Annotated in this window: 61 protein-coding genes and 3 tRNA genes (1 of these 64 running past the window's edge); 25 read left to right on the top strand and 39 right to left on the bottom strand. The window is 31.5% G+C overall.

All coding sequences use genetic code 11. The features are described 5' to 3' along the window. The 19 genes from ACFQ1U_RS04085 to ACFQ1U_RS03995 form a co-directional block, all read right to left on the bottom strand. Positions 1–2 carry a 2-nt sliver of a hypothetical protein gene (locus ACFQ1U_RS04085; RefSeq protein ID WP_386105596.1) on the bottom strand. It extends 496 nt beyond the left edge of the window, so just 2 of its 498 coding nucleotides fall inside the window; its start codon straddles the left edge of the window (only 2 of its three bases are visible, at positions 1–2); the stop codon falls past the left edge of the window. A gap of 18 nt (positions 3–20) precedes the next feature. Further along, complete coding sequence (locus ACFQ1U_RS04080) at positions 21–614, bottom strand: hypothetical protein (RefSeq protein ID WP_386105594.1); 594 nt, start codon at positions 612–614, stop codon at positions 21–23. A 9-nt stretch (positions 615–623) separates the two neighbouring features. Next, complete coding sequence (locus tag ACFQ1U_RS04075) at positions 624–779, bottom strand: hypothetical protein (RefSeq protein WP_348721716.1); 156 nt, start codon at positions 777–779, stop codon at positions 624–626. Beyond that, positions 766–1,665 carry a hypothetical protein gene (locus ACFQ1U_RS04070; RefSeq protein ID WP_386105592.1) on the bottom strand — a complete coding sequence of 300 codons (900 nt, stop codon included), beginning with the start codon at positions 1,663–1,665 and terminating at the stop codon, positions 766–768. Before ACFQ1U_RS04070 ends, ACFQ1U_RS04075 begins: the two co-directional genes overlap by 14 nt. Then, positions 1,652–1,960, bottom strand: a complete 309-nt coding sequence (locus ACFQ1U_RS04065) for a hypothetical protein (RefSeq protein WP_386105590.1) — start codon at positions 1,958–1,960, stop codon at positions 1,652–1,654. The genes ACFQ1U_RS04070 and ACFQ1U_RS04065 overlap by 14 nt, the downstream gene beginning before the upstream one ends. A 1-nt stretch (position 1,961) precedes the next feature. After that, positions 1,962–2,453, bottom strand: a complete 492-nt coding sequence (locus ACFQ1U_RS04060) for a hypothetical protein (RefSeq protein ID WP_386105588.1) — start codon at positions 2,451–2,453, stop codon at positions 1,962–1,964. Between the two features lie 54 nt (positions 2,454–2,507). Then, a complete protein-coding gene (locus tag ACFQ1U_RS04055; RefSeq protein WP_386105586.1) occupies positions 2,508–3,104 on the bottom strand; it encodes a hypothetical protein in 597 nt (198 codons plus the stop codon). 35 nt (positions 3,105–3,139) lie between these two features. Further along, the gene (locus ACFQ1U_RS04050; protein ID WP_386105584.1) at positions 3,140–3,553 is read right to left on the bottom strand and encodes a hypothetical protein; all 414 of its coding nucleotides are present in this window, start codon (positions 3,551–3,553) and stop codon (positions 3,140–3,142) included. Between the two features lie 7 nt (positions 3,554–3,560). Continuing rightward, positions 3,561–4,082 carry a hypothetical protein gene (locus tag ACFQ1U_RS04045; RefSeq protein ID WP_386105582.1) on the bottom strand — a complete coding sequence of 174 codons (522 nt, stop codon included), beginning with the start codon at positions 4,080–4,082 and terminating at the stop codon, positions 3,561–3,563. 12 nt (positions 4,083–4,094) lie between these two features. Then, on the bottom strand, positions 4,095–4,814 hold the full coding sequence (locus ACFQ1U_RS04040; protein ID WP_386105580.1) for a hypothetical protein: 720 nt from the start codon (positions 4,812–4,814) through the stop codon (positions 4,095–4,097). Between the two features lies 1 nt (position 4,815). Continuing rightward, a complete protein-coding gene (locus ACFQ1U_RS04035) occupies positions 4,816–6,378 on the bottom strand; it encodes a hypothetical protein (RefSeq protein ID WP_386105578.1) in 1,563 nt (520 codons plus the stop codon). A gap of 111 nt (positions 6,379–6,489) precedes the next feature. Next, a complete protein-coding gene (locus ACFQ1U_RS04030) occupies positions 6,490–6,720 on the bottom strand; it encodes a hypothetical protein (protein ID WP_386105576.1) in 231 nt (76 codons plus the stop codon). A gap of 18 nt (positions 6,721–6,738) precedes the next feature. After that, positions 6,739–7,278, bottom strand: a complete 540-nt coding sequence (locus ACFQ1U_RS04025) for a hypothetical protein (RefSeq protein WP_386105575.1) — start codon at positions 7,276–7,278, stop codon at positions 6,739–6,741. A 159-nt stretch (positions 7,279–7,437) separates the two neighbouring features. Beyond that, entirely contained in the window at positions 7,438–7,836 is a 399-nt protein-coding gene (locus tag ACFQ1U_RS04020; protein ID WP_386105573.1) for a hypothetical protein, read from the bottom strand. A gap of 6 nt (positions 7,837–7,842) precedes the next feature. Further along, positions 7,843–8,469, bottom strand: coding sequence for a hypothetical protein (locus tag ACFQ1U_RS04015; protein ID WP_386105571.1), 627 nt, complete (start codon positions 8,467–8,469; stop codon positions 7,843–7,845). Then, positions 8,456–8,707 carry a hypothetical protein gene (locus ACFQ1U_RS04010; RefSeq protein ID WP_386105569.1) on the bottom strand — a complete coding sequence of 84 codons (252 nt, stop codon included), beginning with the start codon at positions 8,705–8,707 and terminating at the stop codon, positions 8,456–8,458. The genes ACFQ1U_RS04015 and ACFQ1U_RS04010 overlap by 14 nt, the downstream gene beginning before the upstream one ends. Before the next feature lie 107 nt (positions 8,708–8,814). Beyond that, entirely contained in the window at positions 8,815–9,126 is a 312-nt protein-coding gene (locus ACFQ1U_RS04005; protein WP_386105567.1) for a hypothetical protein, read from the bottom strand. A gap of 1 nt (position 9,127) precedes the next feature. Next, complete coding sequence (locus tag ACFQ1U_RS04000) at positions 9,128–10,936, bottom strand: hypothetical protein (RefSeq protein ID WP_386105565.1); 1,809 nt, start codon at positions 10,934–10,936, stop codon at positions 9,128–9,130. Between the two features lie 364 nt (positions 10,937–11,300). Then, on the bottom strand, positions 11,301–11,615 hold the full coding sequence (locus ACFQ1U_RS03995) for a hypothetical protein (RefSeq protein WP_386105563.1): 315 nt from the start codon (positions 11,613–11,615) through the stop codon (positions 11,301–11,303). Positions 11,616–11,761: 146 nt separating this feature from the next. Here ACFQ1U_RS03995 and ACFQ1U_RS03990 point away from each other — a divergent pair, with 146 nt between their 5' ends. Beyond that, the gene (locus ACFQ1U_RS03990; RefSeq protein ID WP_386105562.1) at positions 11,762–12,175 is read left to right on the top strand and encodes a hypothetical protein; all 414 of its coding nucleotides are present in this window, start codon (positions 11,762–11,764) and stop codon (positions 12,173–12,175) included. Here ACFQ1U_RS03990 and ACFQ1U_RS03985 read toward each other — a convergent pair. From ACFQ1U_RS03985 to ACFQ1U_RS03950, 8 genes are all read right to left on the bottom strand, one after another. After that, on the bottom strand, positions 12,167–12,364 hold the full coding sequence (locus ACFQ1U_RS03985) for a hypothetical protein (protein WP_386105560.1): 198 nt from the start codon (positions 12,362–12,364) through the stop codon (positions 12,167–12,169). The genes ACFQ1U_RS03990 and ACFQ1U_RS03985 overlap by 9 nt on opposite strands. Before the next feature lie 40 nt (positions 12,365–12,404). Continuing rightward, positions 12,405–13,115, bottom strand: a complete 711-nt coding sequence (locus ACFQ1U_RS03980; protein WP_386105558.1) for a hypothetical protein — start codon at positions 13,113–13,115, stop codon at positions 12,405–12,407. Positions 13,116–13,170: 55 nt separating this feature from the next. Next, positions 13,171–13,350, bottom strand: coding sequence for a hypothetical protein (locus ACFQ1U_RS03975; protein ID WP_386105556.1), 180 nt, complete (start codon positions 13,348–13,350; stop codon positions 13,171–13,173). Between the two features lie 356 nt (positions 13,351–13,706). Further along, positions 13,707–15,173: a tyrosine-type recombinase/integrase gene (locus tag ACFQ1U_RS03970; RefSeq protein ID WP_386105554.1), complete on the bottom strand. Its 1,467-nt coding sequence runs from the start codon at positions 15,171–15,173 to the stop codon at positions 13,707–13,709. A 258-nt stretch (positions 15,174–15,431) separates the two neighbouring features. Continuing rightward, positions 15,432–15,505: transfer RNA gene (locus ACFQ1U_RS03965), tRNA-Arg, on the bottom strand. Positions 15,506–15,516: 11 nt separating this feature from the next. Then, positions 15,517–15,591: transfer RNA gene (locus ACFQ1U_RS03960), tRNA-Pro, on the bottom strand. A gap of 29 nt (positions 15,592–15,620) precedes the next feature. Then, a tRNA-Ser gene (locus ACFQ1U_RS03955) sits at positions 15,621–15,703 on the bottom strand. A gap of 100 nt (positions 15,704–15,803) precedes the next feature. Continuing rightward, on the bottom strand, positions 15,804–17,861 hold the full coding sequence (locus ACFQ1U_RS03950) for an HD family phosphohydrolase (RefSeq protein WP_386105552.1): 2,058 nt from the start codon (positions 17,859–17,861) through the stop codon (positions 15,804–15,806). Positions 17,862–17,966: 105 nt separating this feature from the next. On the opposite strand from ACFQ1U_RS03950, the gene ACFQ1U_RS03945 reads away from it, so the two are divergent. After that, on the top strand, positions 17,967–19,142 hold the full coding sequence (locus ACFQ1U_RS03945) for an acetyl-CoA C-acyltransferase (protein WP_386105550.1): 1,176 nt from the start codon (positions 17,967–17,969) through the stop codon (positions 19,140–19,142). A gap of 18 nt (positions 19,143–19,160) precedes the next feature. Beyond that, positions 19,161–19,928 carry a C40 family peptidase gene (locus ACFQ1U_RS03940; RefSeq protein WP_386105548.1) on the top strand — a complete coding sequence of 256 codons (768 nt, stop codon included), beginning with the start codon at positions 19,161–19,163 and terminating at the stop codon, positions 19,926–19,928. 58 nt (positions 19,929–19,986) lie between these two features. Here ACFQ1U_RS03940 and ACFQ1U_RS03935 read toward each other — a convergent pair whose 3' ends face one another. After that, positions 19,987–21,231 (bottom strand): tetratricopeptide repeat protein, encoded by a 1,245-nt coding sequence (locus ACFQ1U_RS03935; protein ID WP_386105546.1) that lies wholly within the window; start codon positions 21,229–21,231, stop codon positions 19,987–19,989. A 31-nt stretch (positions 21,232–21,262) separates the two neighbouring features. After that, entirely contained in the window at positions 21,263–23,752 is a 2,490-nt protein-coding gene (gene gyrA, locus ACFQ1U_RS03930) for a DNA gyrase subunit A (protein WP_386105544.1), read from the bottom strand. A gap of 315 nt (positions 23,753–24,067) precedes the next feature. On the opposite strand from gyrA, the gene ACFQ1U_RS03925 reads away from it, so the two are divergent. The 7 genes from ACFQ1U_RS03925 to ACFQ1U_RS03895 all read left to right on the top strand — a co-directional run bounded on the left by ACFQ1U_RS03925 (position 24,068) and on the right by ACFQ1U_RS03895 (position 31,477). Then, complete coding sequence (locus ACFQ1U_RS03925; protein ID WP_386105542.1) at positions 24,068–26,620, top strand: ATP-dependent Clp protease ATP-binding subunit; 2,553 nt, start codon at positions 24,068–24,070, stop codon at positions 26,618–26,620. 339 nt (positions 26,621–26,959) lie between these two features. Continuing rightward, a complete protein-coding gene (locus ACFQ1U_RS03920; protein WP_386105540.1) occupies positions 26,960–27,151 on the top strand; it encodes a hypothetical protein in 192 nt (63 codons plus the stop codon). A 3-nt stretch (positions 27,152–27,154) separates the two neighbouring features. Further along, positions 27,155–27,601, top strand: coding sequence for a GNAT family N-acetyltransferase (locus ACFQ1U_RS03915; RefSeq protein WP_386105538.1), 447 nt, complete (start codon positions 27,155–27,157; stop codon positions 27,599–27,601). Then, the gene (locus ACFQ1U_RS03910) at positions 27,598–28,461 is read left to right on the top strand and encodes a sigma-70 family RNA polymerase sigma factor (protein WP_386105536.1); all 864 of its coding nucleotides are present in this window, start codon (positions 27,598–27,600) and stop codon (positions 28,459–28,461) included. The genes ACFQ1U_RS03915 and ACFQ1U_RS03910 overlap by 4 nt, the downstream gene beginning before the upstream one ends. A gap of 27 nt (positions 28,462–28,488) precedes the next feature. Next, on the top strand, positions 28,489–28,683 hold the full coding sequence (rpsU, locus tag ACFQ1U_RS03905) for a 30S ribosomal protein S21 (protein WP_386105533.1): 195 nt from the start codon (positions 28,489–28,491) through the stop codon (positions 28,681–28,683). A gap of 3 nt (positions 28,684–28,686) precedes the next feature. Continuing rightward, positions 28,687–29,781 (top strand): alanine racemase, encoded by a 1,095-nt coding sequence (locus ACFQ1U_RS03900; protein WP_386105531.1) that lies wholly within the window; start codon positions 28,687–28,689, stop codon positions 29,779–29,781. A 52-nt stretch (positions 29,782–29,833) separates the two neighbouring features. Beyond that, entirely contained in the window at positions 29,834–31,477 is a 1,644-nt protein-coding gene (locus ACFQ1U_RS03895; protein ID WP_386105529.1) for an ArnT family glycosyltransferase, read from the top strand. Positions 31,478–31,480: 3 nt separating this feature from the next. Here ACFQ1U_RS03895 and ACFQ1U_RS03890 read toward each other — a convergent pair whose 3' ends face one another. From ACFQ1U_RS03890 to ACFQ1U_RS03870, 5 genes are all read right to left on the bottom strand, one after another. Then, entirely contained in the window at positions 31,481–32,068 is a 588-nt protein-coding gene (locus ACFQ1U_RS03890) for a phosphatase PAP2 family protein (protein ID WP_386105527.1), read from the bottom strand. Next, positions 32,058–33,044 carry a peptidylprolyl isomerase gene (locus tag ACFQ1U_RS03885; protein WP_386105525.1) on the bottom strand — a complete coding sequence of 329 codons (987 nt, stop codon included), beginning with the start codon at positions 33,042–33,044 and terminating at the stop codon, positions 32,058–32,060. Before ACFQ1U_RS03885 ends, ACFQ1U_RS03890 begins: the two co-directional genes overlap by 11 nt. Positions 33,045–33,106: 62 nt before the next feature. Further along, positions 33,107–33,844 (bottom strand): FKBP-type peptidyl-prolyl cis-trans isomerase, encoded by a 738-nt coding sequence (locus ACFQ1U_RS03880; protein ID WP_386105522.1) that lies wholly within the window; start codon positions 33,842–33,844, stop codon positions 33,107–33,109. Then, complete coding sequence (gene gldI / locus ACFQ1U_RS03875) at positions 33,831–34,370, bottom strand: gliding motility-associated peptidyl-prolyl isomerase GldI (RefSeq protein WP_386105519.1); 540 nt, start codon at positions 34,368–34,370, stop codon at positions 33,831–33,833. Before gldI ends, ACFQ1U_RS03880 begins: the two co-directional genes overlap by 14 nt. Continuing rightward, positions 34,363–35,391 carry a DHH family phosphoesterase gene (locus tag ACFQ1U_RS03870; RefSeq protein ID WP_386105516.1) on the bottom strand — a complete coding sequence of 343 codons (1,029 nt, stop codon included), beginning with the start codon at positions 35,389–35,391 and terminating at the stop codon, positions 34,363–34,365. The genes gldI and ACFQ1U_RS03870 overlap by 8 nt, the downstream gene beginning before the upstream one ends. A 346-nt stretch (positions 35,392–35,737) precedes the next feature. Here ACFQ1U_RS03870 and ACFQ1U_RS03865 point away from each other — a divergent pair, with 346 nt between their 5' ends. Then, a complete protein-coding gene (locus tag ACFQ1U_RS03865) occupies positions 35,738–36,157 on the top strand; it encodes a nucleoside-diphosphate kinase (protein WP_320417690.1) in 420 nt (139 codons plus the stop codon). An 85-nt stretch (positions 36,158–36,242) separates the two neighbouring features. Continuing rightward, positions 36,243–36,596, top strand: coding sequence for a DoxX family protein (locus ACFQ1U_RS03860; RefSeq protein ID WP_386105513.1), 354 nt, complete (start codon positions 36,243–36,245; stop codon positions 36,594–36,596). Here ACFQ1U_RS03860 and ACFQ1U_RS03855 read toward each other — a convergent pair. Both ACFQ1U_RS03855 and recF read right to left on the bottom strand, forming a co-directional pair. After that, entirely contained in the window at positions 36,588–36,884 is a 297-nt protein-coding gene (locus ACFQ1U_RS03855) for a DUF721 domain-containing protein (RefSeq protein ID WP_386105511.1), read from the bottom strand. The genes ACFQ1U_RS03860 and ACFQ1U_RS03855 overlap by 9 nt on opposite strands. Before the next feature lie 3 nt (positions 36,885–36,887). Further along, complete coding sequence (recF, locus tag ACFQ1U_RS03850) at positions 36,888–37,967, bottom strand: DNA replication/repair protein RecF (RefSeq protein WP_386105508.1); 1,080 nt, start codon at positions 37,965–37,967, stop codon at positions 36,888–36,890. Between the two features lie 103 nt (positions 37,968–38,070). On the opposite strand from recF, the gene ACFQ1U_RS03845 reads away from it, so the two are divergent. The 11 genes from ACFQ1U_RS03845 (at position 38,071) to ACFQ1U_RS03795 (ending at position 50,729) form a co-directional block, all read left to right on the top strand. Beyond that, positions 38,071–38,859, top strand: a complete 789-nt coding sequence (locus tag ACFQ1U_RS03845) for a tetratricopeptide repeat protein (protein WP_386105505.1) — start codon at positions 38,071–38,073, stop codon at positions 38,857–38,859. Beyond that, positions 38,859–39,380: a 6,7-dimethyl-8-ribityllumazine synthase gene (ribH, locus tag ACFQ1U_RS03840; RefSeq protein WP_386105502.1), complete on the top strand. Its 522-nt coding sequence runs from the start codon at positions 38,859–38,861 to the stop codon at positions 39,378–39,380. Before ACFQ1U_RS03845 ends, ribH begins: the two co-directional genes overlap by 1 nt. Positions 39,381–39,562: 182 nt before the next feature. Then, on the top strand, positions 39,563–39,844 hold the full coding sequence (locus tag ACFQ1U_RS03835; protein WP_386105500.1) for a riboflavin synthase subunit beta: 282 nt from the start codon (positions 39,563–39,565) through the stop codon (positions 39,842–39,844). Further along, positions 39,844–41,697: a DNA mismatch repair endonuclease MutL gene (gene mutL / locus ACFQ1U_RS03830; RefSeq protein ID WP_386105499.1), complete on the top strand. Its 1,854-nt coding sequence runs from the start codon at positions 39,844–39,846 to the stop codon at positions 41,695–41,697. The genes ACFQ1U_RS03835 and mutL overlap by 1 nt, the downstream gene beginning before the upstream one ends. Before the next feature lies 1 nt (position 41,698). Further along, entirely contained in the window at positions 41,699–42,421 is a 723-nt protein-coding gene (locus ACFQ1U_RS03825; RefSeq protein WP_386105497.1) for a rhomboid family intramembrane serine protease, read from the top strand. Positions 42,422–42,423: 2 nt separating this feature from the next. Continuing rightward, positions 42,424–43,281 (top strand): rhomboid family intramembrane serine protease, encoded by an 858-nt coding sequence (locus tag ACFQ1U_RS03820; protein ID WP_386105495.1) that lies wholly within the window; start codon positions 42,424–42,426, stop codon positions 43,279–43,281. Between the two features lie 59 nt (positions 43,282–43,340). Continuing rightward, positions 43,341–44,303 (top strand): endonuclease/exonuclease/phosphatase family protein, encoded by a 963-nt coding sequence (locus ACFQ1U_RS03815; RefSeq protein ID WP_386105493.1) that lies wholly within the window; start codon positions 43,341–43,343, stop codon positions 44,301–44,303. A 30-nt stretch (positions 44,304–44,333) separates the two neighbouring features. Then, the gene (locus ACFQ1U_RS03810; RefSeq protein WP_386105491.1) at positions 44,334–45,473 is read left to right on the top strand and encodes an NAD(P)/FAD-dependent oxidoreductase; all 1,140 of its coding nucleotides are present in this window, start codon (positions 44,334–44,336) and stop codon (positions 45,471–45,473) included. A 275-nt stretch (positions 45,474–45,748) separates the two neighbouring features. Beyond that, positions 45,749–46,489: a type VI secretion system tube protein TssD gene (gene tssD / locus ACFQ1U_RS03805; RefSeq protein WP_386105489.1), complete on the top strand. Its 741-nt coding sequence runs from the start codon at positions 45,749–45,751 to the stop codon at positions 46,487–46,489. Between the two features lie 14 nt (positions 46,490–46,503). Beyond that, a complete protein-coding gene (locus ACFQ1U_RS03800) occupies positions 46,504–49,950 on the top strand; it encodes an OmpA family protein (protein WP_386105487.1) in 3,447 nt (1,148 codons plus the stop codon). Beyond that, on the top strand, positions 49,929–50,729 hold the full coding sequence (locus tag ACFQ1U_RS03795; RefSeq protein WP_386105485.1) for a formylglycine-generating enzyme family protein: 801 nt from the start codon (positions 49,929–49,931) through the stop codon (positions 50,727–50,729). The genes ACFQ1U_RS03800 and ACFQ1U_RS03795 overlap by 22 nt, the downstream gene beginning before the upstream one ends. Before the next feature lie 73 nt (positions 50,730–50,802). On the opposite strand, the gene ACFQ1U_RS03790 is transcribed toward ACFQ1U_RS03795, so the two are convergent. Genes ACFQ1U_RS03790 through ACFQ1U_RS03780 form a run of 3 tightly spaced genes read right to left on the bottom strand, consistent with a single transcriptional unit; the run spans position 50,803 to position 55,110 of the window. After that, on the bottom strand, positions 50,803–52,146 hold the full coding sequence (locus tag ACFQ1U_RS03790; RefSeq protein WP_386105483.1) for a DUF5458 family protein: 1,344 nt from the start codon (positions 52,144–52,146) through the stop codon (positions 50,803–50,805). Positions 52,147–52,152: 6 nt separating this feature from the next. Continuing rightward, positions 52,153–52,605 carry a hypothetical protein gene (locus tag ACFQ1U_RS03785; protein WP_386105481.1) on the bottom strand — a complete coding sequence of 151 codons (453 nt, stop codon included), beginning with the start codon at positions 52,603–52,605 and terminating at the stop codon, positions 52,153–52,155. Positions 52,606–52,650: 45 nt separating this feature from the next. Then, positions 52,651–55,110: an ATP-dependent Clp protease ATP-binding subunit gene (locus ACFQ1U_RS03780; protein WP_386105479.1), complete on the bottom strand. Its 2,460-nt coding sequence runs from the start codon at positions 55,108–55,110 to the stop codon at positions 52,651–52,653. 290 nt (positions 55,111–55,400) lie between these two features. Here ACFQ1U_RS03780 and ACFQ1U_RS03775 point away from each other — a divergent pair, with 290 nt between their 5' ends. Both ACFQ1U_RS03775 and ACFQ1U_RS03770 read left to right on the top strand, forming a co-directional pair. Beyond that, positions 55,401–56,399, top strand: coding sequence for a PKD domain-containing protein (locus ACFQ1U_RS03775; protein WP_386105477.1), 999 nt, complete (start codon positions 55,401–55,403; stop codon positions 56,397–56,399). Positions 56,400–56,412: 13 nt separating this feature from the next. Then, entirely contained in the window at positions 56,413–57,573 is a 1,161-nt protein-coding gene (locus ACFQ1U_RS03770) for a hypothetical protein (RefSeq protein WP_386105475.1), read from the top strand. Positions 57,574–57,671: the final 98 nt, after the last annotated feature.

Raw genomic sequence — 57,671 nt, 5'->3', positions numbered from 1 at the left:
ATTTCTTTTTCTTTTCTTTTTTAGAATATTAATCCAGCACTCTCCACACGATGTTTTATGGTGTTGTATAAAGTCTCATCCCAAAAAGGATCTACTTCTGCTTTTAACCAGTAGATTAAATCATAAGCTTCAGCGGTTTTCTTAGCAACGTAACTAGTAGGTGTACCGCCTGCAAATCTTTTTCTTTTGGCAAAAGCATTAAATACTAGTTTAAAATCATCCCCTGTTTGTATCTTTTTAAATACATCCGCAATTTTCTGTTCATCTGTAGCAGGTAAGCCTATAAACGTAGTCGCGTTCATAGCATCTAATAACGACTTGGCAAGGTTTACCGATTCTTGACTAGAAATGGTAAGATTGTTAGTAGCAGGAGTGATTTCAGGCTCTATAAAATCCACCGCTTCCGATTCAAAAGCTTCTCCTACTCGTTGAAAACTTTTTTTAATTTCTCGAATGGCTAGAATGCCTAAAATCACACCTGTACCCAGTAAAAAAGCATTTTTGTTTTCGATAATGAAACTGCTAGTTTCATTGGCTTTTTTAATGGTTTTCTTAACATTTTCTTTGGTAGCAATTTTACCCACTTTGTTAGACAAACTTTTTTTCTTTTTCATAGCAACTTTTTATTTTAAAAAGCCCTTAACCATTCCAAACATTATAGGGTTAGAAAAATATTCAATGGCTTTTTTGTTATTGGCTAAGCTTGCCATTCTAGTAAGTACTGGTTCTGACAATTGGCTTAGGGTTTGTAATGCTTTTTCTTTCTTAGGATCTGCCATGTTGTTCTTTTTTATTGATTAATGCCATAATTTGTTCTATAAATCCTTGTTCCCAATTCTCTAAGATGTAATGGATCACACCTGTTTGTTCATCACTAAAATTGGGGGATTGTATTTTTTCGATAGCCATTTCTTTGATGGGTGAAACTGCTACGATTGGATTTCCTAATTGTGAAGGAATTGAAACAGGATTGGTTTTAGCTGCAAAAGCATCCAAGGCTTTTGGAATAATTGCGCCCAAGGTTTCCAATACTTTTGCACCGCCTTCAGAATCCAAGAAACTTTTTTGATTTAACTTGTCTCTTTCTCGATCAATTTCAGCACGTTCTTTAGCCGTGGCAATTTTAATTTCTAAAGAGCTGTTTGCTTCTTTTAAAACACGGATTTCAGAATTAGCATTTTTAAGCTTCTCTTCTAAATCTTCACATGTTTTTTTATAGTCTTTACCACGTTCAGCCTCTACCATCTTACCAATGAGTTCAGGTGCGCCTAAGTAGCCCAAGCCAAAATTTTGAGCAGGTGGATCTACTTCTTTAGGAGCTTGTGGTATGGGGTTTGTGGTAGGAGTTGGCGTGTTCATGGTAGGTGCTGCTGTTGTTAAATCTTGGGTGATTTCTTCAAAAGTTCTGTAGGTTGTTTTGTTGTTTTTGGTGTACATTTTTACTAGGGTAAATTGCACATCGGTTTCAAATCCGTTTTGAGGTAACTTTACAAGTAAATTATCGATACCGCCAAACTGCTTGTCAATATCATCAAGGGTAAAAGCAAACTTTTGACTTCCTTGCCTTTTTTTTAACCGACGATTGCCACTTTGGATTCGGATAGCGTTATCAGAATCAGCCTGAAGATGCTGCGATAATGTAGTTGTTAAGTTATGATTCATCACAATATAAATACCTTACGGTTGCTATTTTTGGGGTGTTTCTAGTTGTTTTTGTGCCGTTTTCGACAAACGAAAATTTTATTTTTCCACCTGTAATAGGAACAGGTGATTCCAGTACAAAAGCATTATAATCTTCTCGAATGAGTTGTTTTGATCCGTCTTGTACCATAAGTGGTGTGCTTGATCTTGGTACAAAAACTTCTAACTTATAGATCCCTTTTTTACAGTTTTGAAGCGTAGCGATATCAATCTCAAAATCTGAATGAAAAGTATCTGTTCCAAATAATGCTTTTTTCATGTTAACACTCACAGTTTTCTTGTTCGATAATAAAAACAAACTCACCACAAATAGGCGTGTTACCGAGTGTTTTCCATACTATTTTAAGTAAGGTGTCTGCCGTGTTACTCATGTGGATATTTTTAAATCCGTCAATATGCCCACCTGATTTATGGCGGTAATCGCTAATATCTGTAGTGGCAGTAATTTCCTGACTTTTGGAATCATACATGGAAATATCAGTTTGCGACCAACGGCTATTTGGCAATGCCATGGCAGGCAACCTTCCAATAGATTCCGATTCACTAGGAAATGGGCTTCCACTTGTTTGAGGTTCAACTATTACATACGGATTCCAAGTAACCCCAACTACTTTTCCTGCGGGAATCGTTGTTTTTTCACTTCCTGATAAATACTTTGCAAAGGGATTGAGAAAGTTATCTTCATCAATTTCTATCAAATCAGGATTTAATAATTCAGGGTTTATTTTAACTCTATGATAAACTCTTAACATGATTTTGGGATTAAAAGCTTACATACCAAGGGCATGTAAGCTTTGGGTTTTATATTATCTTTTTTGGAAAGTCTCGTAGCCTCTAAAAACTACCGATACAAAAATTGATTTTCCATCGTCTAAAGCAGCAGGTGTTACGCCATCAGGAAATTCAATTTCAATTTCAACCTTGTCTTTAGGTTTTAATAAGGTTAAGGCAAGTTCACGGTACTTTTTGTAAGAACCTTCTTGTCCGTTTAAAATGGCAGAAATAGGTAAGCTAATTAAACGCTCATTTTTTTGGCTAAGGTTTAAGTTAGCAAATTGGAAGGCTGCTAATTGAGGCCCCGTTAATGTTTTAGTGAAATCCACATTGTATGGCTTTGCACTTGCATCGGAAACGGTTAAGTTTACTGCAATACCATCAATAGCAAAAGCTCTTCCTTCCTCTAATTTGTTCCCATCAAAATTGGTAACCCCAATTTCATTATCTGTAGAACCTATTAATAAAGGTAATTTTCCACCACCAACGGTAATGGCTTTGTTGACATACAACTCCGATTCCATCGGTTTTATCTTTGCGCCAATCCCAAACATTGGGTTCATTGCATGGTTTTCTTGAAAGAATGTAAAAGCTCTTAAATAAGCTTCTTTGTTGGATAAGTAATTCATCTTTTTCTAATATCTAATTTATAATTGTTTATAGGTTACATTTCAAATGTTACGCCTGTAACATCTTCAAAATCGGTATCAATGGTACTAGCAGCAGAAAAATCTGCATATCCCATTCTAAACTCTACGGGATTGTCATAATCTCCAATAGGTGTACCCAAGGCAGTACTTACCAGGGCATTGTCTTTCATGTTTTCACCTACGGCTTCTTTGATCCAGTAGCCTGCTTGGGTGGCTGCTGTTCCCAAGGCTAAATCTTGTACAATGGCTTTTCCTGTAGTGCTTCTGTCTAAAAGTGCTGCACCTACTGCGCCTAAAAGCACTAAACCACCACGCTTTACATGCATGTTTTTAACAGGAAGTTTATCGGCTACAATTCTAGAACCTGCACTACCTACTGTTAAGGCTACTGTTCTTTGTAAAGAATCTTTAATTGCTTTCTTTTTCATTTTTATATTACTTTTTCTTTGTGTTACTAATTATCATTAAACTACCACCTACAAGCACCAAAACTCCCACGCCAATCCCTACATACAAAAGGGTATTGTCTTTTTTAGCAGGCACGTTACTGTTTTGTGCCATTTGTTGCTGCATGATTTGCATCATTTGATTTACCGAGGTTTGATTGGCAGCAGCTTGCTCTTGAAGTTTACTGATTAGAATGGGTGTGATATTTTCTTTTTGTCCACCACCTTGACCTTGCACATAGACATCTTTTCCGTTTTTAGCAGCTTCAATTTGCGCCCAAGTCATTCCGCCTTTTAACAGGGTATCTAACAATCCGTTCAGGTTAAAATCGGAGAAAAACCCACCTGAAGATTGACTTTGTGAACTGGAACTTTGACTAGCGGTATCACCTACATTAAAATCAGGTAGGTCTAAAAAACCATCCACATCTCCAAAATCTTTAGGCAATCCAAGTCCACTTGTATTTTGATTGGTGGCTGATTCTAGCATCATTTTTTGCATTAAACTCATCTTTCTTCTTTTTTAGGCTTGAACTTTTTTAGCAACTCTTTTTGGTTTCTTACGGTTGTTATACAGATACACACCTGTTCCCACCGCTACCAAACCACCAATGATTAAAGGCGCATTTTCTTTCACCTGTCCAATCAAATCACTTTTTTTAGCATTGCTTTTTCCTGCTCCAGAGGTAATTTCTTGTTGGGCATTGTCTCTTTTGGCTTTAAAGACTTCAATTTTGGTTTGAACTGCTCTAATTTTACTTTTAACCGCTTCAATTCTTTGTTGGTTTTGTTGGATCACCAAACCAGCTTCTTTGATACCATCGTTTTGTTGTCGCTCAAGGGTCTGCATCGCCCCTTTAACTTCTCCCAAGGCTTTTTCTGCTTCTCTTAATGAGGCTTCGGCTTTTTTGCGTTTTGATACCGCACCGTTACACCAAGCTCCTAAACCTGTAGTGTCTACACCAATAGCCGAGGCAATGGCGAGTTCTTTTTCTAAATCTCTTTGATAATTTTTTAAATCATCATCAAGCTTTCTAACTTGTTTTTTAAGGTTTTCCCATTCGGCTGCTTGTGCGCCATTTTTTAAAGAGTTCAGTTTCTTTTTGTACTCTTCTTGCTGCGCCCATACACCTTTGGCTTTTTTGTTCATTTTATCGGCAATGCCGTTGGAAGGACAAAAACCATCAAACCATCCGTTTAAAGAGGTGTGAAACGCTCTTGGGTCTTTTACTGTGAAATACATATTATTCTTCTTTTTCGGTATTTATAGCAATTAATAGGGCGGCAATAGCAATGCCTACGCCTAGTTGTATTTTATCTTTTTTGCGTTTTTTTGCGCGTTTGTTCGCTGCTACTTCTTCTAAAAATCGTGCTTGGTATTCTTGTAGTGATTTTTGATTGGCCTGCAGGTTCGCTAGCTCAATTTGACGAATGAATTTTGAGTACTCATCATCATACTTTAACCACACCGCATTCATTTCATTTTGTAAAGGCTGCTCTAAGTAGTACAGCATTTCACCACCTATATGAAACTTGGCTCTAAGGGCAACCACTTTATCTAGTATGGGTTGTACTTCTTTGCCATACTCTTGGTGGCGGTTGTCTTTGTATTTATTTTGTAAGTAGGTTTTATTCTCTAAGATCCATTCTTTGGGATTTTCTCTAAATCCTAAAACAGGCTCTATCGGATAAAGACTTTTATCCTGTTCTATTTTGATAAATCGATAATCGGCAACAATGGTATTGCTGTCGTTTTCGATCACAAAGTAAAGTGTGCGTTGATTTACATTGGCACTACCAATGTACTCGGTAAACTTAAACTGGGTATAGGTCTTTTTAAAGTTGTTGTAGAAAATGTCAAATACTTTTTTGATCTCTTCTGCATACTTCAAGGCAGTAGACAAGGTATCAGCAATACAACTATCACGCTGACTATAGGCGGTTTCGTTTCGTAAATGCGCAATCCCTAAATCCAGTTCTTTAAAAATATCATTAAAGATATGTTCTGCTCTTACGCTGTTATTAATGGTAATGGCATGAACTAGGTTGTTGATTTTTCTAGTTAAGGGAGCTTGCAGGTCGCGTTGTAGTTTGAGCTGTACAATGGGTAATTCATAGGCTGCATCATCACACCCCATGATCTCATTTAAAAAGCCTTGGATCAGTAAATCCGTTACCACCGCAATAACTTTAGCAGCTGATTGTTGAAGTTCCATACCAATTACAGATCCTAACCTATCTTTTTTGGATAAGTACACATCATCTTTTTGATAAAACTGTACTTCTTCTGTAATTTTTAAAGTGCCATCTATGGTAAAATAGCCTTGGTTTAAATTGTTTGTTTTTTGGTTTTTCGGAACAACTACGTACACATGACTATATCCTTCTCCTTCATTTTGGATTACTCTTCTTAGGTAATGATTAATACCAAGGTTTAATAACACGGTACTAGCAAAAATACTGTAGGATTTACAGTCAATTCCTTGGGTTCGATCACTCCATGAACAGGCAGGACTTCTTAATTTTTGCTCGTAACCATCAATTTTATACTGAAAATGATGGTATAAAAAACTGTGTAATTCTTTACATAACTGGGCAAGTGATAAATTCTTAAAAAGGGTATTGGCTAATAGCTCGGTATGGTGTACATGCTCTTTTGACCACTTTGCCATATTATCGATAGCCACTTTAGTATCTCCGTTGGCTAATAAAGTACTACTGCAATCACTAAAAGGCATTAAGCGATCATGCTCAATGCCTTTTTTAAGGGGTCTGTGTAATAGAATATTTATTGTTTCAGGATTCAATACTATTGCTTTAGGCTGCAATACTATCGTATAAAATCCGTTAACTGCTAGGCTAATTAAAGCCACTTTAGCTACTGTAAACTACTGATAATTAAAGTTTCATAAAGTAATTTAAAACAATCTTTGCAGGTCGTGATCTTTGATAAATTGATCTACTTCAGGGATTTTAAATATCCGAATGTTTACGGCTTTTTCAAGAGGCAGATTTCTGTTTTTTGCCACTATTTCGCTAATTTCTCGTTTCATAGCATCGTGAGAAATTACATAATCATTGAAAAAATCATAAAACTTATGCTTTGGTAATATGGGTTTGTATTTTTCTCTTTTTTCTTGACTGTTCATTGTAGGGGTATTTAGGGATTAGTTAGTTCGCTGCCATGTTTTTAATTCGTAGCTATGGGTTAGCTCATCATTGATATATTGATAGGTTTTTAACGGATAGGCAATATTGGTGGTAGTTCCTGCCATTAAGATATGGGATAAGGTGTTTTGATTGGGGTACAGATAATAGTAATACAAGGTAATTCTTGCCGTTGTACTGGTAAACTGCAGCACATATTCTTCTTTGGCTATTCGGTTGTTAGCATCATACTTTATAGGACTTTGCGTGTTGGAAACTGCCTTGGCAAAGAGGTACATGGTTTCATAATCACTTATGTTTAAAAACTGGGTGTACAAAGTATCTTCCTGTGTTACTTCAGGGCTGCCATTGGCTGCTATTTGATTATTGAAACGATATAAAAATTCTGAAGCAGTAGGCACGTTTGTATTTTGTAGTTGGATCTTATCGTGGGCAAAGTTTGCCGTAAATCCATTTTTTTCATCGGTAGGATTTCCAGAGGTATTGATTAAAATTGCGTTTTCGATACGTGGATGCCTAAAAACGAACACAAAAGGCAACACTCCAAGGATTTGATTTTGCTGATTTTTAAGTACAATGTTGCCATTTTTTTCTTGTGAAATATTCATAAATTAAGTGTTAGGATGTTATGTTTAATGCTTTATAATCACTATATTTGATATGGCTTTAAAAGCCACTTTTTCTTTTTCATAGCAATTTTACCATCCAATTACTTTGGATGGTTTTTTTTTGTTTTTTGCGTAGGTTAAATAATGGGTAACTTTCACATAACATTGATACGCTTGTACAATACCTACTGAAGGATCATAAAACACATTATCTGCCTTTACCACAAAATGACCTGTTTCATTAGGGTAGCAAATTCTAACAATGCTATTGTTGGGAATCTCTTGAAAATCGACATCTATTTTATCAACTAACTCCGTTGTGTAACCGTGACTATCTAAATACTTTTGTAAATCGTTTTTGATATGGGTACTCCAATGCTTTCCTGTTTCTTGAATCACTTCTAAAAGGGAGCTTTGAGTTATCATAGCCAAACATGCTTGTCCGCATTGCATGGAATGGTAAGGTTGTGCTATAAATACTAGTTTCATGGGGTTTTACTTTTTATGAGTACATCTGCCTTTGTGCGCATCGCGTGATTTTTTGCTCGGAAACACAGCGTCACAATACGGACAGGCTTTTTCGCTAATAGTCTGCTCTATGTTTTTTAATTCCTGCTTTTTAGTTGCTAGGGTTTGCTCAACACTTGCTAAATGAGTGCTGCAACTTGCTATGTTTTGCTTTATGGCTGCTAGGTTTTGCGCATTGTTTGCTTTTTGTTGCTTTTCTTTTGCTTTTTCAACAAATACCTGATTCAACCAATAGCCTAAGTAGGTAACAAAGGCGCAAAAAATTAAAAGATTGGTAATATCAATAACACTTTCTTGGTGAAGTACATCGGTAATTACACAAAGAACTAAAAAGTCAAAAAGCGCAATGGACGTAATTACCCATTCTTTATTGGAACTGATATTTACGGCAATGTTTAACATGGCTCTGGATATAAAGTACCCGAAAAAAAGTGCAGGAATTACTCGTAGGTATTCATTGGGTAATAAGTATTCAAATAGCTTGTAAAAAAAGGCGGCTTGCTTAATGCCATAAAAGATCCCGAAACTAATAATAGAATAGGACAACGAGTTCATGGAAGTAAGCCTGGTATGAATTTCATTAGTTGGTTTCATAGTGAGTTTTTGAAGTGGTTTTACTGTCTAAAAGATGAATGGAAGCCTGAAGGGTTTGCTGTTGAAATACCGATTCACTTTCTCCAATATGATGGATTAGAATGTTTTTCAATCCCCATGCTTCATGGAATTTTAAGGTTATTACTGTTTTTTTATGGGATGTTAACAAGTCTAAATTCTTTTGAAGTGTACGTTTCTTTTTTTCAAACAAATCAGACAAATCCACTCCAATAGACATTTCTAGTTTCTCTTGGTTAGATAGGCTGTTGAAATTAACCTGATAGAGTTTGTTTAATAGCGAGCTAATACTAATAATCTGCTCTACTGAAAAGCTATATTTTACTTTCATACCGTAATGCTTTTTAATAGTTGTCCTGTAGTATTGCTGTAGAAGTTGATCTTATTGGTTTTTCCTGCATATTCAGAATTTAAAAACCTACGTTGCATTCCTTCTATTAATGCGTTGATATTCTTACGGTTTTTACTAATATGATTATACCAAACAGGATTTACCAGTCGTCCGCTTTTAGAGGGATATTTTAAATAGTTAAAGCCATTTTTAAGTAAAATAACCATCTTTACCTCACTACAATTCGGACAGGTAATTTTATTGTTTTGTCCGCATTGACATTTTTTGTTTTTGAATCCTTGTTCCATCTTATGCTAGGTTTATGTGTTGATATTCTATGATGCTTGTTAATTGTAATAAGTAATCTTGTGGCAGGTTAAACTGTACATAGTCATACAATTGCTTTTTAGTATACGCGCCATTTTCAAACTTTTTAATGGCATTGGTAAGCTTTTGCTGATAACTTAATCTTCGTTTTCTGTTGTTGGCTGCTGTTACTTTTTGCGTAGCTTCTTGCGCTTTTTTTGCTTTTTTCTGCAAATGCTTTTTCCATACAGGATGCAATCCGTAAAAACCAATTTCCTTTTTAGTTGTTCTTGTAGTATCAAAATAGGCATACGGAAAAAGCGCATTAACTTTATGGGATTCAAACCAGTTTCTTGCAAAATTGAGTTTCCATCGGTATTCTTTTAATTTCTGAATGATGGTAGATTTATTAACCATGTTTTTAAATAGTTGCTCGCTTAATAATTGGATGGTTTTAACCCATTCACCCACATACACCGAATGGTTTTTCCAGATCTTAGCGGAAGATTTAATGAAATCTTGAATCACGATTTGTTTGAAATCTTCAGTACTCACAAGGGCATATTGCTCCACTTTTTCAAGGTAGCTATACGGAAGTCCTTTGTGATTTTGATAAGCCCCATCACTAAGTTTTTGCGCAAAATTTGAAACGGATAGCTTTCTAGCTAAGAAGTTTTGTTGCAGGATTTGTGGTCTTTTGGCAGGCGTCTTTTGCGTTAAAAATTGCGGTAGTTGTATTTTTTGCCCGCCTTCAATTTTTATTTTGTTACTTATCCCTTTGGTGTTCTTGTAGCTGTCCGCAGGACATACAGCGTTGCTTTCGTTTTCTTGAAGCATCGAACCGCATTTATTCCCAACTGTGCTAATTGCACAGTCCTTTATTTTTTCTTCTTTTAATAAAATAGTTCTAGTACAATCCTTACTATTATGAAAACTTTGCTTTTTTTCTTGGTTAACTAACTGGTTGTTAACCTGTAAACTTTTTGGCGGATTACCATCCAAAACTTTCAAAATATCCCATGAAATATTCACAAACACAGGCTTTTGATGGTTGATAAATCGATAGTTTATTAAGATGCCTGCTTCTCTAAGCCTTTTAACGTGGTTTTGAACGCTTCTTTTAGTTAAATCCAGTCTTTGTATGTTATTCTTCTTAAAAGTGACTAAATCATTATGATTCAGTCTTAGTTTATACATGTTAGATTTCTCAATCCTGGTGGATTCTCTTCGGTTTAGCTTTACAAGGTTGTTGGTTTTTAATTGGGAGGCATAAAACCATAACAATAGCTCAAAAATAAGTTCCGTTTGAAACTTAATTGTTGGGATTCTTTTTTTAGCAATAATGGCATTGGTGGCATTAATTGCTGTTACTTGCTCATTATAATCAGCCGTAAACAAATGATTATTGCGTTTTTCAAATGCTTTTTTTTGCGCTTTTTCCGTTTCTGATAACTCGGCACTTGCTTTGACCTTTTGCTTGTTGTACTGGGTTATTTCTTTATTGATCGCTTTTACTTTTGCATTGTAGTTATGTACATACAATCGGTAATTATCCATGGTTTGATGGATTGCTTCACGATCTAAATACGGATAATTTAGGTAAGAGTAATTGGGTTTAGCTACTTGATACCCTGCACCACGCTTGGGTATAAGCATTCCATGGGTGTTATTGAATCGCTCAACCTCTAGGTTAAATTCTTTGTCAGATAACTTGTTTCTTTGAGCGTTATCAAGAAAGTTTTTAATCGTAAAATTTGTAATACTACTTAGTTGAACTTTACGAAGGTTGTCCTGAACTTGTTGGTTATACAAACCAACTTCAGAGAATACTTTTGCGTTTTTTTGCGCAAAAGTATGACTGTTTTTGCTACTTTTGTACATGATAGGTGTGTATTAAAATGCATGCTATATTTTTATAGAAAGTGGTAGAGGGTCTCAAGTTCTAGCCACTTTCTTTTTGTATAGGGGTGATTGATTTTAACTGCTATCCTGTCAATGTTTTTTGATACTTCATATAATGACCTTTTTTAGTTTTCGTTTTAAAAAGCAACCCACAAACACTTTAATAAAGGTCAAAAAATTAAATGTTCTAAATGAACTCGAATGTGGGTTACTTTATTGATAAGTATTACTTATCCTTTGGTATTGTTTATTTCTTGACCTTTGGTTTTATAATTTACGCAGACAACCTATTTAGTTCTTTTTCAATAGATTGAATTTGATATTTCCATGCTGAATTATTGTGTTCGCCAGAAATACAAACTAAAAGAGAATCTTCACATTCTCTTTGTTTTTTTAGCCAATAGTTTGTTATTCCGAACATAGCTACGGCTTCTTTTGAAGTAATATATTTTTTCCTGTGATCTACTCTATTGCTTAGATTTATATTTGTAATCATTTCTTGTAGATCTGTTTTTTTTATTAAAACTAGACCTTCTTTTAGTAAAGCCTGAACAATATTCTCTGAATTAAGTTGTTTGGTTAATGACATTATATTTTGACCTAATTATAATAGTAAATTATATGTTTTTACTATATTTGTTCATATCCGAAAGCAAATATACGAACTATTTTCGTTTTAAACGAACAAAAACGAAATATTTAATTAGTCTTATGTTATCCTTAAAATATTAATTAATGGAAGATTTTTACGATAAAGTCATAAAATACAAAAAAGAGAAAGAGTTAACATACAGTGATTTAGGAAAAATAATCAATGTAACTGGTGATACTTTTAGAATGGCTGTAAGTAGAAAAACTTTGTCAGATCAACGAAAAGAGAAAATCTTAAACCACATAAAAAGCGAACAAAACGAACAAAACCGAAATAGATCAGGTTTATTTTTGTTTAAAGATGGGGTTAAGGTAAGCTTGGAGGAAATGATATCTTTTATTACCATTAACATTAAGGAAATTAAAAAATCAGGAGAGTTAGAATTTCTTATTGAAGCAATTAATACTGTTGAAAATATAGATCGATACAACACTCTTTCATCTGAAATAGAGAAAATAAAAAGTTTACTTGAGAGAAATAAAGAGTTTTTAAAGTAAAATAGGTAAATCTTTAAATATTTCTTTGAGGTTTGATTTTACTTGATTTCTTACTTCTTCTTCCTCCTCTTTTAATTTTTCTAATGCTTTTTCTGCTTCACTAATAGTACTTTCTTCAAGAAGAACTTTTTTCTGTTCTTCATCTATCTTTATCTTTTTAGAGTTAACTAACTTTTTAAACAATTTCATTTTTCAGGAGGGGACTTTTTACAATGGTAATGTTATTTAACTATATAATGTTTTTGATAGTTTCTTTAACATCTTGATCAAACCTTTCAGTTTGATTTTTAACTGTTTCTATTGAATCTATTGATCTATCATATTTTTCAGCATAAAGGGCTTTAATAACCATTTCTTTATAGTGAACCTTTTTAATTCTAATAATTAAATCAATTAAAGATTGAATGATACCAGTTTTTAAAACGTAGTATTTTATTAATCTTGAAATAAAAAATCCTACAGCCAATGCAGCTAAAAATTTTGCAAATAAGTATGTTTCTGTGTAGAAGTCTTTAGCAGTTTGAAAAATTAAATGGTAAAACCATAACAAAGAAATAGATATTCCAACAATTGAAATTAACTCATGCCCTGTTTTAATCTTTCTTTTTAAATCATCTACTAACGATTTTACTGAAAAATAAAAGCCCAATAGAATTAAGCCAAATTGAAAAATCCAAAATTTAAAATTAGATCTTCCTCTAAAAGAGTGTTCAGCAGCTAATTCTTTTTTCTTTTTTGTGTAAATACCTAACTCCTTCTTTGAGGCTGTCCAAGCTTTAGATCTTTCTTCTTTATATTCTTTTACAGTTAGTGTATTACCTAATTCATTTAAGAGAGAATCTTGTTTAAAATCTCTGTTGTCAATTATTTGTTGATAAGTATCGTAGTGGGCTAAATATTCAGGACTGTACCTATCAAAGAAAACCTGAAAAAGAGACATAGTAACTATAAAAAAGGCTACTATGCCAAAGAATATTGCTTTGAATTTGTTATTTCTAACGTCCTGTTTCCTGTTGTTGTCCATCCCCAGTTCCGTCGTCGTCTGGATCTGTGAGCCATGATTGGTTTTCAATGTTTTGTTCTTTTATTTCTTCTGTTAAATCTTCAGTCAAGTCTTCACAACTTGTAAATAAAAAACATGATAGTCCAACTAATAACAATAATACTTTTTTCATAATTTATTCGTTTAATTTAACCGAGTAAATATATAAAGTATCAAAATAGTTTTTAGTAAGCTAAGACTTAATTTTTTGAATGTTTTTCTGTAAGTACAAACTTAATTGATAACAACTAGAAAAACTATACCGAACAAAAATTTAGGGAAAACCCTAATTGTAACATTAAAATTAGGTATTCTTTAAAATGTAAGCATAGCAACTTTATGTTTTCTTTTTTTATGCTAATATAGATATTATTTTTTCTAAAAAAACGAAATTAAACGAAAAAAAACGAACTAGTAAAAATAAAATACTGATACAAGGTTTTTTACTTTTCATTCCTTTTTTTAAGAAAAGAAAATACTTTTTAAAGATTACTTTTCAATCAAAAATATCTCCTTAAAAAATCTTGGTTTTGTATATTTTTTAAATGTTAAGTTATCTTCTAATTCTTGTTCGGTTGGTATACTTTGAAAGTATTTATACTTCCAACTTCTAACTTTATTTTCATTAAAAAACTCTAAATTATAAACATACATTTTAGAAACCTGAATATCTTTAGTATCAATAATCATTTTATGATGATAATCTCTTTCTTCCTCAGGGTAAACATCTTTATAAATAGTATCAACATCATCTCTTTCATGTCCCATTAAAGCTCTTAATAAATCAGGCTCAACATATAACCTAGATCCAATTGTAGCAAAAGTATGGCGAGCAACTTTTGTCGTTATATTTCCACTTAAAGGTAATACTTCTAATTTGTGATAAGTTTTTCCATTTAATTTTTCAATTCTTGAAATATGTTCATTGTAATTATATTGTATGAGTTTCAGATCTCTGTTTAATCGACTTCTAAAAGTTATATAACCTTTAGGATCTTTTCGCCATGGGAAGTAAAATGTATCATCCTCTCCCCTATATTTATTTAACAAGAACTTTGTTTTAGTAAATATATTCAGATCAAATTCATATCCTCCATCATCTAACTTACCTCTTGTAAAATATACCCTGTTAGAATTAGATATTTGACTTTTCTCTAAATAAAAGATGTCGACCAAATCTTGACCTCCAAAATAAAATTGTAGTAAAAATAAATCTACAGCTTTTTGTTGACCATTGGCTAAATTATTATTCAAACTTTCAAGAATCCTAATTGCTTCTTTCGATATATTTCTCTTTTTGGTTCTATTTTTCTTTACATGAATATCTTTAAATACTCCCTCAAAAGGAGAATGATCTAATTTTAACTTAGCTCTTCTTAAAGCTTCATTATATATAGCCCTTAATGTTCTTAGATAACTATGTACAGTATTTTTTTTATTACCTGCAATTAACTGTTCATTTTTAAATTGAACTAATGTTTCATAATCTAATTCATTCAAGAGTACTGAAGGTTTAAATTTTTTAAATTGATTTAATACATTTTCGTAAACCTTTGCATTTCCTTCTTTAAAAATTCCTTTACTGTTTTTGATCTTTTTTAGTTCATTAGCTAAATCATACCCAATTTCTATAAAGTCAATTTTTGTACTTGTACTATTTATTTTATTATGATTACCCAATAATTTGGATTTGATATAATCATAGTCAATATTTACATCATCTAAAGATTGTAATAGAAGGCTATCTAATAAACTCTTCTTTTTTCTTACAACTAGTTGCTTTGTTTTATTTAGACCTGGTTCTTGTTTTAAAAAATCCCATTCTTGTTTTTGAAATTTCATTTTTAATGAAAACCGTTTCTGTTTACCCAAACCTGTTAATTCTACTTTTAGAGGATAAAATCCTCCTTTTAATTCTTGATCCTTTCGGGTATCTAAATAAATCTTTCCCTTCATCTCAATTTATAAATAAATTTTAGGCATTTTTTTTCTGCCTAAATTCTGCCTAACTTTTCGTTTAATTTCGCTTAATTTCGCTTAATTTCGTCGAAAACAAAAATATAAATTAGATTTACATAACATCAATTTTTTTCAAAAAAAATAAAATTTGAAGATTTTCCCAGAACAAGAAAACGGATATAAGAGACTGATAATCAGTGGTATTATTAATATTTAAACAACAAAAAAGCCTTACTAAAATAGTAAGGCTTATTGTGATCGCGACAGGATTCGAACCTGTGACCGTCTGCTTAGAAGGCAGATGCTCTATCCAGCTGAGCTACGCGACCATTGATTTTCGTCGGGGTGGCAGGATTCGAACCTGCGACCTCTTGGTCCCAAACCAAGCGCGATGACCGGGCTACGCTACACCCCGATTGATGTCATCATCTTTACAATTTTTTGCGGAGAGACCGGGATTCGAACCCGGGCATCGAAAAACGATGACAGCTTAGCAGGCTGCTGCATTACCACTCTGCCACCTCTCCTTAATTCTGTATTTCTTTGTAGAAATGTGAATTAAAAATTGCGAGTGCAAATGTAACACGAGAATTCATATTTCACAAGTATTTTTTACAAAAATTTTAATTATTCTGGATACTCAACTCGTAAATGATAGATATTCATCAACTTACCTTTAATAACTTTTTTTATTTTTTCTATCTCCCTAAAGGTAATATCTGAATTTATAAACTGATTATCGTTTTTTTGCTTCTCTACAATCTTATCTATTAATTCATCGATTGCCTGAGCTGTTGGCTTTTTTAAACTTTTAGAAGCTGCTTCAGCCGCATCACAGATCATTAAAATTGCTGTTTCTTTAGAAAAAGGTATCGGACCTTGGTATTGAAACTTTTTAATACTAACATTAGGATTTACAGCTTCTTCTTTTTTATAAAAATAATAAACTACACTTGTTCCGTGATGTGTTCTTATAAAATCTATAATACGATCTGGTAAATTATATTTTTTAGCTATTTCTATACCGTTAATAACATGATCTAAAATAATACGAGCACTATCTTTAGCAGCTAAATCATCATGAGGGTTTACACCTGTTGATTGATTTTCTGTAAAATACATTGGATTACTCATCTTACCAATATCATGATACAAAGCTCCTGTTCTTACCAACATTGAGTTTGCTCCAATTTCATTCGCGGCTGCCTCTGCTAAATTAGCTACCTGCATTGAATGCTGAAAAGTACCTGGAGCTTTTTCATTTAACTCTCGTAATAGTTTTGAGTTAGTATTTGAAAGCTCTAACAATGTTACATCTGAAACTAACTTGAAAATCTTTTCATATATGTAAATAAAGAAAACGGCTAAAAATGATAATAAACCGTTAATAGCAAACAACCCAAAATAAGTACCATTTATTTTCCCTACATTTCCTTCCTTTATAATAGAAAAAGCAAAATACGTAATCATATAAATTAAAGTAACCTGACCTATAGATATAAATAAATTTGCCCTCTTATATAGCTCAGAAACCGTTAAAACGGTAATAATACCAGCAATTATATGTAAATAAATAAACTCAAAACTATTAGGTACAATAAATCCTAATAATAAAATTGTCAGAACGTGTGTGAATAAACCTAAACGAGCATCAAAAAAGGCTTTTAAAACAATCGGTAAAATTGCAAGTGGAACTACATATAAAAACTCTGAATTATATTTAACAACTAAGGTTTGAACCAAAATCATCAAAATCATATTAAAAAAGATAAAGGTTACCTTGTTATTATCATTAAAAATAGCTACTCTGTATTGTTTTAAAAACAACAATAACATCAGTAAAGCTAAAGCCACTAATACAGTGTAACCAAAAACTATCCAATTGTAGTTAGATTGTGTCCATATTTGAGATTTTGAAGCTTCTTGATATGATTTAAGCACATTAAAACTGGTTCCCTCTACAATATCTCCTTTTAAAATAATCAACTCATCTTTTGATATCTTACCTTTGGTTAACGACCTGCTATTTAAAGCTTCATTTAATTCTTTTTGAGTTAAATCGGCATCAAACTTAATGTTAGGCTGTAAAATTTCAGAAAGTAAATTAAAAGTGTAATTTCTTCCAAACTCACTTCTAATTCCAGATATAGCTTCTGTAATTAATGGTAAAATTTGATTTGACCTTGTTATTTTTGATACTGATACTTCTTCAATTGCATTTCCTTTTCGCAACAAAATACTATATGAATTACTAGGTAATTTAGCGCTACTTACTTCATCTATAAAACCAGTATTATAGATACTTTTAATTAAATTTTCACCTTGTTTTATTAATTTGTTTATTTCTTTCTTAGATAAGCTATCTGAGGGAAATAATAAATTCATTTGCGTAGTAAAATTTTCACTAACATTTTTAGCTATTGCATCATCTAAAACAAAATATTTTTTGGCTGCTTTCTCTATTTGTTCTTTTTCTTGACTAAGTTCTTCAGTGGTTTTTTGAATAGCAAAATCAAAAGGAGCATATAAATTATCATACTGCCAAGGTTTACCTTGTGTAAAATCGTATTTAAACTGACCTCCTTTAGGAAAAAGATAGACAATAGCAATCGTAGTTATTAAAAACAAGACTACCTTGTAAATACTGGCGTTATTTTTATATAGTTGATTGATAATTTTACTCATTTTTTTTATTTGAATATGTAAATATAACCTTTTGCAATTATTTGAGTACTTGCTTTAAAATGGTTATTTTCGCAAGATAGTAAACCAAAACAAACAAACACTCATATGAAAGAAGTAGTAATTGCCTCAGTAGCAAGAACTCCAATAGGAAGTTTTTTAGGGAGCTTGTCAACAGTCCCTGCTCCTAAATTAGGAGCCATTGCTATTAAAGGAGCTTTAGATAAAATAAATTTAGACCCTAGCAAAGTAGAAGAAGTATTTATGGGAAATGTAGTTTCTGCTGGATTAGGTCAAGCACCTGCACGTCAAGCAGCAATTTTTGCCGGTATCCCAGATACTGTACCTTGTACTACGGTAAATAAAGTATGTTCTTCAGGTATGAAGTCTATTATGCTTGCAGCACAAAGTATTGCATTAGGAGATACTGAAATTGTTGTTGCCGGAGGTATGGAAAACATGAGTATGATACCACATTACCAACACGCTCGCTCTGCTACAAAATTCGGTCCTGTAAAAATGGAAGACGGAATGCAAAAAGATGGTTTAGTAGATGCTTACGAACAAGTAGCCATGGGGGTATGTGCTGATGAATGTGCTGTTGAATATGAATTTTCTAGAGAAGATCAAGATGCTTTTGCTATTGAATCATACAATAGATCTGCTAAAGCATGGAGTGAAGGTAAATTTGCTGATGAAGTAGTTCCTGTTGAAATTCCACAACGTAGAGGTGAACCTGTTATTTTTGCTGAAGATGAAGAATATAAAAACGTAAAAATGGAAAAAATACCAGCTTTACGTGCTGCTTTTACCAAAGAAGGAACGGTTACAGCTGCTAACGCCTCTACTATTAATGATGGTGGTGCTGCTTTAGTATTAATGTCTGCCGATAAAGCTGCTGAATTAGGTATTACTCCTTTAGCTAAAATTAAAGGATATGCAGATGCTGCACATGAACCTAAATGGTTTACAACAGCTCCAGCAAAAGCATTACCAAAAGCATTAGCTAAAGCTGGTGTTTCTATTGATGATGTTGATTATTTTGAATTAAATGAAGCTTTTTCTGTTGTTGGACTAGCTAATATGAAAATTTTAGGTTTATCTGCTGATAAAGTAAATGTAAACGGTGGTGCTGTTTCTCTTGGTCATCCATTAGGGGTCTCTGGAGCACGAATTATTATTGCACTTACCTCTATTTTAAAACAAAACAACGCTAAAATTGGCGCTGCTGGTATTTGTAACGGTGGTGGTGGTGCTAGTGCTATGGTAATCGAGAAAATATAATTTTAAAAAGTAAGTATATTGTACGGAATTTGTAATCTTAGTATTGTTCCTCTTCGTATTGAACCTTCTGATGCTTCAGAAATGGTAAATCAACTTGTGTTTGGTGAACATTTTGAAGTTATTGAAAAAGACAAAAAATGGAGTAAAATAAAATTAGCCTATGACGGATATGAAGGGTTTATTGATAATAAACAATACGTAACCATTTCCGAAAACGTTTTTGGTGATTTAAATGCGCAAGAAAAGTATTACGCTGGCGAATTGATTGATTTTATTACGGATAATAACAATCAATTAACTACCATTCCGTTAGGTGCTCATTTACCATTTTATCAAAATTCAAAATTACACATTAATCATACTAATTATTTGTATGAAGGAAAGGTAAATACTAAAAAAATGAATAAAGCAGCTATTGTAGAAACTGCTTTTATGTTTTTAAATGTTCCTTATCTATGGGGAGGTAAAACTCCTTTTGGTATTGATTGTTCCGGATTTACCCAAACCGTTTATAAACTATGTGGTCATCATTTATTAAGAGATGCTAAGCAACAAGCTACACAGGGTGATGTTTTAAGTTTTATTGAAGAAAGTGAACCAGGTGATTTAGCCTTTTTTGATAATGAGGAAGGTGTAATTACACATGTAGGCATTATTATGAATGATTATAACATTATACATGCACACGGAAAAGTTAGAATTGACAAACTAGACCATAGTGGAATTTATAATGTAGACACACAACAACACTCTCACAAACTTAGAGTAATCAAGAAGATGATATAAAAAAAACTCCGAAACCTATCAGTTTCGGAGTTTTTTTTATAATTTATGAATAAACTTTTTATTGCATAGATTTATAGATTTCTCTAAACTCTCTTGCTTTACCAGCCATTTCTACAACTTCATAAATATTCATTAAGGTTCTTACCGTATCAATATTTCTATTTAAACTATCAGCTTTTTCTAAATAAGGTAATGCTTCTTTGTAAACCTCTTTTTGTTTTAATGCCAATTCATCGTATTTTTTAAAATTCGATAAATTTTTATTCATTTCTTCAACAATAGCTTTATCTTGATCTAATACTGCTACTGCTAAATTCATATATGCATCACCATAGTCTGGCTTTAACTCAATCGCTTTTTTATAATACCCTTTAGCCTCTTCTACTCTACCTTGATTAAAGTTTACTACACCTAAATTATAATATAAAGTTGGATTGTTTGGGTCTAAAGCTACTGCCTCTGCCATTAATGTACCAAACTTATCCATTTTACCAAGCTTAATGTACATATCAGCTTCGTTTAGTAATAAATTTAAATCTTTTGGATTCGCTTTTCTTGCTTCAGCTAAAGCTTCAATAGCTTCATCAGTTTTACCTTGCTCTTTAAGAATTAAAGCGATGTTTTTAACAATAGTTGCCGTTTTACTTTCAGAAACATTGTTTTTAGGCTTCAAGTATTGACCAGATTTTACCATCAAGTCTCTCTGGCTTTCAGAAGGAAAGGCTTCTTCTTGTCCACTAGCTTTACTTGTTGCCAAATATTGTGTTTCAATACCAGTATAACCTATTTCTCTAAGTTCTTTATAGTATTTAAGAGCACTATCATAATCCTTTGCTTGAGTAGCACTTACTGCTGCATTAAAAGCAAAAGACGTATCTCTTGGGCTTAATTTATAAGTTAAATAAAAGTTCTTAGCAGCTGCTGCATAATCTTTTTTATTATTATACTCATCTACTGCTTGAGTAGATACCGCTTGCACCATTTTATTTAAAATAGGCTCTGCATCTGACGTGTAACGTTTGTTACCTACTTTCTTTTCAAAATCAAATAACTCATTAAAAGCTGAAGCAGCAGCAGCATAGTCTTTTTTACCTGCTAAAGCTTGTCCTTTTAAGAAGTAATATTTAGACTTATATTTATCATCTGCATCAGCTATTAGGCTTTCTGCAGAGTTTAAAACTGATATTGCCGAAGCAAAATCGTTATTTTTAAGTGCTTTTTCTGCTTCTTTTAATTCTTTTTTCTGAGCAAAAGAACTTACGGCTAATAAACCTAAAGAAAGCGCTAAAACTTGTTTTCTCATTTTAAAAACTATTAATTATTGATTTGTTATACTAATTCTCGTTTGATGTATTTTCAATTTCCGTGCCATTTTCTTCTTCCTCTTCTTCGTGTATAACTTTTGCTACGGCTGCAATACTATCATTATCTTTTATATTAATTAATCTAACACCTTGCGTTGCACGCCCCATTACACGTAACTCTTCTACTGCCATACGAATGGTAATTCCAGATTTATTAATAATCATTAAATCGTTAGAATCATCAACATTCTTAATAGCAACCAAGTTACCTGTTTTTTCTGAGATATTCAATGTTTTTACACCTTTACCTCCACGGTTGGTAATACGATAATCTTCTAATTTAGAACGTTTTCCGTACCCTTTTTCAGAAACAACTAAGATATTACTTTCCATATCATTAACAGCTACCATACCTACAACCTCATCATCTTCGTGTTGTAAAGTAATACCTCTTACACCAGATGCTGTTCTTCCCATTGGTCTGGTTTTCTCTTCTTCAAATCGAATTGCTTTACCAGATTGTAGTGCTAACATAACCTGACTATCGCCAGTTGTTAATTTTGCTTCTAACAATTCATCGTTTTCTTTGATTGTTATTGCATTAATACCATTAGCTCTTGGACGAGAATATTGCTCTAAAGGTGTTTTTTTAACTTTACCTTTTTTAGTAGCCATAATTACATAATGGTTATTAATGTAATCTTCGTCTTTTAGGTCTTCTGTTAATAAAAATGCTTTTACCTTATCATCCTGTTCTATATTGATAAGATTTTGAATAGCTCTACCTTTTGAATTTTTCCCGCCTTCAGGAACTTCAAATACACGCATCCAGAATACTTTTCCTTTTTGAGTAAAGAATAACATGTATTGATGGTTAGTTCCAACAAATAAATGTTCTAAGAAATCTTCATTTCTGGTAGTTGCTCCTTTTTGACCTCTACCACCTCTACTCTGTACTTTATATTCGTCTAAATTAGTACGCTTTAGATATCCTGCATTAGATATTGTTACTACCACTTTAGTGTTAGGTATCATATCTTCAATACGCATATCTCCTCCAGCATACTCAATTGCTGAACGACGCTCATCTCCGTATTTATCTCTAATTAAAGTTAACTCCTCTTTAATTATGTCATATCTTCTTGGCTCATTAGCCAAAATATCTTTTAAATCAGCAATGGTTTTGATGATTTCATCATATTCAGCACGTAACTTATCTTGTTCTAGTCCTGTTAGCTGACGTAAACGCATTTCAACAATAGCACGTGCTTGAATTTCAGATAACTCAAAACGTTCTATCAATTTCTCACGAGCTTCATCTGCATTGGCTGAACCACGAATGATAGCAATTACTTCATCAATATTATCAGAAGCAATGATTAATCCTTCTAAAATATGAGCTCTAGCTTCTGCTTTTTCTAACTCAAACTTTGTTCTTCGAACTATTACTTCATGACGATGATCTACAAAATGATGAATTAACTGCTTTAAGTTTAATTGTTCTGGACGGCCATTAACTAAAGCAATATTATTAACACTAAAAGAAGACTGCAATTGCGTGTACTTAAATAGTTTATTTAAAACTACATTTGGTACTGCGTCTCTCTTTAAAATGTAAACAACACGCATTCCCTTACGGTCAGATTCATCACGAATACTCGCAATTCCTTCTAACTTTTTATCGTTAACTAAATCAGCAGTCTTTTTAATCATTTCTGCTTTATTAACCTGGTAAGGAATTTCCGTTACAATGATACATTCTCTACCTTTCACCTCTTCAATAGTAGCTTTAGCACGCATTACTATACGTCCTCTACCTGTATGAAAAGCATCTCTTACACCATCATAACCATAAATAATTCCCCCTGTTGGAAAATCTGGAGCCTTCACGTGTTGCATTAACTCGTCAATCTCTATTTCACGATTGTCAATGTACGCTATCGTACCATTAATTACCTCTGTTAAGTTGTGAGGCGCCATATTAGTTGCCATACCTACGGCAATACCAGAAGCACCATTAACTAATAAGTTAGGAATTCTTGTAGGAAGTACTGTAGGCTCTTCGAGAGTATCATCAAAGTTTAACTTGTGATCAACTGTATTTTTCTCAATATCAGAAAGCATTTCTTCTGATATTTTTTGCATTCTAACCTCTGTATAACGCATTGCAGCAGGGCTATCACCATCAATCGATCCAAAGTTACCTTGCCCATCAACCATCATGTATCGTACACTCCAATCTTGTGCCATACGCACCATAGAATCATATACAGATGTATCTCCGTGCGGGTGGTATTTACCTAATACTTCTCCTACTACTCTTGCTGATTTTTTATAGGCTCCTGTTGATTTAATTCCTAACTCGTGCATACCGTATAAAACTCTTCGGTGCACGGGTTTTAATCCATCACGTACATCTGGTAATGCTCTAGACACAATTACCGACATCGAATAATCGATGTACGCAGATTTCATTTGCTCTTCAATATTAATTGGAATCAACTTTTCACCGTCTGCCATAAACCTTTTTTATTTTATTTACTATTTATTTTCGTTAAAAAAGTGAATCCTATGCAGCATAAAATTCACTTCATTAACCGCACATGTGCGTCGTTGTTTAAAACATTGCAAGATATCATTTTCAACAACAACTCCAAAAATTAATACTTATTTATTTAAATCAGTTATTAACAATCTTTAACCTTTCTTAACAGTTATCGTAGTTTATGCTATTTTTATGTTAAGACAACCTGTCAGATGAATTAACTGGCATTCTTTTTGCAATTTTTTATAAAATTCTCATTAAATTTACACAGACAGATAGATAATAAGCATATGGACGATAATTTTTCACCAGAAGTACGAGATGTAATTACCTTAAGTAAAGAAGAGGCACTTCGACTAGGCCATGACTTTATTGGTACTGAGCATCTGTTATTAGGATTAATTAAGAGAGCAGACGGAAAAGCTATTGATATTTTAAATTCTTTTGATGTTGATTTAAATCTTGTTAGAAATAAATTGGAAAGGTTAAACCCAAGTACACCTACATTAGAAGTTAAAACCTCAAGAAGTTTACACTTAACACGTCAAGCTGAAAAAGCAATTAAAACAACTTTTTTAGAAGCAAAACTTTATCAAAGTGACGCTATAGATAGTGCGCATTTGTTGTTATGTATTTTACGTAACGAAAATGACCCTACCACTAAGTTATTACAAAAATACGATGTAGATTACGATCAAGTAAAAGCTATGTACAAAGAATTACATTTAGATGATGATGACCTGAATATTAATCCGGTCTCAGAAGCTTCAGGCGACGAGTTTGAAGACGACAAAAGAAATCCGTTTGAGCAACCTCAACGCAGTAAACAAGCTAAAAAATCTAAAACTCCTGTATTAGATAATTTTGGGCGTGATTTAACTGCTCTTGCTGAAACTGGTAAATTAGACCCAGTTGTGGGTAGACAAAAAGAAATAGAACGCGTTTCACAAATTTTAAGCAGACGTAAAAAAAACAACCCAATGTTAATTGGTGAACCTGGTGTTGGTAAATCTGCCATTGCCGAAGGTTTAGCATTACGTATTGTAAACCGTAAAGTTTCAAGAATTTTATTTGATAAAAGAATTATTTCTTTAGACTTAGCAAGTTTAGTTGCTGGAACAAAATATCGTGGGCAGTTTGAAGAACGTATGAAAGCTTTAATGAATGAGTTAGAGAAGAATGATGACATTATTCTTTTTATTGATGAAATTCATACAATAGTTGGAGCTGGAGGAGCTACAGGCTCCTTAGATGCTTCTAACATGCTAAAACCTGCCTTAGCAAGAGGTGAAATTCAGTGTATTGGTGCTACTACGCTAGATGAGTACAGAACCAATATTGAAAAAGATGGCGCTTTAGAACGTCGTTTTCAAAAAGTAATGGTAGATCCAACTACTGTTGAAGAAACCATTCAAATTTTACATAACATTAAAGGTAAGTACGAAGTTCATCACAATGTTGAATTTACTGATGAAGCTATTGAGGCATGTGTGAAATTAACGAACCGTTATATGACTGATCGTTTTTTACCAGACAAAGCTATTGATGCATTAGATGAAGCAGGATCTCGCATTCATATTACAAATATTGTGGTACCGCAACAAGTTTTAAGTATCGAAGCTAAGTTAGAAGAGATAAGAAACCGTAAAACAAAAGCTGTAAGCGGACAAAAATATGAAGAAGCAGCTAAGCTTAGAGATGATGAAAAAAACATGGAGGCTGCTTTAGAATCAGCCCAAAAACAATGGGAAGAAGATTCTAAATTACACAGAGAAACCGTAACAGAAGATAATGTAGCTGAAGTTGTATCTATGATGACTGGTATCCCTGTAAATAGAGTTGCTGAAGCTGAAAGTCATCGTTTAGCGGAATTACCTAACTTAATTAAAGGTAAAGTAATTGGGCAAGATGAAGCAGTTACTAAAGTTGTTAAAGCCATTCAAAGAAACCGTGTTGGATTAAAAGACCCAAACAAACCTATTGGTTCATTTATCTTTTTAGGTTCTACTGGTGTTGGTAAAACGCAATTAGCAAAAGTTTTAGCTCGTGAGCTATTTGACTCTGAAGATTCTCTAATCAGAATTGATATGAGTGAATATATGGAGAAATTCGCCATTTCAAGATTAATTGGTGCTCCTCCAGGATATGTTGGTTATGAAGAAGGTGGACAATTAACAGAAAAAGTTAGACGCAAACCATATTCTGTAATTTTATTAGACGAGATTGAAAAAGCGCATCCTGATGTTTTCAACATGTTACTTCAGGTATTAGATGACGGTCACATTACTGATAGCTTAGGTAGAAAAATAGACTTTAGAAACACCATTATTATCATGACTTCAAATATAGGAGTTCGTAAATTAAAAGATTTTGGTGGCGGAGTAGGTTTTGGTACTGCAGCTAAAAAAGAACAAGAAGACGCTCATGCTAAAAGTATTATTGAAGGTGCTTTAAAGAAATCTTTTGCCCCTGAATTCTTAAATCGTATTGATGATGTCATCATCTTTAACGCATTAGAAAGAGAGCATATTCATAGTATTATTGATATTGAGTTAAAAAAATTATTAACTCGTATTTCAGATTTAGGTTATCACCTAAATTTAACAGAAAAAGCAAAAGACTATATTGCTGATAAAGGATTTGACAAACAATATGGAGCCAGACCTTTAAAAAGAGCTATTCAAAAATATATAGAGGATGCTTTAGCAGAAGAAATAGTAAATGCCAAACTAGATGAAGGAGACGCTATATTTATGGATTTAGATGATTCTACAAATCAACTTACCATTAAAATTGAAAAAGGCGAAAAACCCTCTGAAACTAGAACTGAAATAGACGAATAATCAAAAAAATCCCAAGTAAATTACTTGGGATTTTTTATGCTATTTAAAAACTGACAACTGACATTTTTGCATAATACTCAAAAAATCAGTATCTTTGTCCCTATATGATATTTAAAACTCACAATAAAAAAAACCAAAGAGTATTAACCTTTTATTTTTCTGTATTCAGAAATCAATCTAACAAGTTTGTGCCGCCAGGGCAATAAGTATTCATATCCCACCTTTATTTAATATCCCTTTAACTAGTATTATTGATGTAATACTGGCTAACCTATTATTACACATTTTTATCAATTTCGAATCGGTTTTTACCGCATTCGCTTAACTGCTTGTACACTTATGAAACTTATTTATATCAAAAGACAAACTAAAACTGAAAAAAGATTCACTCCACAAATGGGAAAATTAATCACAAAAGTAACTTACATCAAAAAATATTTATTTGGGGTTCCAATTAAAACTTTACATAAGTACAGAGAAACTTACTATGGAGAAATAAAAAACTGTGATGATTGTCATTTATTTATTTAACATATGAAAATAACAACATTTGACGCCTTTAACAGAATTACACCTTTACAAATTGAACGTGTAACTAATTTTTTATATCAACATTTAGATGAATATGGTGACAGTAAATCAGCAATAACAAAAGCTATAAATTATGCAGCTAAAGAAAGAACCGGTTTAGGTGGTTATGTTTTTACTGCTGAAAAAGACAACACCATAGTAGCTTCCGTTGTTATTAACAAAACAGGGATGGATGAATACATACCTGAAAATATTTTAGTTTATGTAGCTACACACAAAGATTATAGAGGTCAAGGTTTAGGCAAAACCATTATAAAACATGCTATACAAAACACAAATGGCGATATAGCATTGCATGTTGAGAAAGATAATCCGGCTCAACATCTTTATAAAAAACTCGGATTTACAACCCCTTACTTAGAAATGCGTTTAAAAAAGGATAACATATGAGGCAATTAAAAATTACAAAACAGGTTACCAACAGAGAAACTAGATCTTTAGACAAGTATTTACAAGATATTGGTAAAATTGGATTAGTGACTGCTGAAGAAGAAGTAGAACTAACACAACGTATTAAAAAGGGAGACCAACGTGCTTTAGACACCTTAGTAGGTGCCAACTTACGTTTTGTGGTTTCTGTTGCTAAACAATATCAAAATCAAGGTTTAAAGCTATCAGATTTAATTAACGAAGGAAACATTGGACTTGTAAAAGCTGCTAAGCGTTTTGATGAAACAAGAGGTTTTAAATTTATCTCATACGCCGTTTGGTGGATACGCCAATCCATATTACAAGCCTTATCTGAGCAAGCCAGAGTAGTTAGATTACCTTTAAACAAAATCGGAAGCCTTAACAAAATCAACAAAGTAGCAGCCAGGTTAGAACAAGATAATCAACGAATGCCTACTCCTGAAGAAATAGCTGGAGCGTTAGACATGACTGTTTCAGATGTTAAAAACACTATGAAAAATTCAGGTCGACATTTATCTATGGATGCACCTTTAAAAGAAGGTGAAACTTCCAATTTATACGATGTTTTAAACGTTGGTGAATCTCCAAAACCAGACGGAAAATTACTTAACGAATCTTTACAAATAGAAATAGATAGAACCTTAGGTACTTTACCTCCAAGAGAGGCTGATGTTGTGAAGCTTTATTACGGCCTTGGGAATAGTACTGCCATGAGTTTATCTGAAATTGGAGAAGTATTCGACTTAACACGTGAACGTGTAAGACAAATAAAAGAAAAAGCGCTAAGAAGATTAAAAAACAGGTCTAAAATGCGTGTTTTAAAAACGTATTTAGGATAAAATATTTATTAATTTAAAATAAAACATATGCTTATAATACCCGTAAAAGAAGGTGAAAATATTGATAGAGCCTTAAAAAGATACCGAAGAAAATACCGTAATACAAAAGTGTTACAAGAAATACGAGATCGTAAACAATATACCAAACCATCTATAGCAAAAAGAGAGCAACTAAAAAAAGCACAATACAAAGAAAAATATTTGTTAGAACAAGATAGTTAATATATGGCTGAATTGGTTATTCATTCTGAAAGAATTAAAAATAACATTAAACAATTAAGCAGTTTCTTTAAAGAAAATAAAATTGAATGGAGCTTAGTAACCAAAGTGTTTTCTGGTGACAAAGCTTTTCTTAATCATATTTTAACAGAAGATGTTATTAAAAACATTGCTTCTGTAGGTGACTCTAGGTTAACTAGCTTAAAAAATTTACGCGCGGTAAACCCAAATTTAAAAACAATTTATATCAAACCTCCTGCTGCCTTGTATGCTGATGAAGTTGTAAAATATGCAGATGTTTCACTAAATAGTTCATTAACCACCATTAAAGCTTTAAATAAGGCTGCAAAAAACCAAAATAAAAAGCACCACATTATCATAATGGTTGAATTGGGTGAGCTACGTGAAGGAGTTAAGAGAGATAATATCATCAATTTTTATAAAGAGGTTTTTACGTTAGATTATATTGAGGTAATAGGTATTGGTTCTAATTTAGGTTGTATGTATGGTGTAGAACCTACTTATGACAAGCTTATACAATTATCTTTATACAGAGAATTAATCAATATAAAATTTGATACAGAACTAAAATATATTTCAGGAGGATCATCTATAACGTTGCCTTTAATCGACTTAAAAGAAACTCCTAAAGAAATAAATCATTGTAGAATTGGCGAAACTGCATTTTTTGGAATAAGTCCGTTAAATAATAAACCATTTAAAAATCTTTATACCAATACGTTTGAATTTTACGCAAACATTATTGAACTAGAAGAAAAAAATAACATTCCAGACGGCATTATAAACAATGCAAATATTGGTGTTACAAATTCAATTGCTGATGATTCTCAAAAAACATCTTACAAAGCAATTTTGGATTTTGGTATGCTAGATGTTGATAAAAAAGATATAAGTACCAGTGATAGCGATATTAATTTTGTTGGAGTAACTTCTGATATGTTAGTAATAGATATTGGTACAAATAAAACAAAAGATGGTAACACCAAATATAAAGTTGGAGATAAAATAAAATTCACACCGAATTACATGGGAGTTGCAAGATTACTAAACTCTAAATTTATTGATAAAATTTACGTGTAATTATTTTACACAAAAACAAATTAAAAAAGCAGGTATTTTTTAGCTTTGTAGCATGAAATTAATAAACTACAAACACTTAGTACCTGCTTTTTTAATTGCATTATTTATTATAAACTGTATTCAAGGTGCTACTACAGAGCTTTTAGCAGATGAAGCTTATTATTGGGCATATAGTAATTTTATGGATTGGGGATACTTTGATCACCCTCCAATGGTTGCTGTTTGGATTTACATATCTAAACTTTTCTTCTCAACAGGAGAAATTAGTGTTCGGTTTTTCTCTGCTATTACATTATCTGTTACCTTTTATTTAGTTTGGATGTTAATTAAACACCCTAAAAAACATGAAAATCAGTGGATATTTGTTGCTTTAACTGCTTCAACAGCATTATTTAATGTGTATGGCTTTATAACTGTGCCAGATACCCCATTAATGTTTTTTATTGCTTTATTTTTAATTGGATATCAAAAATATTTAGAAGACAAGTCTTTTATTAGCTATCTAATACTTTCACTAAGTATGGCAGGAATGATGTACAGTAAATATCAAGCAGTATTAGTGATTTTCTTTGTTTTGCTATCAAACTTTAAAATTGTTAAAGATTATAAAATATGGCTTACAGCCTTATTCTCTGTTTTATTATATACTCCTCATTTATATTGGCAAGTTCTTCATGAATATCCGTCATTTAAATACCATCTATTTGAAAGAAAACAAAATTCATCATACAGGTTTTCTGATACTACAACACATTTATTAAACACCATTGCTATTATTGGTTTTACTTTCCCTGTTGTTTACAAAGCCATTTTTAAAACTTTAAAAACAGATAATTTATTTTTTAAAGCGTTGCATTACATTACTTTTGGGTTTATTATTTTCTTCTTTTTATCAACATTTAAAGGCCACGCACAAGCACAATGGATTGTAGCAATTTCTATTCCTTTAATTGTAATTCCGTTTCATTATTTAGTTGACAACCCTAAGAACCTAAAATTGTTTAAAATTTTGGCTAGTATAACTGTATTTTTTGTAATTATTCTTCGATTTGCCATGGCAAATGATGGTATTTTACCAAAACAGTTTGAAATGCATGGTAATAAAACTTGGGCATTAGCTTTACAAAAAAAATTAAACGGTAATACTCCAATTTTTGCTAACTCTTATCAAAATCCATCTACTTATTGGTTTTACACAGGTGAAAGACCGTATGAATATAATGCTTGGAATAGTAGAAAAAACCAATATGATTTATGGAATTACAACAGAGATTATGTAATTGATAATGGTGTTGAAATAAATTATTTCAAAAAAGATTATAATGATTCTGTTAGAAGAAGAAATACGAGTTTCATAAAGCTTAAAAATATTGTTACGCCTTTTAAAGAAGTTGCTAAAACTCATGTTAGCTTAAAAGAGAATGTAATTATTAAACCCAACACAAATTATCAAGTAAAAGTGAATGTCTTAAACCCATACCAATACATAAACCAAAAGGATATTGAGTTTAAAGTTGCTTTTAAACAAAAGAGGCAAAAAATATTAATAGATGCCAAAATAGCTGATGGAATACTAAGTTTTACAACACCTAGCTTTAAAGAGTTCATTCCTAATCAGTATCAAATTATAGGAAAAATAAAACCCATGTCTTACTTCGTAAGAATGGGTGATGTTATTAAAATTAAAGAACAATAAGTTTTACACTAATTGTTCTTTAAATATTTTAGCGTATAAAAACTTAAAAAGTTTATAAAACCCGAAACCTAAAAGAACTCCTGATATATAACCAGAAGTTACATCAATTGGGAAATGAACACCTAAATAAATTCTACTATAACCAAAAACTAACGGAAATAGTATTAAAAAGTATATGAATTTATAAGATTTTCTTAAGGTTAACATCATAAATACTGTAAAAGTAGTGGATAGAGAAGCATGTCCCGACCAGAAACTAAAACCCCTTGGTCTGTAAGAAAACTGACGTATTAAAGGGCGTAATTCTGGAGTGTTACATGGACGTAATCTTCCGGTACTGTACTTAATCAAATTGGTAAACTGATCTGAAAAAGCTACTAATATTGCAATAAACACAAGTACAAAAAGTGATTTTTTTACTCCAAACTTTTTAAAAACTAAGAATAAAATAAGCACAAATAACGGAATCCAATTAAACTGTTTGGTAATATATAACCAAAAAGCATCCCAATTCTCACTACCTAAATTATTAAGAAAGACCAATAATTCTTGGTCTTTCTTAATAAGTATATCTAAAAAATTATTCTCCAACTTTTAATATTTCTATTTCAAAAATTAAATCGGTATTAGGTTTAATTAAAGGCGGTCTGCCTATTGAGCCGTAACCTAAATAACTTGGTATAAATAAACGTGATTTTTCACCCTCTACCATCTTACTAGCACCTTCTTTCCAACCTGCTATTAACGGATCATTATTAATAGTAAATGTTAAAGGTTTATTTTTATCAATACTAGAGTCTATTTTTCTTCCATCATTATCATATAATGTATAATGAACTGTTGTTGGCAAAGCTGGGTTTACAGCTTTACCACTTCCTTTTTGTAATTGAAGAATTTTTAATCCAGATGGTGTTTTAATAGCATCATCTATACCCATTTCTTTTTTAAATCGGTCTCTTGCAATCTCAAGTTTTTGCTTATATTCTGCTTCTCTAGCTTCAGTGTTAGACAATTCAAATTCAAAAACAGCAGGTGCATCAAATTTTTTTGCCTCCTTACCTACTCTAATAATATCAATATTATTAATTAGATCGTTTTGCTGAATGCTATCAACAATATTTTGACCAATTTCTACTTTACCAAATACTGAATGTCGACCGTCTAACCAAGGTGTTTCTTTGTGTGTAATAAAAAACTGTGAAGAGTTAGTTTTTGGACCTGAATTTGCCATAGATAATACTCCAGCACCATCGTGTTTATACACAAATTCGCCATTCTCATCCATTGGAAATTCATCATCAAACTTATAACCAGCATTGCCTCTTCCTGTACCTGTTGGATCGCCTCCTTGAATCATAAAGTTAGGAATAACTCTATGAAACTTGGTACCATTGTAAAATGGTTTTCCTTGTTTATCTTCTGCTAATTTAGGGTTGTTTCCTTCAGCTAATGATACAAAGTTAGCTACAGTCATTGGCACTTTTCCATGATGTAGCTTTACTAAAATATCACCTTTGTTTGTTTGAATATCGGCATACAAACCATTATCTAAGTTTGGATACTTCATGGTTTTACATGCCGATATTACTAACAAAAAAACAAGTAAAAATTTAATTGGTTTTACCATTATTATTTTATCTCTAATAATTCTACTTCAAATACTAAAGTAGCAAATGGCTTAATTTTTCCTCCTGGTCTTGGTGTTGCACCGTAACCTAATTCTTGTGGAATGAAAAACTTATATTTTGCTCCTGGCTTCATTAACTGTAATCCTTCTGTCCAACCTTTAATTACTTGATTTAAGAAAAACTCAGCTGGTTGATTTTTCTCTACAGAAGAATCAAACACAGTTCCATCAATTAATGTACCGTGATAATGTACTTTTACCTTATCTGTAGCCTTTGGGTTTTCACCTGTACCTTCTTTTAAAACTAAATACTGTAAACCACTCTCTGTAATTTTAACACCTTCTTTAGTTTTATTTTCTTCTAAAAACTTTTCGTTTTCTTTTTTGTACTCCCCAAATTCAGCTTCTGCTTTTTTAGCTCTTTCTTCTTGTTGCTTTTGCATTTTTTCCATTCTTACTTTTTGGAAATAAGGCATAATCACATTTCTAATTTCTTTTTGGTCGATTAACAAGTTTGAAGTAGAATCTGCATCAATTCCCTCTAAATAACCTTGAATTAAAACATCTTTGTTTAAATCGTCGCCAAAGTTCGTTTTTAATTGTGATGCCATATCTAATCCAATAGCATAACTCACAGAGTCTATTTGGTTGTTTAACGAACTTGTTTTCTTTAATTGACTGTTACAAGAAGTCACTAATAATCCTAAAGCTGCAATAGCTGATACCTTAGTTAATTTCATTTTTTATTAATTTATTAATTGTTAGGGTACTTTTAATTGGTTGATTAATTCCTATTTTATTTCCATCACCTGTAACTCCAAAAGCTCTATATGATGGAATTACAAATGTAATAGTTTCACCTTGTTTCATCAACTTTATTCCATCTTGAAGCCCTGGAATAAAATCTTCTTTATCTACTTTATACGTTTTTTGTTGGGTTGGATAAATAACATTTCCAAGAACATCTGTAATATTAAATGTAATTTCTACAATGTCATTTTTCTCAGGCATTTCTGTCTTTACAGTATCTTTCACATTATATGTGTACCAAAATCCTGTTGATGATGCAATGTAAGTTTGTGTAGTATCTTGCTTTAAAAAAGCTTCTAATCTTGCCTTTTCTAAAGCATTTAACTTTTTATTTTCTGCTATTACCTCTTCATAAAAGTTAGAAGTTGAATGTTGCTTAGGTCTACGTGCTTGCTGTTGCTTACAAGCAATTACTAACATTAAAACCGATATTATTTGAATACTTTTTTTAAGCATTGTACGAATTTTTAAGTTCGTTTTCATATGTAGGTAATAACGCTTTAAAAGCTTTTATAGTATCTTCTAAACTTTCTTCACTCCTACCTCCTGCTGCATTATCATGACCGCCTCCGTTAAAGTATTTTCTTGCAAATTGATTTACAGAAAAACTTCCTTTAGACCTGAATGATATTTTTATAATTCCTTGCTCTTCATCTTCTATAAAAATAACGGCAAAAACAATTCCTTTTAAAGATAACGCATAATTAACGACTCCTTCAGTATCACCTTTTTCATAATTAAACTTTCTTTTCTCTTCTTGAGAAAGTGTAATAAATGCGGTGTTATATTCTGGTAGAATTTGCAAATTACTTAAAGCTTGTCCTAATAACAATAACCTGTTATAAGAATTAGCATCAAATACATTACTATGAATTCTATCGTTTTTAGCGCCAGCATCTATTAAATTAGCTATAATTCTGTGCGTTTTACTTGTTGTAGATCTAAAACGAAAAGAACCTGTATCTGTCATAATTCCCGTATACAAACAAGTTGCTATATTTTCATCTAGTAAATCTTCGTCGCCCATCATGGTTATAAAATTATACACCATTTCACAAGTTGAAGACATGGAAGTATCTGAATACATATATGAAAAATCATCTGGTTGTTGATGATGATCTATCAATGCAAAATCATTAGGATATGCTTCTAAAGTATTTTGCATATCTGAACCAACTCTATGAAGCGCATTAAAGTCTAATAGAAAAACAATTTCTGATCTATTTAGTGATTTTACACTTTGATTATTTTGCCTATCAAATCTGTAAACAGTTTCAGAACCTGGTAACCAGTGTAAAAAATCGGGATATTCATTAGGCATTAACACTTGTGTTGTGTGCCCTTTTTTATCTAAATAATGTTTCAAACCTAAGGTAGATCCTAAAGCATCTCCATCTGGGTTTTTATGTCCTATTACTACGATATTTCTTGGGGAACTAAGATAAGTTCGTAACTCTTCAAATCTGTTTAAAACCATAAGTGGCGAATATACAATTTAATATTCTTTTAAACATTTAATAAAATCTGTTTTGTTGAATTACAAACTAACCCTATTAATTATCTAATTATCAATTTTTACTTAGTCGATTAACACATGTTTACAAAAACTTCAAAAAAGAACACAATCCATACCGAGTAAAAAAGGTTATACACCAAGAAAGTTTTGGACTTTTACTTTTTGATTTTCAACAAAAAAAGGTAAAAATTCAAATGCACGGTAATGGAAAATTACTACAAGAAATTACACAAAGCTATAATTAACTTGTTAATAACATTTAAAAGCGTATTTTTGCGCGAAATTTAACTTTTGATATCATTAAACAATGGCAACAAATAGAACTTTTACCATGATTAAGCCAGACGCTGTAGAAAACGGTCACACTGGTGCTATTTTAGAAAAAATTAACGCTGCAGGATTTAGAATTGTAGCAATGAAAAAAACTCAAATGACTAAGCGTGATGCTGAGACTTTCTATGCAATCCACAGCGAGCGTCCATTTTTTGGTGAATTAGTTGAGTTTATGACTCGCGGACCAATTGTTGCTGCTATCTTAGAAAAAGATAACGCAGTAGAAGACTTTAGAACTTTAATTGGTGCTACTAACCCAGCTGAAGCTGCTGAAGGTACAATTAGAAAACTATATGCTACTTCTATAGGAGAAAATGCTGTTCACGGATCTGATTCTGATGAAAACGCTGCTATTGAAGGTGCTTTCCATTTTTCTGGTAGAGAAATGTTCTAAATCTTTATAGATAGATTTTAATTAAATTAATATATTGGAAACTCGTTACTTAGTAGCGAGTTTTTTTGTACAAATACTTTAAACTATGACCTTAAATTTATACTGGATTACTACCTCTTTAGTAAGTTTGTTTTTATTTGTTAGCTCATACACCTATGTATTTAGTACTAATACTATAGAAGGAATAAAAGCTTTAGGTTTTCCTGATTTTTTCAGAATACAATTAGCTATTTTAAAATGTATTGCCGCTGTATTATTATTAGCTCCAAATATTACACCTATTTTAAAACACTGGAGCTACGCAGGTACATTTTTATTTTTATTTACAGCTGTTGTAGCACATATTGCACATAAAGATGGACTTGGAATTCTTTTTATGCTATTTTGTTTAATTATATTAACTATTGCGTCTTATTACCTGCATTTAAAACTATACTAGCATCAATTTTTTAACCAATTCATCCCCCATTTCATCATTAATCATTCTGATAATTTTATCTTTACCATAGCTCAATTCCTCTCTTAAAACAGAAGAGTTTAAACGTACTATTAATGTTCCGTTTTGTAATTTAACTTCATTTGTGTAAGATGCAACTCCAGCGCCCATCAACTTTTCCCAAGCTTCTTGTATATGTATTTTTTGAAAACCTCTTTCTAACTTATTGTCTTTAATAAAAGTTCCCATTAGGTCTTTTATAGAAAAACTATCATTCTCTCTCTTTGCCATGGTTTATAATTTAAATATTTGGTAAGATTGGTTACTTTGTTTTAACACAGCCTCAGTTCTGTCTGCATGTGTATCTGTAATAAAAATTTGTCCTAATTCATTGGTATTAACTAACGATATTATATGAGAAACTCTATGTTCATCTAGTTTATCAAAAACATCATCTAACAATAAAATAGGTGTTATTTGCAATTGCTTTTTAATAAATTCAAACTGCGCTAATTTTAAAGCTATTAAATACGTTTTTTGTTGTCCCTGCGATCCAAATTTTTTAATAGGATATCCTTCAATTTCAAAACTTAAATCATCTTTATGCGTTCCGGCAGAAGTGTATTGTAACACCTTGTCTTTTTCTAAACTTTGTGCTAATAATTCTTCAAAAGAAACCTCATGCAATTTACTTTTGTAAATTAAATTCACAGCTTCTTTATTACCTGATATAACTTGATGTTTTTCATTAAAAATAGGTACAAACTCTTTTAAAAAAGCATTTCTCTTCTGATATATAACGCTTCCTAAACTTACTAATTGCTCGTTATAAACACTTAAATTTAGTGCATCAAAAGTTCGGTTGGCAGCAAAGTACTTTAACAGTGCGTTGCGTTGACTTACTACTTTATTGTATGATATTAAGGTTTGAAGATATTTTTTATCTTGTTGAGAAATAACTTCATCAATAAATTTTCGTCTTGTTTCGCTTCCTTCAATAATTAAATCTCTATCTGCTGGAGAAATCATTACTAAAGGAAACTGCCCTACATGTTCAGAAAACTTTTCATATGCTTTACCATTTCTTTTCAACACTTTTTTTTGTCCTTTTTTTAAAGAACAAATAATTTTTTCTAATCTATTATGTAACAAATAGTCGCCTTCAATCATAAAAAAATCTTGATTGTGGCGAATATTCTGCCCAGCAATACTATTAAAGTATCCTTTAGTAAAAGACAAATAATAAATAGCATCTAACACATTGGTTTTTCCAACACCATTATCGCCTACAAAACAATTAATCTTCTCTTCAAACTGAAAAGTTTTTGCTTCAATGTTTTTAAAATTTACGAGCGATAATTTTTGTAAATGCATTAGCGATGAATTGTTATTGAAAGGATGCGCAAAATAACGAAAAATCAGTTTTTAAAATCCAATTAAAAAAACTATTTTTGACGCCACTAATTTTAATACAATTATGGCAACATACAAAAAGAGAGGATATAAACCTAAGAAAGAAAAGGTTGTAGAGGAAACAATTGAAGAAACGTTTGACGAATCTCAAAGTACTACTGCAGAAGTTTTTAATACATTAGACGAAACTGCCAACAAATCTGAAGAGTGGATTGAAAAAAACAGCAAACCATTATTTTACGGTCTTGTAGGTGTTGCAGCCTTAATTTTAGTATTTTTAGCGTACACTAAATTTGTAAGTGAGCCAACAGAAATTGAAGCTTCTAATGAGTTAGCGCATCCTAGAGCTCTTTTTGATAAAGCTATTACTGCAGCAGGTGCAGAAGCAGATAGCTTATATACCTTAAGTATTGAAGGTGGTGTTGATGGTAAATATGGTTTTGTTGATATTGCTGATGCCTACAGCGGAACAAAAGCTGGTAACTTAGCTAACTATTATGCCGGAGTTTCTTACCTAAATATGAAGCAATATAAAAAAGCGGTAAAGTATTTAGATAAATTTGATTCTGATGATGAGTTATTAGGACCAGCAGCATTAGGTGCAATGGGTGATGCTTTTGCTGATGTAAATCAATTAGAGGATGCTTTAGACAGCTATATTAAAGCAGCTAATAAGAAAGATAACGATTTTACATCTCCTTTATTCTTATTTAAGGCAGGACAAACAGCTATGTTATTAAAAAATTATAGCAAAGCTGAAGAGTTGTTTACAAAAATTAAAGAAAAGTATCCTACCACTACACAAGGTAGAGATATTGAAAAATATATTAACAGTGCAAAATACGCACAATAATGGCTACAACAAACTTATCTTATTACGATAAAGCTACAATCCCAAATGCGAAAGATTTTCGATTTGGGATTGTTGTTTCTGAATGGAATCCAGAAATTACTAAAAACTTACATAAAGGTGCTATAGAAACACTTTTAGACTGTGGTGCTACAGAAAAGAACATTGTTTCTTGGGATGTACCAGGAAGTTTTGAATTAGTGTTTGGATGTAAAAAAATGATTGAAACTGAAAAGTTAGACGCAATTATTGCCATTGGAAACGTTATTCAGGGTGAAACCAAACATTTTGATTTTGTTTGTGAAGGTGTAACACAAGGTATTGTAGATTTAAATATTAAATACGATGTTCCTGTTATATTTTGTGTATTAACAGATAATACCAAACAACAATCAATAGATAGATCTGGAGGAAAATTAGGAAATAAAGGTATTGAATGTGCTGTAGCAGCTATTAAAATGGCAGCTATTAAAATGGCAGCTATTAAAAGCTTAAAAACCAACACGAACAATATCGGTTTTTAAAAAAATTAATTCATACCTAAAACACATAAAACCAAGATTCAGAAAGCTGTTTCTTGGTTTTTTTTCTAATATAGATTCTTATCAACATTGCTTGACCACTACTCTATAATTCAGTAAATTTGAACCTATTGTTTTTGGTGCAGTTTTTGCACATAAAAAATCACAAAACAATACTACTATGTATGGCTATTTTTAAAAAAGACCCAAAGAAATTCGATTATAAACCACGCTATTACAAAGGAGATGGAAACCCGTATGAATTTAAACATAAATTTGACGAGTTTAGAACCACTGTAGGCAAAAGAAAAAATATTAAACAAAAATTTGACGCTGCTTTTGATGACTTTAAAGATTCTGGCTATCGATTAAACAAAACAATTGTAATTATAGCGCTTATTTTAACGTTTATTTTTTTGTACATCATAGACTTTGATCTAACAATATTTACTTCTAAAAATAATTAATGTCAGATATCATTCAATTACTTCCAGATCACGTAGCCAATCAAATAGCGGCAGGTGAAGTGGTACAAAGACCGGCTTCTGTAGTTAAAGAATTACTAGAAAACGCTATTGATGCTGGTGCGGAAACTATTACATTACTTTTAAAAGACGCTGGTAAAACTTTAATTCAGGTAATTGATGATGGTAAAGGTATGAGTACTACCGATGCTCGTTTATGCTTTGAACGTCATGCAACCTCAAAAATTAAAGAGGCACAAGATTTATTCAACCTAAATACAAAAGGGTTTAGAGGTGAAGCTTTAGCTTCTATAGCCGCAATTGCTCATGTTGAATTAAAAACAAAACAAGCCACTGAGGATGTTGGAACTTGCGTTAAAATTGAGGGAAGCACCGTAGTTTCTCAAGAAGTTGTAAATTCAGCCAAGGGAACCAGTATTGCTGTTAAAAACCTATTTTACAACATACCAGCCAGAAGAAATTTTTTAAAATCAGACACGGTAGAAACACGTCATATTATTGACGAATTTCAACGTGTTGCGCTAGCACATCCTGCTATTGCTTTTATTTTACATCATAATGGTAATGAAGTTTACCATTTAAAAAGTAGTAATTTACGTAAACGTATTGTAGGTATTTTTGGTGGAAAAACTAATGAAAAGTTAGTACCAATTGAAGAACATACCGACATATTAACCATAAAAGGCTTTGTAGCTAAGCCAGAATTTGCAAAAAAGAAAAGAGGAGAACAATTCTTCTTTGTTAATGATCGTTTTATAAAAAGCTCTTACTTAAATCATGCAGTAGTGAATGCTTTTGAAGGCTTGCTAGACAATAACGCGCATCCATCTTATTTTTTATACTTGCAAGTCCCTCCTAACAGTATTGACATTAACATTCATCCAACCAAAACAGAAATTAAGTTTGATAATGAAAAAAATGTTTATGCTATTTTAAGAGCAACTGTAAAACATAGTTTAGGACAATATAATGTTGCTCCTGTTTTAGATTTTAATAGAGATGCTACGCTAGATACTCCGTATGATTTTAAAGACAAACAAACGGTAAGTACTCCAAAAATAATTGTAGACCCTACATTTAATCCTTTTAAAACTGAATCAGGCACTATAAATCATAACTCAAACAGTAGATCGGGAGTTCTTAATAAGAATAGTAATCCTCCTCAAAACTATAAAAAGGATACCGGAAGTTGGGAAGCTTTATACGCCGATATTCAACCTATTGAACCTGTAAAACAAGAACAACTTTTTGATGTTGAAAAAGAAAACGAAACAGGAAAAACATTTCAAATTCAGAAAAAATACATTTTAAGTTCCATAAAATCGGGTGTGGTATTAATTCATCAATCATTAGCTCATCAAAGAATTTTATACGAAGAGTTTTTGCACAATATCACTGTTCAGGAAGCTAGTAGTCAACAATTACTATTTCCCGTGAGTATTTCTTTTACAAAGTCTGATATAGAAATGATTTACAGTATAAAATCTGATTTAGAGAGTACTGGCTTTGTATTTAATGAATTTACCAAAGAAGGTGTAGTTATAGGTGGAATACCAACCTCTATTACAGAAAGTCAAATAACACTAATTTTAGAACAACTTTTAGATGATATAAAATTAGAAGTTCCTGATGCTAGTTTTAGTCACTTTGACATTATGGCAAAATCATTTGCAAAATCATTAGCCATAAAAACTGGAACTAGTTTAACCGTAAAAGAGCAAGAAAATTTAGTAAACAACTTATTTTCTTGTAAAGAACCTAATACATCTCCGTTTGGTAAAGCAACGTTTAAAACCTTACCTTTATCTGAAATAGATAGTATTTTTAATAAATAATATGCGAAACGTAACACAAGCTATAAAACACTTAATCATTATTAACGTAATAATGTTTTTTGTGCCATTATTATTACAAATGGATTTAACAAATCTATTTGCTTTACATTATCCAGAGAATGAACATTTTGGTTTCTGGCAATATTTTACACATATGTTTATGCATGGAGGATCTATGCATTTACTTTTTAATATGTACGCTTTATGGGCATTTGGATCTCCACTTGAACAAATGTGGGGTAAGAATAAGTTTTTATTTTTCTATTTTTCAGCTGGAATTGGTGCAGGTCTTATTTATACTTTTGTGAATTATTATCAATTTAATGGAATATATGAGCAATTAATTAATATGGGAGTTTCTTCTACAGAAATAAAACAAATCCTTGATGCTGGATCATATAACGATAATATTATTTCTCTTTCTAATGAAACAATGAGAGAGTTTTATTCACTATATCACACCCCTGCTGTTGGTGCTTCTGGTGCTATTTATGGTATTTTAGTTGCCTTTGCCATTGCTTACCCAAATGCTAAGCTTGCTCTTATATTTTTCCCTGTTCCTGTAGCGGCTAAATATTTTATTCCATTGATGATTTTTGGAGATTTATTTTTTGGTGTTACCAAATACTCTATAGGAAATGTAGCTCATTTTGCTCATATTGGAGGTGCTATTATTGGTTTTTTAATTGCTTGGTACTGGAAAAAAAGTCAATACCGTTTATAATTATGAAAGAATTAAACACATTAAAATACAGATTTCAAAATGCTGGAATTGTAGAAAAACTCATCTACATCAATCTTTGTGTTTTTATTGCTACGTTTGTGTTTAACACCTTAGGATATTTATTTCAATCTAATACTAACTTTTTAATTCAGTGGTTTTCGTTATCGGCAGATTTAGATAGCTTTTTATATAAACCTTGGAGTATTGTAAGCTACGGCTTTTTGCATGGCGGATTTTTACACATACTTTTCAATTTAATAGCATTGTATTTTATTGGTAATTTGTTTGTTCAATATTTTACGAGTAAACAATTATTAAATTTTTATTTGTATGGAACCATTGTAGGTGGAATCCTTTTTTTACTCAGTTACAATGCGTTTCCTGTTTTTAAAAATTTGCCGCATAACAATATATTAGTTGGTGCCTCTGCAGGAATTTCTGCAATTTTTGTAGGTATTGCCACCTACATGCCCAACTATCAGGTTAAAATACCTTTGATAGGATACATTAAACTTTGGCATTTAGCTGCTTTTTGGATTTTGGTAGACATTATTCAAATTCCTGTTAGTAATGCTGGTGGACATATAGCACATTTAGGTGGTGCGTTATTTGGCTATCTATATGTACACAATGCCAGTAATAAAACACTTTCTTTTAGCAACCCCTTAAAAAATATTTTTAAAAAGAAAGAAAAGCCTTTAAAAACAGTTTATAAATCAGGAAATAAAGCCTTTGTAAAAAATAGCAAATCTGAAAACCAAGAGAAAATTGATGCTATTTTAGATAAAATTGGCAAATCTGGTTATGATGCTTTAACTAAGGCAGAAAAAGAATTTTTATTTAAACAAGGGAAAAATTAGTGACTACCAACAAAAAATCATCTTTATTTAGCAAATTCTTATATTTTGTTAACTCCATATTGGCTACGCTTTTAATGTTGGCCTATTTTTTACCTTATATTTCTCCTAATACGGTTCCACTATTCTCTGTATTAAGTTTAGCTGTTCCTTTGCTTATTATTTGTAATGTTTTATTTATTATTTATTGGATTTTAAAGTTAAAAAAACACTTTATACTTTCTTCTGTAGTCATTGGTATTGGACTTGTATTTTCTTCACCATTTATTAAAATTTCTGGTAAAAAAGACAATTTAAATGACGATACTAAAATAATGAGTTATAATGTGAGAATGTTTAACTTATATAAATGGATTGATGATGATAGTATTGCTGATAAGATTGTAAAATTCATCAATAAAAAACAACCAGATATTTTAGCAATTCAAGAGTTTCATGACACTAAACAGAAAAAGTTTTCTTACAAATACCAATATTTTGTTCCTACAAGCAAAAAAAATAATTTTGGATTAGCTATTTTATCAAAGTTTCCAATAATAAATAAAGGCTCACTTAACTTTTCTAAAAGTGCTAATAATGCCATTTTTATTGATGTAAAAAAAGGAAAAGACACTATTAGAATTTATAACATACACTTACAATCTTTAAAAATTAACCCAACAAAAGAGAATTTTGGCGAAGAAACATCCGAAAAACTAATTAAACGATTAGCTGACGGTTTTCAAAAACAAGCTTCGCAAACAGAAGTATTTTTAAGACACCAGCAAAACTGGAAAGGTAAAACAGTAATTTGTGGCGATTTTAATAATACTGCTTACTCATGGGTTTACAATCAAATATCATACAATAAAAAAGATGCTTTTACAGAGGCTGGTTATGGCTTTGGTAAAACATTTAACTATTTTTTCCCAATGAGAATTGACTTTATTTTAACAGATACTGGAGCTACAATTAATAGTTTTAAAACATATTCTCACAAATACTCAGACCACTTTCCCATCATGACCCGTGTAAATTGGAACTAATGTTTATATTAGCGAAAATTACAACTAACTATGAATCACTTTGATGTAGCGATTATTGGTGCTGGACCTTCGGGAGCATCTGCTGCTTTTCATTTAGCCAAAAACGGTATTAAAACCGTAATTATAGAAAAAGAAACTTTACCTCGTTATAAAACTTGTGGAGGCGGTTTTGTGTACCGAGGAAGAAGAAATTTACCGTTTGATATTTCTGAAATTGTAGAAAAAGAATTTCATACCGTAGATATTTACCTTGGAGAATCTTTACATTTTAGAACACACAGAGAGCAACCAACCATAAGTATGGTTATGCGTGATTCTTTTGACAATTTACTGGTTGAAAAAGCCAAAGAATTGGGAGTTACTTTACTTCAAGATCATAAAGTAGAAAACTTAGACTTTTCAGATAAAAAAATACAAATTACTACTTCTAAACAAAGTATTACTGCTTCTTTTGTTATTGCTGCAGATGGCGCTTTAAGTCCAACAGCCAAATTAGCTGGATGGACAACAGATACCCGAAAATTAATACCCGCTTTAGAATATGAAGTTGAAGTATCTGAAGAAGATTATGAACGTTTAAAAAATGAAGTTCGTTTTGATATTGATGCTATCCCGTTTGGTTACGCTTGGAGCTTCCCTAAAAAAAATCATTTATCATTGGGTGTTGCATCGGCACGAAGAACTAAAATCAATTTAAAAAAGTTTTACAACGAATACCTTGAAACTTTAGGAATTAAAAAAATCATAAATCAAACACAACATGGATTTCAAATCCCTGTTGCGCCTAGAACTGATGGATTTGTAAAAAATAACGTGTTTTTAATAGGTGATGCAGCTGGTTTTGCAGATCCTATTACTGCGGAAGGAATTTCTAATGCTATCTACAGCGGATTATTAGCTGCAGAAAGTATTGTAGAAGCAGAACTAAATAGTGTTGAAGCAGAAAAATTATACCTAGAAAAAATAAATAAAAAGTTAATACCTGAAATAAAAACAGGTTTATGGCTATCTAAATGGTTTTATGAACAAAAAACAATCAGGAATATCATGCTGAAAAAATACGGTCAACGTTTTAGTGAAGCAATGGCCGATGTTTTTATGGGAGATAAATCATACCCAACCGATATTGGTAAAAAAATAACTCAAAAAATTAAAGAACTGGTATTTTAATACCAGTTTTTTTATATCAAAAATCAACAAAAAAACAAATATTTCAACCTACTATAAACAATAATTGCTTTTCATACAATTTCTCATAATCTACTAATAGTCAATATGATTTTTATTTATATTTAACCTGCTATAAAATACTATTGAAAAAGAAAACATCTGCCAACAAACAGTTGTGTTTCAGCCAATCATCTTACAACCAACCTTCACCTAGATTGTTGTATTTGAAATGGATACATTAATAGTTTCTTTAAAAAATTGCAAAATAAATAACTATGAGTAGCTTTAAAGCCAAACTATTTATTAATGGAGAAGAAAGAAATTTACTACAAGTAAAACAAACCTTTTCTCAATACTTTGACACTACTGGGCGCCCAACTACCAAACCTATTGGTAACAGTTTATTTTTTACTGTAGAAAGCACAGGAAATGACAGTTTTTTTTATCATAACATGTTTTCTCCTAACAATATAATAGACGGTGAAATCGTTTTTTACAAGCGCGACGGATTTAGCACTTTGTATAAAATTGAATTTGCCGAAGCTCATATTATTGGATTAAGAGAAAATTTTGATCATGATGATAATTTACCATTACACATGATAGTAGAAATTGGCTGGAGCATCATGAAAATTAAAGGGTTAATTATTCAAGAATACTGGAATCAAAATAATCCTTTTGAGGAAATAGCAGCTACTACTATAGAAGATGAAGAACCTGAAATAATATCATTAAGGTATTTAGACGAAGATGGAAATGAAGTAACAGAATTTTACGAAGATGTTATTTATCTCGAAATACAGTCTAAAAACTGTATTGGTAAACTGGTTGATATTGATTTATCTGATGATGAATTTGATTTTTCTTTTAATGGAGAACATTTAGAAAATGATTTACTTGAAGATTTGGAAATCAAAGCTGATTTACAAAAAATAAAATTAGAAGTATATTACGAAACAGCTGAAAACTCTGAAGAAGAAGAAACTGCAGAAGAGCAAAAAACTGTAACTGCATAAATAAAAACAAAAAAATGGCAACGGTATTATTACAAGAAGATCCTACTAAACAAGCGAAAGCCTCAGTTAAAGGAACAGGAAAAGGAATTCAAGAAATATTATTTTTTCCAGCAATTAATAAAGATTTAAACCCTGAAAATGAAGAACGCGTATCTGAATTTTGGGCGTTAGATGTTAAGAAACTTGAAGTATTTAATAAAGAAACAGAAAAATATTTAAAAGCTTCAGAGAAATTAGCTATTGCAAAAGAAAAATTAAAAAATGCACAAAAAGATCCTGTAGCTTTCAATGCTTTAAATGAAGAAATACTTGAAATTCATGAAGAGATAAGACAACTTTTTAAAGATGAAAATGATACTGATACTTCAAATAGTAACCAGGATAGTAATGACAAAGAAGGTAATGAGAAGAAAAAAGAAGATACTAACCCAGTAAAACTAGGTAGTTTTAAAAACTTAATTGAGTGCACAGGAGCAATTAGCAAAAAAACATACCATATATCTGTAAAAGACCTTGTAAAGGTAAGAGATACAAAAGCGAAACATAATGCTTTCAATGAGTTTAGATTCAAAACAAATATGTTTGATAACTCTGCAGAAGCTAAAACTATGTATCATGCTTTTTATGAAATATTAACTGATAGTAATGATGGTACTACTGATGATAAATTAAAAAAGCAAAAAGAATCAGATAAAAAAGAAAAAAACAGTAAAGTTATTGAAGTTTTAAAAAAAGTTAGAGTGGAAATGACTGAAAAATGGGATTTTGGTAAAGTAGATAAAAAAGAAGGCACTCTTAAACTTGGGAGAATTAAAAGATTTATCAAAAATGATGCTATTCGTAATTTATTAATAAGAGATGAAGTAAGTGAAGTTGTGGATAGCTTTTCTAAATATGTTAATGAAAATGCAAGATTATCAATTTCTGATAAAACGAATAAAAGAGATCAAATTATTGAATTATTAGAAAAGCCAGAAAATGAATTTGATCACTATCACTGGAACAAAGCAATGCTTGGAATTAAAAATCTTTGGCAGGATACTGATAAAAAATTTGTTTCCAAAGTAACTACAGGTTATCCTAAAATCCCATTAAATCTATCTGATAGAAAAAAACTAATAAAACTTATAAATGATCAAAAACTACCTCCTGCTTACTTTAATGCTACTGCAGGTGCACAATTAATGCGCTATACTGCCAATGCTGGAGGGGTTGCTGAGTTTAACTTTAAAGAAGGAAAAGCAAAAGTTGCCTATAAAGGTGATGCACAGTTTTCATTAGCAGAAGCCTCTGCTGGTATCAACCTATACTTACCGCATGAGGCTGGAGCAGCATGGGCTTTTAAAGTTGATGTAAGAAAAGAAACATATAGTTTTCAAAAAGTTGCCGAAACAGAGTTGTTAGAAACAAATCCTTTGTTTGTACATGACTCTTTTTTAGTACTTCCTCAAAATATAAAAAGTATTACCGAGCAAGTAGCTAACTTAAATTTTAGAAAAATTGAACAATCTGATGCTAAAAAAGAATTTTTAATTCAAGTAGTAGGCCATACAGATAGTTCGGGTAGCACTGCATACAATAAAGCTTTAGGTTATAATAGAGCGCATGCTGTACATGCTTTTTTTACTAATAACCATGCTCAATGGGTAAAAAACTTTGATGAAAACAAATGGGGAGCTCCAGAAAGAGAAATGATGGAACTTGCACTTTATATGTCTACCTTCCCTGATGAAGATTTTGAAAAAGTTATGAATTTGCCAGTTAGTAATACTGGTAAAATTGAAGATGATTTAGCTCAAAAAGTAGCATTGGCTTCCCAAAAATATTTTTATAAAAAAGAAATGCCTGGACCTGTAAAATTTTCTGGTATCAACCTTGAGACTAAAAGTTTATTCAGCCCTACGTTTTTTCAAGATTTATTATCTAGCAAACAAGACACTCCAAATATTCAAGATTTATCTAATAGAGACTTAGTTATATTGTATTTCCAAAGAATGCAACATTATGCTTTAAGACAAGTTAGTGGAGTAAGAGTAAAAGATTTTAGATATTTTTATGTAGATGAAGACATTTATCCTGTAATTAGTAAAGGGGAAGAAGAATTAAAAGAAGAAGTTAAAGGGAAAATAGCTGCAAATAGACGTGTTTCTTTAAATGTTACAGAAAGTGTTCGTGAAACTAAAAAAGTAGAAGAAGAAATTGACTTAGGTAAAGGACGAATGCATGTTGAAGGAAATACGAGTGCGTTTGTAGGAGCTTCAGTAGAATTATCTACAAGCTTTGAAGTTAATACTTATAAAGGTGTTGCCCAATTAGTTGGTAAGAAAAAAGAAACCAAAGACAAACAAACCGAATATAAAAATGGGGTTGTTGTAGCTAAAGATGAAAATAAAAATAATCCTTCTACAGACATCTCTTTGTTTGGTGCTGATGCAGGTGGAAAAGGTTCTGCTTTTGCTGGTGCTAAAATCCAAGGATCTATAGGTGTTGGTTTGGAGTGGGATAATCCTGATGATTCTGAAAAAAAATTCAACAAACTAGCTAGTGTTGGAGGTGCTTTAACAGGAACTGCTGGTGTTGGAGTTGAAGGTGAGTTTAAAATTGGATATGATAGCACAACGGGTACTTTTCAGGTTAAATTAAAAGCTAACGCTACTTGGGGATTTGGCGGCGGAGGTGCTTTATCTTTTTCTGTTGGTGTTATGCAGTTATATGATTTTGCTGTATTAGTTTACAAAAAACTTGAGGACAAAGATTTTAATTTCTTAGATATCTTTGAAAATGAAACAAATACAGATGGAACAAAAACTGAATCAAGTATAAATGTTTATGAATTGTACATTGCTTGGATAAATGAATTGTGGCAACAAGATGAGTTTTTTAAAGCTGGTACTGCAGCTCTATTACACAACGCCGCTCTTGGATTTGGTATTTTACAAAAAGGGTTAGATTTAATTGAAGACTTTAATAAGTATAAAGTTAATCGAAATAATACTGAAAATATGGCTCAAAATATCATTAAGGGTGAAGGTAAACAAATGCTTCAATACGTACCTCCTAAAGTAAAAGGACGAATGTTATATCAATTAGCAGAATATAAGTATAATCAATATATGTTTGAAGGCGTTCAAAAAGTATATGATACAGTAGTTAATAAATTAGGTAGTGATGCTTATAGTGATTTTGAAGAAGCTGCTAAAACTATTTTATTTTCTATGAAACATGCGCGTGAATGGCAAGAGGCTATGGAACATATGGCAATGAAAACCGCTGATGGAAAAGGATATCAAGCGTATGACAAAACAGTAGCTAATTCAGTAGGTCGTTTATTACGAATTCAAGAAAGTAAACAATTTTTACAAAATGAATTATTAACTGACACAGATGACTGGTTAGCAGTTGAAAATCATATTAAAAATATACCCGGTTTAAAAAAATTATGGCAAACAAAAGCATCGTAACAATTTTAAAAAGAATTAGTGTGACTTTATGTATGATTACATATATAAACTGCACCTCTCAATTAAGTAAAGAAGAACAACAAATTATTAACCAAGCCAAAGAAAATTTTGTATTTGTAGAAGGCGGAACTTTTATCATGGGGGAAAATAATACTCCTATTGCTCCCGAACATGAAGTTACGTTAAGTAGCTATTCTATAAGCAAATACGAAACAACATGGAAAGAATATGATTTATTTCGTAAAAAAAATGGACTCGAAATTATGGCCCCTGATTACAGAGATACTGTAGAAGGTTACTGTGACAGCTGTCCTGCCAAGAAAGCTTCCTGGTATACTGCAAAAGAATACTGTCAATGGTTGGGAAAACAATTAAACCTTCCTTTAGATTTACCCACAGAAGCACAATGGGAATTTGCTGCACGAAGTAGAGGTAAAAACGTTTTTCACGCAACAGATAATGGCAAAATTGTTGGTAGCTACACGGTAAAGAGAAATTATGACTTAAATAAAAAAGTAGGTTCTTTTGCTCCTAACCCACTTGGAATTTATGACATGTCTGGTGGACGCCCTGAATGGACTAATGATTACATGTGGGCTTATGAAGGTCCTGTAACTGATCCAAGATTTGATACCATAGATCTAAACAAAGAAAAAGTGGTACGTGGATTTCATAATTTATATAATTCAACCTATTTAAGAGGAAGTAGAGATCCTAATTTAATTGATGGGAATATAGGTTTTCGATGTGCTTGTAATAAAGAAACTCCTGTAAACTAAATATTATAAACAAAAAAGCTATTCATTTTTATTGAATAGCTTTTTTGATAATGTATAAACTAAAAACAATTAATTATTGTTGTTCGTATTCAGCATCCCAATCTGTACCGTCATCACCTTTCTGACCATCCATTTTAATTAGGAAGTTCTTCGCTGGAAAATATGGTTTCATATGAACATCTAAATAAACTCTATCTTTCTGATTTGGATCTTGTTCAAAACGTTTAATTGTAAAGTCTTCAATTAACTTATCTGGACCAGTAATATTATCTAAAAACTTAACAATTTGGTTCATTAACTCTTTTCTTGTTCTTGCATTAAAGTTTTCAAAAGCTCTTCTGTTTAAGAAATCCATTAAAACTTTTGTTACATAATCAAAAACACGAACTACTGAATAAGTTTGTAGTCCTAAATTGTCACCATTAAATAATGTTTTAGCTGAAAAAGCCATTACCTTACCATACTCGTTAACCATAGGAATTAATCCCATTTTTTCTAACTGAGATATTTCAGATTTTTTTAAATCGAATTTTACACCAGTTACCTCATTTAACCCTCCATGTTTTTTACCTGCAGTTACCTGAGACATAAGGGTTTTATAAACTTTACCTGCTAATGCTGGTGATGGTGGCACAAATAAATCTTCATCCTCGCCTACCTCATCAAATCTACCTCTACCTACTAACCAATTACAGGTCATCATTACATTTGACTTATAATTATCGCTTCCAGTTAATTTAGCGGCTTCAAACATTTCCATAACATCATCTGGTTCATCTAAATGTTCAAAATCCGTAATTAACATTACCTTATTATCATAAGCAATTTTTGCCCATTTTTCTATAACAGCGTTATTTTCTAGGTAACCAGGAATTACTAATATTCCGTAGTTATCTCTTAAATCTAAACGATCAAAATTATCTTTTAACTCTTCAGATACAGCATCAATAAAACGTGTATTATCTAAATCACGCATTTGTTCTGGATCTGCATTTAAAATAGTTAAGTTTTTAACTTTATCTGATTCTGTATTTTTATAAAATAATGCTAAAGATCTGTAAGACCTTTCTAAGTCTCTAGTTTGCTCAATTGCCATTCCTACGTTTTTCTCAAGCGTCTCATGAGCAATTTCAGATTTATTTTGAGCTTCATCAATCATCTTAGCGATATCTTCCCCTCCTTCTTCTAAAATTTTTTTCCAGATTTCTAGTGTTTTTTTAACTTTTTTTCTTTCCAATTTCTTAGAACTCTCCGTTAAAAATATTTTTTTTCTAGCTTTTCTTTCAGGGTTTAAGTTTTGAGAACCATCAATAGTTGCTTCAACTAAATCATACCCTCCAAATTTTGCAAGCTTTTCACTATTCTCTAATACTTTCTCTGCTAATTGTCCGCCTTGCAGTTGCTGTGCCTTTGCCATAGTAATTTAGTTTTTATCGTTTAACTCTTCTAACAATCCTCCAATAGTATCTAGTAACGCTTGTTTTGCTTCAGGATCTGCTAAAGCTAAACGTAATATTTTATTACTTTTTAGTTGCTTAACAACTTTTAAATACTGTTCTTTTTCTGTGTCTAAATCTTTTAAAAATTCACTTTGATTAGTAATTCCGTTCTTTCCAAAATCACCAACTGTTTTAAAATTTAAAGTTTCTTTTGATTCTAAACCTTCACTATCTGTAAAAGTCATTTCAACACTTGGACTAAAATGCTCAAAAGCTTCATTAATACTTTTTAATCCTTCAATCATTTTTGGCTTAACAGGTGGAAATTCTGTTAACTTTTCAACCAATAAAGTTCTGTTTTGAGGTATTTCTTGAAGGGCTTCAATAGACTCTCTTCTTACTTCCGTGCCTCCTAATCCGTACGTGTTATCACTCATAGTAGTTTATTTTTTTGTTTTTGTATAAATATAAATAATTACAGGTTACACACTCCAAACCAAGTTATTACTCTCATCTAAACTTAATTCTACTGTATTTCCTTTTGTTATTTCTCCTGATATAATTTTTTTAGATAATGGTGATCTTAGATCATTTCTGATAACATTTCTTAAAGGTCTAGCACCATATTTTGGTGTAAATCCTTTTTTTGCTAAAAGTTCAATGGCGTCATCACTTATATTTAACGTTATTTCTTGCTTTTCTAACGCCTGGTATAAACTCTTTAACTGTATTTTGAATATTTTGGTAATATTATCTTCTGTTATTGGTGAAAAAGGAATTATCTCTGTTAATCTTCCTAGAAATTCTGGCCTAAAATGATTCCCCATCATTTCTAATAAATCACTAGATTTTGGAATAATACCTTTATTAAATGAAGAAACTATATGATCACTACCTATATTAGAAGTAAATAAAATAACTGCGTTAGAAAAATCTCCTTCTTTCCCTAACCTATCATGTAATTTTCCTTCATCTAAAATTTGTAAGAAAATATCAAAAACTGATGGATGTGCTTTCTCTATTTCGTCAAATAATACTATTGAGTATGGGTTTTGACGAATTTTATTTACCAGTAATCCTCCTTCTTCATAACCAACATAACCTGGAGGCGCACCATACAATAAAGCTGCAGAATGTTCTTCTTTAAATTCAGACATATCAAAACGTATAATTGATGTTTCTGTTTGAAATAAAAATTCTGCTAATGATTTTGCTAATTCTGTTTTTCCTGTGCCTGTTGGTCCCGAGAAAAAGAACGACCCTATTGGTAGGTTTGGTTTACTTAAACCAGACCTTGACTCAAGTATGGCATCTGTAATTACATTTACGGCATGATCTTGACCTATTACACGTTTTCTTAAAATAGCATCCATTGTTAACAGTCTTTCTTTTTCATCAGACTGAAGTTTCCCTACCGGAATACCTGTTTTATGTGCTATGGTTAAAGCAATATCATTTTTTAGAAGTTCTGTTTTTTCTTGTAAAGCAATTTCTTTTAACCTATTTAAAATTTCATGTAATTTTTTAAAACCAGCTGATGCATTAGACACTTCTTTGTAATAATCTTCTTCTTTAAGTTCTCCAAATAATAAATAACTTAACCTATTTTTTATTTGTACAAACATCCAAAGTTGTTCTTTTAAAGCTTCAGACTCCTCCAATCCTTTTTCTTCTAAAGCTTTTATTTCTTCTGAAAGACTCTCTATTTGCGGTATTGAAGTTTCTATCATAAATTTTGTAGCAGACATTGTTCTGTCTATTAAATCTACTGCAGAATCTGGTAAACTTCGTTCTTTATTATAACGTTTTGCTAACCTAATGGCTTCTTGAATACTTTCATCTTCAATAGCTAATTGATGATAATTGGTGTAATACGAAATTGTATTTTTTATCATTCTAAAAGCATCTTCTTCACTTGGCTCTTTTAAGGCCACTACTTCAAATTGCCTAGCAAGTGTTTCATCTACCTCAATATGCTTTCTAAAAGAGTCATTAGTAGCTGTTGCAATAATGGTAATTTCACCTTTTACTAACTCGGCTTTTAAGATATTTACAATACCTTCATTATTACCATTTTTATTAGTTAAGTTATTTAATTGATCTATTAAAAGTATTGGCTTTTCAAAAGTTTTAATGGCATCTATCACCTTTGTTAACCTATCTTCTACTTCTCCCTTATATCCGGCTCCAGATGTTAAATTGATAAAATTTAACTCAAAAATATGCGCATTTTTAAAATGAGCAGGAACAGTATTACCTAAAGAAGCATAGGTTAAAGCATTTAACAATACTGTTTTTCCAACACCGGGATCTCCTAAAATTAATACGTTTGGTTTGGATTTACGTCCTAAAATCTCTACAATTGATTTAAGCTCTACATCTCTACCATATATTCTCTCCAACTCTTCATTAATGGCCTTTTCAGTTTTGTTTTCACAATAAGTTGCTAATAACTTTAAAGTTTCCTTGGTTTTATTTGAAGTGGTATTATCTTTAACAACATTGTCTAAAACAGTATTTCCGTTACTTGCAACGTTCGTAATAATTTCACTTGGCGTTAACGGAAACGTTTTTAACTGCTCATAAGTAAATCCAACGCCTGGTGTACTTAAAGCGGTTAAAACACAAAGTTCATCCACAGCATCTACACCTATTTTATGGGTTAAACTTTCTGCTTCAATAAAAACTGCATCAATAGAACTATCATTTTTAATATCTTCCATTATCTTAGAAGATTTAGGCAGTGATTCTAATCTAACCTCAGCCCATTCTTCAATATAGTATGGGTCTTGTCCTATACTTTCTATATAAGGCATCATACCAATATTTTTATGCAATAGCGCTTTCAATAGATGAGATGATGAATACTCTTTATGAGAATGTTCTTTTGCAATTGACTTAGCAATGTGAACAGCCTCCTCTATTTTTGAAGAAAAGGTCATAGTATTTTTTCAGTTTTAGCAATTTTTTCTGGAATAAATGTATTAAAAAAACAGCTATGTAGATGTTATTATTTTAGAAAGTGTCATTTTTTTATGATTGTTAGTTAGTTTTTGTAAGTAATTGGTAATTATTGGATTCAAAATTTTTATTAATTTTAGTAAGCCAAAAAAAGCTATAAAATGAAGCTCTTAAAGTTGATTGTTTTTCTACGATCAATTATCAAATAATTTTTGATTTCTATGCTTTACTTTATATTTGAAAAAAAAATTGACTCTTAAAAAACTTAGTTATGAACAAGACAATGTCAAACCATATTGACAAAATGGTTATTAGACTTTTTATTATTACTTTTTTAATTTCTGCTTCTGTTTTAGCCTACAGAGCTACCAAATTCACACCGTGCAAAGAAGTTATTTTTGATATAAAAGCTGATGAATTAGTAGAAGGGAAACTAATTAAATTTGTAGACCAAACCAAAAATGCTAGTGCTTGGGAATGGGATTTTGGTGATAGCACAAAGGTTTCTCATAACAAAGACGCCTTACATGTATTTAGAAAACCAGGAGAATACACCGTAAGTTTAACTGTAAACGGTATTTGTTTTGAACAGAAAAAAGTAATTGTAAAAGCAAAACCTTTTATTATTGATTCTACCAAACTTGCTAGGTTTAATTTACCAGCTACCATAAAAGTAGGAGAACAATTAGTTGTCAAAGATTTAACACCTAATGCAAGTACTTGGGAATGGCGTTTTGGAGAAACAGCTGGTGCAAACTCTACAAATAAAGTAGCGAGCTACGTTTATGAAACTCATGGTCTAAAAACAGTGTCACTAGTAGTAAATGGTGATATTAAACACGCAACTAGTAAAAAAATAGAGGTTTTACCTATTGAAAATACTGATACTAGAGATGAAATTACTTCTGTAACTAGAACCATTGGTAAACAAATAAAAGATGCTCCAGATACTAAGCCGTTAGGCTCTCAAGGCGATGCTCCTGTACTAAAAAATGACGGCCCAAAAACAGCTCCTAACATTAGTGATAATCAATTTAAAAATAAATTAATTCTGGTTTCTAGAAAAAAGTTATCTGTAGACTCTTTTAAAGATTATTTGTGTGGTAATTTAAATATGCCAATTATTGTTAACGGTGAAAAAACAACTTTTTTACAATTTTGCGAATTAATTCAGATTAAAAATGTAAAAATTAAAGAAGTAAAATTGTTTAAAGATAGTAATAACTGTATTACCAACATCACCGTTAAAAGAAGCAAATACATACTATAAACTCTAGAAAATAATGAATATACAAGAAGCAAAATATAGAGTGAATTGGGTTGATGGAATGAAGATTAATAAATCTCATTTTATTGATTCAGAAAATTCATTAATTTCTTTAGTAGAAAGAAGTGTTAAAAAAACACTGAGTCCGATTAATTTTGGAATATTACCTGTTTTTAGTGACGATCAAAAAGCTATTGATGTGTCTATTTCTTTAGACGGTCAAGATTCTGTTGAAGTAATTGTAAACAGTTGTATTGCTATTACTTTAGGTGGGAGTTTAATATACATTACCAATCATACACGTGATTTATTAGAACAATCAGGCTATATTTTAAAACATCAATATACCTTAAACAAAGAAGAGGAAGAATGGTATGTAGTATTAACTGCAAATCCTTACAATCCTGTTCCTGTTGGAAACGCAGACCCTAATGAAGAACCACCAAGGCATCCTTTTACCTTGCCGGAATATAAATTAAGTGTATTGCCTAGCTCTGAAGTTACCTTAAAAGAGTTAGGTCTGTATCATATAACAATTGGTAAAATTATTTTAGTAAATGATGTACCTACTTTATATGAGAGCTTTATTCCTCCGTGTTCTTCTATACAAAGTCATGAGGATTTACAATTTACCTATACTGAACTTGGTTATTTCTTTAACCAGATGGAAGCCTATTGTATGCATATTATTCAAAAGATTCATCAGAAAAAACAAACAAATGATCTAGCGCATATGGTAAAACACGTTTGTGAGCGTACCATGCAATATTTAAATAACTGTATTACTGATTTTAGGTTGATTGATAAACACGAACCTCCTATTGTAATGCTAACTAAGCAAATAAATTTAGCCAGAACTATTAAAAGCGGACTAGATGTTTTTACAGGTACTGGAAAAGAAGCCTTATTAAATTACTTAACTGACTGGTGTGATTTAAACCAAGGTGCATTTGAAAATGTATTGATAGATATGATTGATTTAAATTATGTTCATACAGATATCAATATTTCATTAGAAAAAACAGCATCTTTTACCAAGTTAATGCTATCATTATTCAAAAAACTTAACGAACTTGATTATATAGGTAAGAAAAACGATTCTAGTATTTTTGTAAAAGAAGAAGTGGTTGAGAGTAATAAAAGTGTAAAAAGTAGACGAAGTTTTCTACTTGACTGAGTCGTCCTAAAATAGGTTGACAGTTTTAAAAAATATATTTAAACCAGAGAAGCTAGCTTCTCTGGTTTTTTGTTATGTATAAAATTAGGTGTTTTCAT

It is taken from the genome of Tenacibaculum geojense (assembly GCF_042676005.1).
GTDB classification, from domain to species: domain Bacteria; phylum Bacteroidota; class Bacteroidia; order Flavobacteriales; family Flavobacteriaceae; genus Polaribacter; species Polaribacter geojense.
Note: the sequence above shows the minus strand (reverse complement) of the source record. Positions and strands in the feature narration are given on the sequence as shown.

Coding starts and splice junctions, on each gene's coding strand:
- tssD (WP_386105489.1), top strand. CDS start 45,749: ATGAGTAGCTTTAAAGCCAAACTATTTATTAATGGAGAAGAAAGAAAT.
- ACFQ1U_RS03935 (WP_386105546.1), bottom strand. CDS start 21,231: ATGAGAAAACAAGTTTTAGCGCTTTCTTTAGGTTTATTAGCCGTAAGT.
- rpsU (WP_386105533.1), top strand. CDS start 28,489: ATGCTTATAATACCCGTAAAAGAAGGTGAAAATATTGATAGAGCCTTA.
- ACFQ1U_RS03915 (WP_386105538.1), top strand. CDS start 27,155: ATGAAAATAACAACATTTGACGCCTTTAACAGAATTACACCTTTACAA.
- ACFQ1U_RS03885 (WP_386105525.1), bottom strand. CDS start 33,044: ATGAAGTATCCAAACTTAGATAATGGTTTGTATGCCGATATTCAAACA.
- ACFQ1U_RS04065 (WP_386105590.1), bottom strand. CDS start 1,960: ATGAAAAAAGCATTATTTGGAACAGATACTTTTCATTCAGATTTTGAG.
- ACFQ1U_RS04050 (WP_386105584.1), bottom strand. CDS start 3,553: ATGAAAAAGAAAGCAATTAAAGATTCTTTACAAAGAACAGTAGCCTTA.
- ACFQ1U_RS03950 (WP_386105552.1), bottom strand. CDS start 17,861: ATGAGTAAAATTATCAATCAACTATATAAAAATAACGCCAGTATTTAC.
- ACFQ1U_RS03995 (WP_386105563.1), bottom strand. CDS start 11,615: ATGTCATTAACCAAACAACTTAATTCAGAGAATATTGTTCAGGCTTTA.
- ACFQ1U_RS03920 (WP_386105540.1), top strand. CDS start 26,960: ATGAAACTTATTTATATCAAAAGACAAACTAAAACTGAAAAAAGATTC.
- gldI (WP_386105519.1), bottom strand. CDS start 34,370: ATGCTTAAAAAAAGTATTCAAATAATATCGGTTTTAATGTTAGTAATT.
- recF (WP_386105508.1), bottom strand. CDS start 37,967: ATGCATTTACAAAAATTATCGCTCGTAAATTTTAAAAACATTGAAGCA.
- ACFQ1U_RS03795 (WP_386105485.1), top strand. CDS start 49,929: ATGGCAAACAAAAGCATCGTAACAATTTTAAAAAGAATTAGTGTGACT.
- ACFQ1U_RS03780 (WP_386105479.1), bottom strand. CDS start 55,110: ATGACCTTTTCTTCAAAAATAGAGGAGGCTGTTCACATTGCTAAGTCA.
- ACFQ1U_RS03880 (WP_386105522.1), bottom strand. CDS start 33,844: ATGAAATTAACTAAGGTATCAGCTATTGCAGCTTTAGGATTATTAGTG.
- gyrA (WP_386105544.1), bottom strand. CDS start 23,752: ATGGCAGACGGTGAAAAGTTGATTCCAATTAATATTGAAGAGCAAATG.
- ACFQ1U_RS04075 (WP_348721716.1), bottom strand. CDS start 779: ATGGCAGATCCTAAGAAAGAAAAAGCATTACAAACCCTAAGCCAATTG.
- ACFQ1U_RS03865 (WP_320417690.1), top strand. CDS start 35,738: ATGGCAACAAATAGAACTTTTACCATGATTAAGCCAGACGCTGTAGAA.
- ACFQ1U_RS03945 (WP_386105550.1), top strand. CDS start 17,967: ATGAAAGAAGTAGTAATTGCCTCAGTAGCAAGAACTCCAATAGGAAGT.
- ACFQ1U_RS03845 (WP_386105505.1), top strand. CDS start 38,071: ATGGCAACATACAAAAAGAGAGGATATAAACCTAAGAAAGAAAAGGTT.
- ACFQ1U_RS04045 (WP_386105582.1), bottom strand. CDS start 4,082: ATGAGTTTAATGCAAAAAATGATGCTAGAATCAGCCACCAATCAAAAT.
- ACFQ1U_RS04005 (WP_386105567.1), bottom strand. CDS start 9,126: ATGGAACAAGGATTCAAAAACAAAAAATGTCAATGCGGACAAAACAAT.
- ACFQ1U_RS03855 (WP_386105511.1), bottom strand. CDS start 36,884: ATGGCAAAGAGAGAGAATGATAGTTTTTCTATAAAAGACCTAATGGGA.
- ACFQ1U_RS03990 (WP_386105562.1), top strand. CDS start 11,762: ATGGAAGATTTTTACGATAAAGTCATAAAATACAAAAAAGAGAAAGAG.
- ACFQ1U_RS03925 (WP_386105542.1), top strand. CDS start 24,068: ATGGACGATAATTTTTCACCAGAAGTACGAGATGTAATTACCTTAAGT.
- ACFQ1U_RS04055 (WP_386105586.1), bottom strand. CDS start 3,104: ATGAATTACTTATCCAACAAAGAAGCTTATTTAAGAGCTTTTACATTC.
- ACFQ1U_RS03870 (WP_386105516.1), bottom strand. CDS start 35,391: ATGGTTTTAAACAGATTTGAAGAGTTACGAACTTATCTTAGTTCCCCA.
- ACFQ1U_RS03770 (WP_386105475.1), top strand. CDS start 56,413: ATGAATATACAAGAAGCAAAATATAGAGTGAATTGGGTTGATGGAATG.
- ACFQ1U_RS03820 (WP_386105495.1), top strand. CDS start 42,424: ATGAAAGAATTAAACACATTAAAATACAGATTTCAAAATGCTGGAATT.
- ACFQ1U_RS03975 (WP_386105556.1), bottom strand. CDS start 13,350: ATGAAAAAAGTATTATTGTTATTAGTTGGACTATCATGTTTTTTATTT.
- ACFQ1U_RS04010 (WP_386105569.1), bottom strand. CDS start 8,707: ATGTCTATTGGAGTGGATTTGTCTGATTTGTTTGAAAAAAAGAAACGT.
- ACFQ1U_RS03790 (WP_386105483.1), bottom strand. CDS start 52,146: ATGGCAAAGGCACAGCAACTGCAAGGCGGACAATTAGCAGAGAAAGTA.
- ACFQ1U_RS03785 (WP_386105481.1), bottom strand. CDS start 52,605: ATGAGTGATAACACGTACGGATTAGGAGGCACGGAAGTAAGAAGAGAG.
- ACFQ1U_RS03860 (WP_386105513.1), top strand. CDS start 36,243: ATGACCTTAAATTTATACTGGATTACTACCTCTTTAGTAAGTTTGTTT.
- ACFQ1U_RS03810 (WP_386105491.1), top strand. CDS start 44,334: ATGAATCACTTTGATGTAGCGATTATTGGTGCTGGACCTTCGGGAGCA.
- ACFQ1U_RS03775 (WP_386105477.1), top strand. CDS start 55,401: ATGAACAAGACAATGTCAAACCATATTGACAAAATGGTTATTAGACTT.
- mutL (WP_386105499.1), top strand. CDS start 39,844: ATGTCAGATATCATTCAATTACTTCCAGATCACGTAGCCAATCAAATA.
- ACFQ1U_RS03900 (WP_386105531.1), top strand. CDS start 28,687: ATGGCTGAATTGGTTATTCATTCTGAAAGAATTAAAAATAACATTAAA.
- ACFQ1U_RS03970 (WP_386105554.1), bottom strand. CDS start 15,173: ATGAAGGGAAAGATTTATTTAGATACCCGAAAGGATCAAGAATTAAAA.
- ACFQ1U_RS03800 (WP_386105487.1), top strand. CDS start 46,504: ATGGCAACGGTATTATTACAAGAAGATCCTACTAAACAAGCGAAAGCC.
- ACFQ1U_RS03980 (WP_386105558.1), bottom strand. CDS start 13,115: ATGTCTCTTTTTCAGGTTTTCTTTGATAGGTACAGTCCTGAATATTTA.
- ACFQ1U_RS03985 (WP_386105560.1), bottom strand. CDS start 12,364: ATGAAATTGTTTAAAAAGTTAGTTAACTCTAAAAAGATAAAGATAGAT.
- ACFQ1U_RS03835 (WP_386105500.1), top strand. CDS start 39,563: ATGGCTATTTTTAAAAAAGACCCAAAGAAATTCGATTATAAACCACGC.
- ACFQ1U_RS04040 (WP_386105580.1), bottom strand. CDS start 4,814: ATGTATTTCACAGTAAAAGACCCAAGAGCGTTTCACACCTCTTTAAAC.
- ACFQ1U_RS04015 (WP_386105571.1), bottom strand. CDS start 8,469: ATGAAACCAACTAATGAAATTCATACCAGGCTTACTTCCATGAACTCG.
- ACFQ1U_RS04020 (WP_386105573.1), bottom strand. CDS start 7,836: ATGAAACTAGTATTTATAGCACAACCTTACCATTCCATGCAATGCGGA.
- ACFQ1U_RS04080 (WP_386105594.1), bottom strand. CDS start 614: ATGAAAAAGAAAAAAAGTTTGTCTAACAAAGTGGGTAAAATTGCTACC.
- ACFQ1U_RS03895 (WP_386105529.1), top strand. CDS start 29,834: ATGAAATTAATAAACTACAAACACTTAGTACCTGCTTTTTTAATTGCA.
- ACFQ1U_RS03825 (WP_386105497.1), top strand. CDS start 41,699: ATGCGAAACGTAACACAAGCTATAAAACACTTAATCATTATTAACGTA.
- ACFQ1U_RS04060 (WP_386105588.1), bottom strand. CDS start 2,453: ATGTTAAGAGTTTATCATAGAGTTAAAATAAACCCTGAATTATTAAAT.
- ribH (WP_386105502.1), top strand. CDS start 38,859: ATGGCTACAACAAACTTATCTTATTACGATAAAGCTACAATCCCAAAT.
- ACFQ1U_RS04030 (WP_386105576.1), bottom strand. CDS start 6,720: ATGAACAGTCAAGAAAAAAGAGAAAAATACAAACCCATATTACCAAAG.
- ACFQ1U_RS03910 (WP_386105536.1), top strand. CDS start 27,598: ATGAGGCAATTAAAAATTACAAAACAGGTTACCAACAGAGAAACTAGA.